55 protein-coding genes, 3 tRNA genes and 2 riboswitches (1 of these 60 running past the window's edge) are annotated in these 57,671 nt (G+C 35.0%); of the genes, 4 read left to right on the forward strand and 54 right to left on the reverse strand.

Annotated features, from left to right (window positions below):
- Nucleotides 1–121 precede the first annotated feature (121 nt).
- A complete protein-coding gene (locus tag C8C76_RS06020) occupies nucleotides 122–643 on the reverse strand; it encodes a peptidylprolyl isomerase (protein WP_089722677.1) in 522 nt (173 codons plus the stop codon).
- A gap of 221 nt (nucleotides 644–864) precedes the next feature.
- Here C8C76_RS06020 and C8C76_RS06025 point away from each other — a divergent pair, with 221 nt between their 5' ends.
- Entirely contained in the window at nucleotides 865–1,839 is a 975-nt protein-coding gene (locus C8C76_RS06025; protein ID WP_089722678.1) for an ABC transporter substrate-binding protein, read from the forward strand.
- Nucleotides 1,840–1,982: 143 nt separating this feature from the next.
- On the opposite strand, the gene ltrA is transcribed toward C8C76_RS06025, so the two are convergent.
- From ltrA to nth, 12 genes are all read right to left on the reverse strand, one after another.
- Entirely contained in the window at nucleotides 1,983–3,431 is a 1,449-nt protein-coding gene (gene ltrA, locus C8C76_RS06030) for a group II intron reverse transcriptase/maturase (RefSeq protein ID WP_108139630.1), read from the reverse strand.
- Between the two features lie 290 nt (nucleotides 3,432–3,721).
- Nucleotides 3,722–3,844, reverse strand: a complete 123-nt coding sequence (locus C8C76_RS15340) for a hypothetical protein (RefSeq protein ID WP_258222431.1) — start codon at nucleotides 3,842–3,844, stop codon at nucleotides 3,722–3,724.
- 285 nt (nucleotides 3,845–4,129) lie between these two features.
- A tRNA-Phe gene (locus C8C76_RS06035) sits at nucleotides 4,130–4,205 on the reverse strand.
- A 21-nt stretch (nucleotides 4,206–4,226) separates the two neighbouring features.
- Nucleotides 4,227–4,303 (reverse strand) — tRNA-Met (locus tag C8C76_RS06040).
- 7 nt (nucleotides 4,304–4,310) lie between these two features.
- Nucleotides 4,311–4,386: transfer RNA gene (locus C8C76_RS06045), tRNA-Lys, on the reverse strand.
- Between the two features lie 171 nt (nucleotides 4,387–4,557).
- Entirely contained in the window at nucleotides 4,558–5,829 is a 1,272-nt protein-coding gene (locus tag C8C76_RS06050) for a LysM peptidoglycan-binding domain-containing protein (RefSeq protein ID WP_108139632.1), read from the reverse strand.
- Between the two features lie 50 nt (nucleotides 5,830–5,879).
- A complete protein-coding gene (gene trmL, locus C8C76_RS06055) occupies nucleotides 5,880–6,371 on the reverse strand; it encodes a tRNA (uridine(34)/cytosine(34)/5-carboxymethylaminomethyluridine(34)-2'-O)-methyltransferase TrmL (protein ID WP_108139758.1) in 492 nt (163 codons plus the stop codon).
- 65 nt (nucleotides 6,372–6,436) lie between these two features.
- Nucleotides 6,437–7,195 (reverse strand): MBL fold metallo-hydrolase, encoded by a 759-nt coding sequence (locus tag C8C76_RS06060; RefSeq protein WP_108139634.1) that lies wholly within the window; start codon nucleotides 7,193–7,195, stop codon nucleotides 6,437–6,439.
- Nucleotides 7,196–7,256: 61 nt separating this feature from the next.
- A complete protein-coding gene (locus tag C8C76_RS06065) occupies nucleotides 7,257–7,802 on the reverse strand; it encodes an ECF transporter S component (protein WP_108139636.1) in 546 nt (181 codons plus the stop codon).
- Nucleotides 7,803–7,880: 78 nt separating this feature from the next.
- Nucleotides 7,881–8,002, reverse strand: a riboswitch (FMN riboswitch).
- Between the two features lie 65 nt (nucleotides 8,003–8,067).
- A complete protein-coding gene (locus C8C76_RS06070; RefSeq protein WP_108139638.1) occupies nucleotides 8,068–10,161 on the reverse strand; it encodes a SpoIID/LytB domain-containing protein in 2,094 nt (697 codons plus the stop codon).
- Between the two features lie 17 nt (nucleotides 10,162–10,178).
- The gene (locus C8C76_RS06075) at nucleotides 10,179–11,489 is read right to left on the reverse strand and encodes a PhoH family protein (protein WP_108139640.1); all 1,311 of its coding nucleotides are present in this window, start codon (nucleotides 11,487–11,489) and stop codon (nucleotides 10,179–10,181) included.
- Nucleotides 11,490–11,539: 50 nt separating this feature from the next.
- Entirely contained in the window at nucleotides 11,540–12,181 is a 642-nt protein-coding gene (gene nth / locus C8C76_RS06080; RefSeq protein ID WP_108139642.1) for an endonuclease III, read from the reverse strand.
- Between the two features lie 173 nt (nucleotides 12,182–12,354).
- Between nth and C8C76_RS06085 the strand changes: the two genes are divergently transcribed.
- Complete coding sequence (locus tag C8C76_RS06085) at nucleotides 12,355–12,954, forward strand: 5' nucleotidase, NT5C type (RefSeq protein WP_108139644.1); 600 nt, start codon at nucleotides 12,355–12,357, stop codon at nucleotides 12,952–12,954.
- Here the strand turns inward: C8C76_RS06085 and C8C76_RS06090 are convergent.
- The 30 genes from C8C76_RS06090 to pta all read right to left on the reverse strand — a co-directional run bounded on the left by C8C76_RS06090 (nucleotide 12,913) and on the right by pta (nucleotide 43,245).
- Complete coding sequence (locus C8C76_RS06090; RefSeq protein WP_108139646.1) at nucleotides 12,913–14,562, reverse strand: nucleoside kinase; 1,650 nt, start codon at nucleotides 14,560–14,562, stop codon at nucleotides 12,913–12,915. The genes C8C76_RS06085 and C8C76_RS06090 overlap by 42 nt on opposite strands.
- On the reverse strand, nucleotides 14,552–15,649 hold the full coding sequence (queG, locus tag C8C76_RS06095; RefSeq protein WP_108139648.1) for a tRNA epoxyqueuosine(34) reductase QueG: 1,098 nt from the start codon (nucleotides 15,647–15,649) through the stop codon (nucleotides 14,552–14,554). Before queG ends, C8C76_RS06090 begins: the two co-directional genes overlap by 11 nt.
- Complete coding sequence (locus C8C76_RS06100; protein WP_108139650.1) at nucleotides 15,636–16,781, reverse strand: MFS transporter; 1,146 nt, start codon at nucleotides 16,779–16,781, stop codon at nucleotides 15,636–15,638. The genes queG and C8C76_RS06100 overlap by 14 nt, the downstream gene beginning before the upstream one ends.
- 5 nt (nucleotides 16,782–16,786) lie before the next feature.
- A complete protein-coding gene (yfmH, locus tag C8C76_RS06105) occupies nucleotides 16,787–18,070 on the reverse strand; it encodes an EF-P 5-aminopentanol modification-associated protein YfmH (protein WP_108139651.1) in 1,284 nt (427 codons plus the stop codon).
- A gap of 5 nt (nucleotides 18,071–18,075) precedes the next feature.
- Complete coding sequence (gene yfmF, locus C8C76_RS06110; protein ID WP_108139653.1) at nucleotides 18,076–19,347, reverse strand: EF-P 5-aminopentanol modification-associated protein YfmF; 1,272 nt, start codon at nucleotides 19,345–19,347, stop codon at nucleotides 18,076–18,078.
- A 6-nt stretch (nucleotides 19,348–19,353) separates the two neighbouring features.
- Complete coding sequence (locus C8C76_RS06115) at nucleotides 19,354–22,197, reverse strand: UPF0182 family membrane protein (protein ID WP_108139655.1); 2,844 nt, start codon at nucleotides 22,195–22,197, stop codon at nucleotides 19,354–19,356.
- A gap of 37 nt (nucleotides 22,198–22,234) precedes the next feature.
- Nucleotides 22,235–23,533, reverse strand: a complete 1,299-nt coding sequence (locus tag C8C76_RS06120) for an amidohydrolase (RefSeq protein ID WP_108139657.1) — start codon at nucleotides 23,531–23,533, stop codon at nucleotides 22,235–22,237.
- Nucleotides 23,534–23,557: 24 nt separating this feature from the next.
- On the reverse strand, nucleotides 23,558–24,079 hold the full coding sequence (locus C8C76_RS06125) for a CDP-alcohol phosphatidyltransferase family protein (protein WP_375135268.1): 522 nt from the start codon (nucleotides 24,077–24,079) through the stop codon (nucleotides 23,558–23,560).
- A gap of 9 nt (nucleotides 24,080–24,088) precedes the next feature.
- Nucleotides 24,089–24,394 carry a hypothetical protein gene (locus tag C8C76_RS06130; protein ID WP_108139660.1) on the reverse strand — a complete coding sequence of 102 codons (306 nt, stop codon included), beginning with the start codon at nucleotides 24,392–24,394 and terminating at the stop codon, nucleotides 24,089–24,091.
- An 83-nt stretch (nucleotides 24,395–24,477) separates the two neighbouring features.
- The gene (locus C8C76_RS06135; protein ID WP_108139662.1) at nucleotides 24,478–24,996 is read right to left on the reverse strand and encodes a ferritin; all 519 of its coding nucleotides are present in this window, start codon (nucleotides 24,994–24,996) and stop codon (nucleotides 24,478–24,480) included.
- Nucleotides 24,997–25,081: 85 nt separating this feature from the next.
- Complete coding sequence (locus C8C76_RS06140) at nucleotides 25,082–26,452, reverse strand: deoxyribodipyrimidine photo-lyase (RefSeq protein ID WP_108139664.1); 1,371 nt, start codon at nucleotides 26,450–26,452, stop codon at nucleotides 25,082–25,084.
- Nucleotides 26,446–27,261 (reverse strand): mechanosensitive ion channel family protein, encoded by an 816-nt coding sequence (locus C8C76_RS06145; RefSeq protein WP_108139666.1) that lies wholly within the window; start codon nucleotides 27,259–27,261, stop codon nucleotides 26,446–26,448. Before C8C76_RS06145 ends, C8C76_RS06140 begins: the two co-directional genes overlap by 7 nt.
- Before the next feature lie 227 nt (nucleotides 27,262–27,488).
- Nucleotides 27,489–27,788: an HU family DNA-binding protein gene (locus tag C8C76_RS06150; RefSeq protein WP_108139668.1), complete on the reverse strand. Its 300-nt coding sequence runs from the start codon at nucleotides 27,786–27,788 to the stop codon at nucleotides 27,489–27,491.
- Between the two features lie 105 nt (nucleotides 27,789–27,893).
- On the reverse strand, nucleotides 27,894–28,925 hold the full coding sequence (locus C8C76_RS06155) for an NAD(P)H-dependent glycerol-3-phosphate dehydrogenase (RefSeq protein ID WP_108139670.1): 1,032 nt from the start codon (nucleotides 28,923–28,925) through the stop codon (nucleotides 27,894–27,896).
- Nucleotides 28,925–29,542: a glycerol-3-phosphate 1-O-acyltransferase PlsY gene (gene plsY, locus C8C76_RS06160; protein WP_108139673.1), complete on the reverse strand. Its 618-nt coding sequence runs from the start codon at nucleotides 29,540–29,542 to the stop codon at nucleotides 28,925–28,927. The genes C8C76_RS06155 and plsY overlap by 1 nt, the downstream gene beginning before the upstream one ends.
- Nucleotides 29,543–29,551: 9 nt before the next feature.
- Entirely contained in the window at nucleotides 29,552–30,868 is a 1,317-nt protein-coding gene (gene der / locus C8C76_RS06165; RefSeq protein ID WP_108139675.1) for a ribosome biogenesis GTPase Der, read from the reverse strand.
- On the reverse strand, nucleotides 30,861–32,162 hold the full coding sequence (locus tag C8C76_RS06170; RefSeq protein ID WP_258222432.1) for a DUF512 domain-containing protein: 1,302 nt from the start codon (nucleotides 32,160–32,162) through the stop codon (nucleotides 30,861–30,863). The genes der and C8C76_RS06170 overlap by 8 nt, the downstream gene beginning before the upstream one ends.
- 111 nt (nucleotides 32,163–32,273) lie before the next feature.
- The gene (locus tag C8C76_RS06175; RefSeq protein WP_108139677.1) at nucleotides 32,274–34,520 is read right to left on the reverse strand and encodes a bifunctional 4-hydroxy-3-methylbut-2-enyl diphosphate reductase/30S ribosomal protein S1; all 2,247 of its coding nucleotides are present in this window, start codon (nucleotides 34,518–34,520) and stop codon (nucleotides 32,274–32,276) included.
- A 147-nt stretch (nucleotides 34,521–34,667) separates the two neighbouring features.
- Nucleotides 34,668–35,261, reverse strand: a complete 594-nt coding sequence (locus C8C76_RS06180; protein WP_108139679.1) for a lysophospholipid acyltransferase family protein — start codon at nucleotides 35,259–35,261, stop codon at nucleotides 34,668–34,670.
- Nucleotides 35,258–35,917 carry a (d)CMP kinase gene (cmk, locus tag C8C76_RS06185; RefSeq protein ID WP_108139681.1) on the reverse strand — a complete coding sequence of 220 codons (660 nt, stop codon included), beginning with the start codon at nucleotides 35,915–35,917 and terminating at the stop codon, nucleotides 35,258–35,260. Before cmk ends, C8C76_RS06180 begins: the two co-directional genes overlap by 4 nt.
- Before the next feature lie 28 nt (nucleotides 35,918–35,945).
- Nucleotides 35,946–36,302 carry a chorismate mutase gene (gene aroH / locus C8C76_RS06190; RefSeq protein ID WP_108139683.1) on the reverse strand — a complete coding sequence of 119 codons (357 nt, stop codon included), beginning with the start codon at nucleotides 36,300–36,302 and terminating at the stop codon, nucleotides 35,946–35,948.
- 19 nt (nucleotides 36,303–36,321) lie between these two features.
- On the reverse strand, nucleotides 36,322–37,035 hold the full coding sequence (gene rnc / locus C8C76_RS06195) for a ribonuclease III (RefSeq protein ID WP_108139762.1): 714 nt from the start codon (nucleotides 37,033–37,035) through the stop codon (nucleotides 36,322–36,324).
- 75 nt (nucleotides 37,036–37,110) lie between these two features.
- Nucleotides 37,111–37,344, reverse strand: a complete 234-nt coding sequence (locus tag C8C76_RS06200) for an acyl carrier protein (protein ID WP_133530785.1) — start codon at nucleotides 37,342–37,344, stop codon at nucleotides 37,111–37,113.
- A 40-nt stretch (nucleotides 37,345–37,384) separates the two neighbouring features.
- Nucleotides 37,385–38,131: a 3-oxoacyl-[acyl-carrier-protein] reductase gene (gene fabG / locus C8C76_RS06205; RefSeq protein WP_108139686.1), complete on the reverse strand. Its 747-nt coding sequence runs from the start codon at nucleotides 38,129–38,131 to the stop codon at nucleotides 37,385–37,387.
- A gap of 43 nt (nucleotides 38,132–38,174) precedes the next feature.
- Complete coding sequence (fabK, locus tag C8C76_RS06210; RefSeq protein WP_108139688.1) at nucleotides 38,175–39,122, reverse strand: enoyl-[acyl-carrier-protein] reductase FabK; 948 nt, start codon at nucleotides 39,120–39,122, stop codon at nucleotides 38,175–38,177.
- Nucleotides 39,123–40,136 carry a phosphate acyltransferase PlsX gene (gene plsX / locus C8C76_RS06215; RefSeq protein WP_108139690.1) on the reverse strand — a complete coding sequence of 338 codons (1,014 nt, stop codon included), beginning with the start codon at nucleotides 40,134–40,136 and terminating at the stop codon, nucleotides 39,123–39,125.
- Nucleotides 40,137–40,284: 148 nt separating this feature from the next.
- Nucleotides 40,285–40,458, reverse strand: a complete 174-nt coding sequence (gene rpmF, locus C8C76_RS06220) for a 50S ribosomal protein L32 (RefSeq protein ID WP_108139692.1) — start codon at nucleotides 40,456–40,458, stop codon at nucleotides 40,285–40,287.
- A gap of 18 nt (nucleotides 40,459–40,476) precedes the next feature.
- A complete protein-coding gene (locus C8C76_RS06225) occupies nucleotides 40,477–40,959 on the reverse strand; it encodes a YceD family protein (protein ID WP_108139693.1) in 483 nt (160 codons plus the stop codon).
- Between the two features lie 71 nt (nucleotides 40,960–41,030).
- Entirely contained in the window at nucleotides 41,031–42,227 is a 1,197-nt protein-coding gene (locus C8C76_RS06230) for an acetate/propionate family kinase (RefSeq protein ID WP_108139695.1), read from the reverse strand.
- Between the two features lie 19 nt (nucleotides 42,228–42,246).
- Nucleotides 42,247–43,245, reverse strand: coding sequence for a phosphate acetyltransferase (gene pta, locus C8C76_RS06235; protein WP_108139697.1), 999 nt, complete (start codon nucleotides 43,243–43,245; stop codon nucleotides 42,247–42,249).
- Nucleotides 43,246–43,432: 187 nt separating this feature from the next.
- On the opposite strand from pta, the gene C8C76_RS06240 reads away from it, so the two are divergent.
- On the forward strand, nucleotides 43,433–44,719 hold the full coding sequence (locus tag C8C76_RS06240; RefSeq protein ID WP_108139699.1) for a nucleotidyltransferase: 1,287 nt from the start codon (nucleotides 43,433–43,435) through the stop codon (nucleotides 44,717–44,719).
- Between the two features lie 8 nt (nucleotides 44,720–44,727).
- On the opposite strand, the gene C8C76_RS06245 is transcribed toward C8C76_RS06240, so the two are convergent.
- Nucleotides 44,728–45,738: a YlbL family protein gene (locus tag C8C76_RS06245; RefSeq protein WP_108139701.1), complete on the reverse strand. Its 1,011-nt coding sequence runs from the start codon at nucleotides 45,736–45,738 to the stop codon at nucleotides 44,728–44,730.
- Nucleotides 45,739–45,979: 241 nt separating this feature from the next.
- A riboswitch (Lysine riboswitch) is annotated at nucleotides 45,980–46,160 on the forward strand.
- A gap of 107 nt (nucleotides 46,161–46,267) precedes the next feature.
- Between C8C76_RS06245 and C8C76_RS06250 the strand changes: the two genes are divergently transcribed.
- On the forward strand, nucleotides 46,268–47,809 hold the full coding sequence (locus C8C76_RS06250) for a Na+/H+ antiporter NhaC family protein (protein ID WP_108139703.1): 1,542 nt from the start codon (nucleotides 46,268–46,270) through the stop codon (nucleotides 47,807–47,809).
- A 79-nt stretch (nucleotides 47,810–47,888) separates the two neighbouring features.
- Here C8C76_RS06250 and C8C76_RS06255 read toward each other — a convergent pair whose 3' ends face one another.
- The 10 genes in view from C8C76_RS06255 to C8C76_RS06300 are tightly spaced (at most 22 nt apart) and all read right to left on the reverse strand, a layout consistent with a single transcriptional unit that may run on beyond the window.
- A complete protein-coding gene (locus C8C76_RS06255; RefSeq protein WP_108139705.1) occupies nucleotides 47,889–49,976 on the reverse strand; it encodes an EAL domain-containing protein in 2,088 nt (695 codons plus the stop codon).
- Nucleotides 49,977–49,992: 16 nt separating this feature from the next.
- The gene (locus C8C76_RS06260; protein ID WP_108139707.1) at nucleotides 49,993–50,763 is read right to left on the reverse strand and encodes a tRNA 2-thiocytidine biosynthesis TtcA family protein; all 771 of its coding nucleotides are present in this window, start codon (nucleotides 50,761–50,763) and stop codon (nucleotides 49,993–49,995) included.
- Nucleotides 50,764–50,765: 2 nt separating this feature from the next.
- A complete protein-coding gene (locus tag C8C76_RS06265) occupies nucleotides 50,766–51,635 on the reverse strand; it encodes a patatin-like phospholipase family protein (protein ID WP_108139709.1) in 870 nt (289 codons plus the stop codon).
- Nucleotides 51,636–51,651: 16 nt separating this feature from the next.
- On the reverse strand, nucleotides 51,652–52,023 hold the full coding sequence (locus tag C8C76_RS06270; protein WP_108139711.1) for a YccF domain-containing protein: 372 nt from the start codon (nucleotides 52,021–52,023) through the stop codon (nucleotides 51,652–51,654).
- Between the two features lie 19 nt (nucleotides 52,024–52,042).
- A complete protein-coding gene (locus tag C8C76_RS06275) occupies nucleotides 52,043–52,981 on the reverse strand; it encodes a 1,4-dihydroxy-2-naphthoate polyprenyltransferase (RefSeq protein ID WP_108139713.1) in 939 nt (312 codons plus the stop codon).
- Nucleotide 52,982: 1 nt separating this feature from the next.
- Complete coding sequence (gene coaD, locus C8C76_RS06280; RefSeq protein ID WP_108139715.1) at nucleotides 52,983–53,480, reverse strand: pantetheine-phosphate adenylyltransferase; 498 nt, start codon at nucleotides 53,478–53,480, stop codon at nucleotides 52,983–52,985.
- A gap of 19 nt (nucleotides 53,481–53,499) precedes the next feature.
- Nucleotides 53,500–54,039, reverse strand: a complete 540-nt coding sequence (gene rsmD / locus C8C76_RS06285) for a 16S rRNA (guanine(966)-N(2))-methyltransferase RsmD (protein WP_108139717.1) — start codon at nucleotides 54,037–54,039, stop codon at nucleotides 53,500–53,502.
- Between the two features lie 22 nt (nucleotides 54,040–54,061).
- Complete coding sequence (gene recG / locus C8C76_RS06290; protein WP_108139719.1) at nucleotides 54,062–56,119, reverse strand: ATP-dependent DNA helicase RecG; 2,058 nt, start codon at nucleotides 56,117–56,119, stop codon at nucleotides 54,062–54,064.
- Nucleotides 56,119–56,991, reverse strand: a complete 873-nt coding sequence (locus tag C8C76_RS06295) for a DegV family protein (RefSeq protein ID WP_108139721.1) — start codon at nucleotides 56,989–56,991, stop codon at nucleotides 56,119–56,121. Before C8C76_RS06295 ends, recG begins: the two co-directional genes overlap by 1 nt.
- Before the next feature lie 11 nt (nucleotides 56,992–57,002).
- On the reverse strand, nucleotides 57,003–57,671 hold the 3' end of the coding sequence (locus C8C76_RS06300; RefSeq protein ID WP_108139723.1) for a DAK2 domain-containing protein. Its footprint extends 1,119 nt past the window's final position; the window shows 669 of its 1,788 coding nt (coding positions 1,120–1,788); its start codon lies off the right edge, out of view; the stop codon is at nucleotides 57,003–57,005.

Raw genomic sequence — 57,671 nt, forward strand, 5'->3', positions numbered from 1 at the left:
CAAATAATTAATTCAACGGAGCCAGGCAGATGCCTTTTTTTATTTAGATATTTTTAGATTTACATTTTTTTCTTCACAACATTAATTATACAACCTATATAATTTTTAATTTTAATACATTTTAAAGCTTTTCTGGAGACTTATATTCTACACCAAAAGTTTCTACCTCGACAGATTTCATTACTTGGTCTTCTTTCGGCATATCTCTAGCGCCTGTTTCTACTTCAGCTATTTGATCAACAGTTTCCATACCTTCAACTACCTCACCAAAAGCTGCATATTGGCCATCTAAGTGAGGAGAATCTTTGTGCATAATAAAGAACTGTGAACCTGCAGAATTAGGGCTCTGACTGCGGGCCATCGAAATAACTCCACGGCTGTGTTTTAAATCATTATCATAACCATTAGCAGAAAATTCACCTTTAATTGAATAACCGGGATTACCCATTCCTGTGCCATCAGGACAGCCACCTTGAATCATAAAACCTTTTATTACTCGATGAAAAATAAGACCATCATAATACCCATCTTCAGCCAGCTGAATAAAATTTTTAACTGTATTTTCAGCTTTTTCTGGGTAGAGTTCTAATTTGATTTGATTCCCACTTTCCATTGTTATTGTTATTTCTGGATTTTTTGACATTTATAACACCTCAATTTAATTTTTAATCTTTCTTTCATTATTATATATAATTTAAGCTGATATTTAAAGCTGATATTTTAAAATCTTATTAATCAACACGACTTATTTTAAAATCTGATCTTCTTAATTTCAAAAAGTTAAAAATTGACAAGCTGAAGCTATTAATTATATAATTGATTTAAATAATTTGATTTTTCAAAAAGAAGGGAGTAGAAAAAAGTATGAAAAATATTTTAAAGAAAAGCTATTTATTAGTTTTAATTGTTCTATTAATATCTTCATTTTCAATGAATTTAGCAGCCCAGGAATATGAGATAGGAATTTCACAGTTTGTTGAGCATCCATCTTTAGATTTGGCCAGAGAGGGTTTTATTGATCAGCTGGCAGAAGAAGGTTTTGTTGATGGTGAAAATATTGAAATAGATTTGCAGAATGCTCAGGCTGATTTTGCCACTGCTCAGACGATTGCCCAAAGATTTAATCAAAATAAGGTTGATTTAGTTTTAGCAATTGCAACACCATCCGCTCAAACAGCAGCAAATGTTTTAAAAAATACGCCGGTATTAATTACAGCTGTTACTGATCCTGTAGAAGCTGGTATTGTTAAAAGCATGGAAAAGCCAGGAGCTAATATTACCGGAACAACAGATATGAATCCGGTGGCAAAACAGTTAGAATTAATAAGAAATTTTTTACCTGAGGTAAAAGATATAGGTATTTTATATAATCCAGGTGAGGTGAATTCAACTGTTCAGGTTAAATTAGCTAAAGAAAAAGCCAAGGAAATGGGAGTTAATCTGGAAGAAGCAACAGTTAGCAACAGCAGTGAAGTTAGTCTGGCAGTTTCTTCATTGGTAGATAATGTAGATGCAATTTATGTGCCAACTGATAATATTATCGTTTCTGCAATGCCAACTGTACTTCAAATAGCACATAATAGAAAGATTCCAGTATTTGCTTCTGAAAATAACTCAGTTGAGCAGGGTGCAGTTGCCACTTTAGGAATTGATTATTATCAGTTAGGCAGACAGACTGGATCTATGGCAGCCAGGATTCTTAATGGTAGTGACCCTGCGAAAATGCCTGTTGAATCTTCGAAAGAATTAAAGCTTTATATTAATCAAAAATCGACTGAAGAAATTGGTTTAGAAATTCCAGCAGAACTATTAGAATCTGCTGATACTATTTTTAAGTAAAGCGAAATTAAAAAAGAGTTCATTATTTAGTTAAAAATTATATATGCAAATAGAGTAGGGCGACCACTTTAATGGTTGCCCCCTCATCAAACCGCACGTGCCTTACTAAGGCATACGGCTTACCAACGTGTTTTGATTTGAATTTATATTTTTGCTAATCTTTGTGTGCATTTTATTTTACGGACTTTTTCAGTGGTATAATAATTCTGACCTTTTTCCCTTGCTCTTTCTACTTTGCGTTTTTGATTTTTCCTGTACTTTTCCTTCATGTATCTGATATAATCATCTATGGTATAACCAAATTGATAATTATAATATAACCAGAAGGCTGGGATTAATCCAACTTTTGCAAAGTATTCATTATTCCATTTGCTAGTCATTTTCCAGCCTTTTTTCTGACTGGGATGGTCATGTATCATTGCTACTCTCAGTCTTCTTCTAATATATCCATCAATTGCTAATAATTTATTGCTAAAAACATTTATATAGCAGTTACTTTTCTGTCCATAACTTTCATTGGCATTGATAGCCTTATATAGATTCAAGTAATAATTTATCTTTCCTCTGATCACTGGATTTACTCTTTCAAGCCATGATTTGATATTTAAAGTTAGATTCTTTCCAGTTTTAGCTTTAATACTTTCTTTAAATTTCTTCCAGGTTGATTCTTGAGGTTTTGCTATGAAATATGGTTTTCCATCTCTTTTTCGATTTCTCCAGTGCTCAAAAGTATATCCTAGAAAATCAAAATCATCATCATTAAAATCAACAACTTTCGTCTTTTCCTTCGATATTTCAAGACCTAATTCTTCGAGTTTTCCTTTAACTATCTGGATGGCCTTTTTAATATCCTCTTCACTTTTTGCAAACACTAGAAAATCATCCGCATATCTAACAAATCTTATTTTATTTTCCTCTAAAACCCAGTCCAGTTCATTTAAATAGGTATTAGCAAGAATTGGCGAAATGACTCCACCCTGCGGAGTGCCGGAACTTACGTCATAATACTTTCCTTCTTCCATGTAACCAGCTTTCAACCATTTCCAAATCATATCCAGCACTGTACCATCTGCTACATATTTATTTAATATTTTCATTAGCTTTTTATGTGGTATGTTATCAAAGAATCCTTTGATATCACAATCATATACATAATTATATCCTGTCTCGATATGCCAGAGGATTATTTGTAGTGCTCTCTGCACACCTCTGCCAGGTCGATAACCACAGGACCATTTATGGAAGACTTCTGCTTCAAATTTAGGCTGGATTACATTTACTACAGCCTGTTGGATTATTCTGTCTTCAATAGTTGGTATTCCAAGTGGTCTTACCTTACCATTTTTCTTCGGTATATACTGTCGTCTTACCGGAGATGGTTTGTACTCTTTCTCTTTTAATTTATCCAGCATCTTCTCTAATTTCTTTTCTGACTGCTTTCCAAATGATTCTAGAGTTTCACCATCAATTCCACCTGCACCTTTATTAGCTTTTACTTTCTGCCAGGCTTCCTTTAACCGCTTTTCGTTCAGTATCTGTCCATAAATACTATGCCACTTTAATTTTCTTTCTTTATTCTTTAACTCTTTCAAATCTTATTCCACTCCCTGTTTTGCACACATCCAGCTCGTTTATACTATATTTAGTATCGTCACTGTTTACATTATGCATTATTTAAGTGTGAATCCACTCAGGTCGCACTCCCTTCCGTTCAGAAAATGTTTAGTCATTTTCTTACTTCCGTACTATGGAGGCGTCTGACTTCTCTATCCGTGTCAACAACTTCGGCTTAACCTTATATGTCTTCACCCATTTCTGGTAGGATAGAGACCTCACGGGGTTGTTGCACTTTCCTTCTAAACATGCCCTGTACCTTCACCTGTTAAACTTTTAATATTCGTCCGGATTCTCTGAATATCAAATACTTATTTCTTAAGTAGATTTCCCATTCTTTTCGGATAGTCATCAATTTAACCTGCCGCTCGTACTTTACGCATTTCTGCATTAGGGCCTGCTCATCCACCTACGGACTTCTCAGCTTGCCGCGTCTCCTTCAGACAGCACTTCACAATGCTGCCCTAGACTAAGTTTCCCGAGCTATACCGGCATCCTCGGGGAAGGACTTCCACCTTCGAGAAAATTATTCTTCCAGACTCTCAATCCGTTTTTACCTTCAAGGTAACGTAATCGCTGTCCTTAACAATTAATTCATTTATGTTACAAAAAGTGCGACTGCCCGTCGCACAAAAAGAAGCCAGGCATAATGCCTGGCTTTAATATTCTAAAAAAATGGTGGTGGAAGACAGAATTGAACTGTCGACACGTGGATTTTCAATCCACTGCTCTACCGACTGAGCTATTCCACCTAATATGTAATTAATTAAAAATGGTTGCGGGGACCGGATTCGAACCGATGACCTCCAGGTTATGAGCCTGACGAGCTACCAGACTGCTCTACCCCGCGCTATGAATGGTGAGCCATGGAGGATTCGAACCTCCGACAACCTGATTAAAAGTCAGGTGCTCTGCCAACTGAGCTAATGGCCCATTTCTCTTGCGACGCTTTTTATAATATCAATAAACCAGGTGGTTGTCAAGAAAAAAGTACAAAAAAGTTTAATATAAAGTAAAATTTAGAAAAAATAAAAGGCAGACAACAAATAGAGCTGCCCACCTTAAAATTTAAATCATCTCAAACTGCAGTGTCACATTATTAAACTAAGGTAAATAATTTTTAGGATTCAGCGGCTTTTCATTTTGTAAAACTCCAAAATGAAGGTGGGGCCCTGTGCTTAAACCTGTATTTCCTGATAAAGCTACCACTTGTCCCTTATTAACCATTGAACCTTTAGCAACACTTACCTTTGAGTTATGTGCATAAAGAGTTTCTATACCCCGACCATGATCAATAATAACTGTATATCCAAATCCGTTCATCCAGCCGCTATGTACAACTTTTCCTCCTGCTGCTGCTTTTACACGAGTACCTGATGGTACAGCAATATCCAAACCATTATGAAATAATCTTGTCTTTTTAATGGGGTGAGTTCTCCAGCCAAAATTGGAAGTTATTCTACCACTAACCGGCCAGATCAGAGAATTTCTGCTTAATGAAAAAGGACCTCTTTCATAATCAGTTATTATCAGCTCATCACCAGCAAATATCCTATCTCCATTTAAATTATTATTCTGACGAATTGTATCTATATCAGTACCATACATTCTGGCAATGGTACTTAAAGCATCTCCTCGCTGTACTTTATGTACTATCTGCTCAGAAGAAGATTCATTTCTTTTAGCTTTTGCCTCACTTTTACTGCTGTCTGATTTTTCAAAATCTACAATTGGAAGCACCAGTTCCTGGCCTTCTTTAATAAAATCTGAATTTAAATTGTTGGCATCCATAATTTCTTCTACCGGTAGATTTCTGCGGGCTGCAATTGTGGAAAGTGTATCGCCCCTGCGGACTGTATAATAAATCTGTGCTCTTTTAGCTTCCGATTTTTCTTCAGTATTCTTAGCTTCAGTCTTTGCTTCGGCAGTTATAATCTTATCTCTTGGAATTTTCAAATCCTGTCCGGGTTTTAATTTAGAAGAACTCATGTTATTAAACTCCATAATTTCTTCTACAGTCACATCTCTTGACCCAGCAATTCCTGACAGAGTATCTCCATTATCCACTACATAAAGCTCATAAGATACTTTCTCAGAAATCATTTTTTTCAATAATTCAAGGGTTCTACCTCCAACAATACCATCAACCTGCAGATTATTACTTTCCTGAAAAGATTCGACCGCTACTTCGGTAGTTCGACCAAAAATGCCATCAGTCGAAACATTATAGCCAAGTGTCTCTAAATATTTCTGGACTTCAATTACATCTCTACCTCGATCATTTAATTTAACCTGAAAAGCGGAGGCAGTGATAGTTATTGACAAAAGAAAAACTAATAAAAATATTAGCGTTGTTAAATAGGTATTTTTTTCCATTTCTCCCCTCCTTTCTTTTTTACTCTACTATACATATTTCTAGATAAAACTCAGATTTCCTTTTTATATTTCCCTTTTTTGTTTAAATTTATAAAATTATTCTGTCTCAGGGCCTCATAGATAATAATGGAAACTGAGTTAGAAAGATTCAGAGATCTTAAATCATCTTTCATAGGAATCCTAATACATCTATCAAGATTATTTTCTAATAATTCTTCCGGTAGACCTGCTGTTTCTTTGCCAAATAGAAAATAATCATCATCCTGATATTCAAATTCAGCATATGATTTTGCTGCTTTAGTGGTTGCATAAAAAAAGCGCCCACCTTTATTTTCTTTAAAAAAATGCTCTAAATTATCATAATAACTGATATCTAATTTATCCCAGTAATCAAGTCCGGCTCTTTTTAGATATTTATCTGATGTTGAAAATCCGAGTGGTCTAACCAGATGCAGCTTAGAATCGGTTACTGCACAGGTGCGGGCAATATTTCCGGTATTTTGAGGAATTTCTGGTTCAACAAGTACAATATTCAAGTTTATCACCTTTGTTATATCTATTTTTCTGAATTGATTTTTACTTATCTTCTACAAAAGTTAAATTTCTATTAAACTTCTATTTTTAGACCATCATAAGCTGGACTTACATACTCAGGCAGATAATCATTTAATTTCTGATGGTCAAGTCTGTGAGAGATATGAGTTAAATAACCGTGTTTTAAATTTAAGCTTTCAATCAGCTCCACTGCCTGGTCAACCGACATGTGAGTTGGGTGTTCTTCAAAACGAAGTGCATCAACTGCTGCATATTCTATACCTTCCAGGAGTTTTAAAGAACTCTCAGAGATTTTACTGCAGTCAGTTAGATAGGCAAAATTATTAATCCGGTAAGCAAGTATCTTGTTGTCCCCATGATAGATTGGTACCGGTTGAACTGTTAAATCTTTAAAATGCATCTCTTCTTCAATCTTCTTTAAAATAACCTGGGGAACTCCTCCACCAGGATTTTCTTCGGAAAATATATAAGGAAAAACTTTTTTTATATGATTTAAAGTTTTATGATCACCATATACAGGCATTTCTTTACCCTGAAACCAGTTTAAAGCCCTGATATCATCAAACCCCATAATATGATCTGCATGAGCATGGGTCATCAAAACTGAATCAACATTTTTTATTTTATTAGCAATTAACTCCAGCCTCATCTCAGGCGGAGTATCAATTAACAAATTATATTCTTCACTTTTTATATGAATCGATGTGCGCATCCTTTTATTCTTTGGATTATTTGACTGACACACCTCACAATCACAGGCAATTACAGGTACCCCGTGGGAGGTTCCAGTTCCTAAAAATGTTATTTGCAAAAAAACAACCCCTCTCATTAAAAATTTTAACTTAAAAGAGGGGCATTTGTCAAACATTTAACTAATTTATTTGCTTTAATAATCCCTTATTTCTCAGGAAATTTGCCAGTTTTTTATAAATTAAAACTGTAATAATCGAGTTAATTACTGCTTTGGTTAAATTAAATGGTAAAATTCCGGGCAACATCATCTGTAGAACCTGTTCTCTGGGAATCCCATAAAAGATTGGATTAAAAATCAAATTGGCTCCTGCCATCACAACTGTCATTGCAATTGAACCAATTGCAAGTCCTTTAATTGCTCCGACTTTGTTATGGTGTTTTTGATAAAAATAACCTGCTGTACCCGCAAAGACACCTGTTGCTAGAAAATGCATAAAAGCCCCGAAAGGACCTCCCAGGCCTGTAAATACTGCCATTAAAATTGATAATATAAAGGTAGCCCCAAGTGCGGCAGCTGGCCCAAACATAAATGAAATGATTAAGATTGGAATATCTCCTGGTTCATAAATTAAAAATGGTAAAAACATCGGAAAACGAATCAGCAGCATTAATACCAGTGAAAAAGCTGATAAAACTGCAATTGTAGTAATTCTTTTTGTATCCATCTTTTCTCTCCTCATTGTTTATTTATTATCTCCAATTAAAACAAAAAATTAGCCCATTTTTACAGGGCTAATCAATTATCAAATCTTCTTTATTCCGGACTGTACCGTCGGTACTGGAATTTCACCAGTTCAGCTGAAGCTCGTGGACTATACCACCGGTTTGGAATTGCTTTTAAGCTCACCAGACCCTGAAGATAATATTTTTTTGTCAGTTTTATTATAAGCAATTTTTTCCCAAAAAGCAAATTTTTGATTAAACAGCTGCTTAATTAATTTTTTCAATTTCTACTCCGGGATAAAAATGCTTAATAATCTCCTGGTAATTCCAGCCTGCAGCTCCCATTCCTGCTGATGCTGACTGGTCAAGACCAAGATTATGACCCCAGCCGGAGCCGTAAACATAAAGTTCTTTTAAATAACCATTCTGATCATAGTGGCTGTCAAAATAAAAGCGGCTGCTTTTTAAACCCCCGAGTACTCTTCTGATCTGAGAGACACTGTAATCTTTACTTTCCTGATCACTGTAAATAGTCAGCGAAGTAATTGTACCACCCTGAGCTCGCTCATTGACCTCAATTTTTCTAATTTTATTTAGCTCACTCCTGTATTCTATAACCTCTGCAGGAACTCTTAACTGCCAGCGATAGTTACTGCTGCCAAAATCTTTAGAATAAGATTCTGGAGAAGATAAAAGCCATTGCTGCAGCTCAACCGGGGCCAGTGGAAAATCATAATCATCATTTTTCATCTGATTTGCCCCCCGCAGATAATGTAAATCGGCAGACCAGATTTGATCACTGCGCTCTGTAAAACCACCACTGTTGCTGCTGAAAACAGCTTCAATAACTCTGCCTTCGTAAACTGCACTTTCTCCCTGAGTTGATAAAACTGCTTCTGTAGTGCGCTCATTTTCACTCATTATCCCATTATAGGCTGCACAGTGAACACTTGAACAGAGATCATAACCATCACTGCTGTGGCGTCCTAAATTGCTGAGCGTATAGCTTCTGGCTGCTACAGCCTGAGCCTTTAAGGCTTCCTCCGGCCAGCTGGCATAAATCTCTGAAGGAACTACAGAAATCAAGTAGGGTGTCAGTTCAATCTGATTAATTAGGGTAAACTCTTCTCCCTCACCTTTGATAATCATATTACCTCTGTACTGTCTGTTGCCGCTCCCCTGCCAGAAATACCCCTGTCCATAATTAATATTATAGACATAAAAGGAATAATTTTGCTGACTGCTGTAAATCTGATATTCAAGATCAGAGCTGCCAAGCCTTACCCTTTCCTCTTCAGTTCGAATAAATATTGATCCAGCTTCTATTTCGAGCAGATAATTTTTACGCGGCTCACCTCGATAGATAATTTTACCATCATAAACTACTGAAAAAGAACCTGAATACTGGAAAAGAAGATGCTCATTATTTTCCTGGAGTCCAATTCTCAGCATCTGATTTTCTTTTTGATTTTTTAGTTCTTTAACTTCACGCCAGGAAGCCTCTAAAGTGAACGGGTTAATTTCTTCTGGTTCTTCTTGATCTTCATCATCAGGTTTTAGCTGTGGATATTTATCCTGATATTGATTAATCTTCTGATAGGCTAAGTCTCTATACCAACCATAAGAAAGGGTCCGCTGCCAGTAATTATAGGCTTCAATTTCTTCACCGGCAAGTTCAAGCATCTCAGCCATATTTTTAAAGAGATATGTCTGACCTCGATTTGCCTCATAAGCTGACTGATAATTATTAAATGCCTGCTTAAAATTATTCTTTTTTCTGTTCAGTTCTGCACTGAGCAGATAAACTTCCGACTGATTAACTTTTAAATTGGTGATTTTCATCAAATATTCTTCTGCTTTATCAAGATTATCTAAATCTAAATTATTCTTAATCAAATAATAATATTTCTGATAAAGCATAGATTCCTGCTCAAGCTGCTCATCAAACTTATTTTCCAAAATATAATTTGAGGCAAGCTGGTTGTTGAGCTCATAAAAATTAACTGCCAGATCCAAATAATCCTGGTTTTGATTACTTAAAATAGTTAACTGCATCCGCGTTTTATTTTCTGCCTGTAGTTTATTCTGATCATTATAGACTACAGCCAGATTACGCCTGCTTTCTAAATTAAACGGAGAAAGTTCAATTATCTCCTGATAATAGTTTTCTGCCGCCGAATAATTCCCCTCATAATAAGCTTCTTTTGCTAACTTAAATAATTCATTGATAGTTCTGTCTCTGCTCTCCTGAGCCATGGTTACAGCTAACTTTTCTTCCTGCTGATAAAAATGGTCAGCAACTGGAATTAAAATCCCCAGTAAAAGAGCAGAGATTATTATTAACCTAAAAACTTTTTTCATTAAATACAACTCCTAGTTTAAAGAAGATCACTTGCAATCTCAGCAAGTTCAGATCTTTCTCCTTCCTTTAACATAATGTGACCGGCAATTTTTTGATCATGAAATTTATGAGCAAGATAATTTAATCCATTTTTATGAAAGTTCAAATATGGATTATCAATCTGATACGGATCACCGGTAAAGATTAATTTAGACCCTTCTCCAGCTCTGGTCACTATTGTTTTAACTTCGTGTAACGATAGATTTTGTGCCTCATCAATTATTATAAACTGATCTGGAACAGATCGTCCTCTAATATAGGTTAAAGGTTCAACCTGAATTAAATCTTTATCAAGCAACTTCTGATAGGCGTAATCTGCATTTTTATTGCGGTGAACAATAAAGTCCAGATTATCAAAAATCGGCTGCATCCAGGGGCCCATTTTCTCTTCAACATCACCCGGTAAAAAGCCCATTTCTTTACCCATTGGCTGGATTGGTCGGCCCACAAGCAGCTTGGAATAAGTCTGCTCATCTACCGCCTTTGCCAGACCTGCTGCTATTGCCAGTAGGGTTTTACCTGTACCGGCTTTTCCTGACATAGTCACCAGTTTAATTTCATCATCCAGCAGCAGTTCAAGAGCAAGCTGCTGCTCCCTATTTCTGGCTCTAATTTTTGCCGGCTGACTCTTATTATAGCGGAGAGTAACCAGATTTTCGCCATCGAACCTGGCCAGAGCGGTATTCTTATTTCGATCATCAGCTGTCAGCTGTACAAATTCATTTGGATAAAGTGAGTCATCGAGCTGATCCAGTTCTGCTGGAGAAATTTTTTCTTCCTTAAAAAATTTATCGATTAGCGAAGAGCTGCAGCTAATTTCCTTAAAGCCTGAATATATTTCTTCTTCCTTCAATCTGCTTGAATTATGCTCTTCTGCCTCCAGACCATAGGCATCACAGATTAAGCGCAGATTAATATCATCAGAGATCATTACTACCTTTTTATCTGAGTTTTCTTTCTGAAGGTGAATTGCAGTTGAGATGATTCGATTATCCATCTTACTGGAGCTCAATCCTTCGGGAAGTTCGAGTCCACCATTGATAACAATTTTAATAGTTCCACCTGAATCCAACTCTACCCCGTCGTGCAGATTACCCTTAGCTCTAATTTCTTCTAAAATTCTTGAACTTTCGCGGGCATTATAACCTAAATCTGAACTTTTTGTCTTCAAATTATCAATTTCTTCTAAAACAGCCAGTGGGATAATAACATCATTATCTTCAAAACTATAGATGGCGCGCGGGTCATTTAACAACACATTGGTGTCCAGAACAAATATTTTTTTCATCAAATCATCTCCTCTTTATTTTTTTAAATCAAAGATGAATCTTTTTTTATTTACTTGCTGTAATAAGTACAGAGATTAGAAGCAAAACAATTTTCACAGTCAGGATTTTGTGCTTTACAGAGCGCCCGACCGTGGTCAATTAACCAGTGATGAAAATCTATCCAGTATTTTTTGGGAATTAAATCTGTTAATTCCTTTTCTGTCTGCGAAACATTCTGACCGCTGCTCAAACCCAGACGTTCTGAAACTCTAAAAACATGAGTATCCACTGGAAATGCTGCTTTAAAAAAGGCATTTGCCAGCACAACATTAGCAGTTTTTCTACCCACCCCACTTAATTTTAAAAGTTCTTTGCGGGTCTCAGGAACTTCTCCTCCAAATTCATCCAGCAGGATCCTGCAGGTTTTTAAAATATATTTTGCTTTATTTCTAAAAAGACCAATACTGTTTATTTTTTCTTCTAATTCCTGCTGGCTGAGCTTCAGCATAGCTTCCGGTGTATTGTATTCCTGAAAAAGATCTTCTGTTACCTTATTTACCTGTATATCTGTCGTCTGAGCAGATAAAATAGTAGCAATTAAAAGTTCAAAAGGGGTACTAAAATTTAAAGCTGTACCTGGTTCAGGATAGTGTTCTGAAAATAAATCTACTAATTTTTCTACTTTTTCTTCTTTGCTAATTTTATCAGTCAATTAATTTCCTCCTAAAATCTTACTCTCTTAATCTTATTTTACTTGATATTAACAGAAAAATAAAGTTATCTTATTAAATATTCCTGATTGTTCCTATTATCTAGACATAAAAGCTAAAAAATGATAGTATAATTAAAAGATAAAATATAATTATTATATGAGGTGTTATAAAAATGAAATATAATTTTGGCATAGATATTGATGGTGTTTTGACAGATGAAGGGCCAGATCACAACAGTATCTGGCAGCAGAAAATGAATGAGTTTTTTGATCGTGAAATAACTCTAAAAGAATATACCTATGACCTGAGAAAAGCTTTTGCACTCAGTGATCAGGAATTGAATGAATTTATTCAGGAAAATATTGAAGAAATCTACAGTAATGTAAAGGCAGTTGACAAAGCAAGAAAAATACTTAAAGAACTTTATGACCAGGGACACCGCTTAATTTTAATTACCGCCAGAAGTGAAGAACATCGTCCAATAACTGAAAACTGGCTGCAGGAAAACAATATACCCTATCATGAACTGCACCATGAAGACCAGAAAGCTCCACTGGCTGCAGAGAAAAATATATCTTTATTTATTGATGATAAAAAAGAAAATGCAGTTGAAATAGCAGCCAGAAATATCCCGGTGATTTTAGTAAGTAAATATCATAATCATGATTTTGAAGGTAATGATCAAATAACAAAGGTTAAGGACTGGGATGAAATCAAGACAAATATAGAGCTATTCTTCTCTAAAAACACTCATTCCAGTAAACTCTCTTAAAATTGAAGTAACAGGAACCTCATTATCAGGTATAGCTTTAAAATTGCTTAAGATTTCGAGCAGCCGCTGTGCCTGATAATAGTTTTTATTTGTTTTATCAATCTGTTTTAATAAAGGCTCGACATAATTTTTGAGGACTGAAAGCTCATAAATCAAAGCTGAATTAAACATTACATCTGCATTTTCCTGGTAGGGGAAAATGTTTTTTTCTTCTCCCTTACGGACACTCTTCCATAAATTCAAGGTCTCAGATGCCGCCAGGTTTCGGTACTGATTATCTCTTACAATTCTTCTGATTAATCTTGTATCAGTTGTTGGAATCCTGTTATGACAGTCAATATTTAACTGGGTGAGAGCACTAATATAAATTTTAAATTTTAAATCCTGTGGGATAACTTCGGTCAATTTATCATTCAAGCCGTGAATTCCTTCAATTAAAATTGGCTGGTCATCTTCCAGTTTTAGATATTTTCCGCTTTTTTCTCGGACACCTTTTTCAAAATTAAATTTTGGAAGTTCAACTTTCTCTCCCTGAATTAACTTTAATAAATGATCATTAAAAAGTTCTAAATTAATGGCATTTAATGACTCAAAATCAGGGTTCCCGTTTTTGTCAACTGGAGTATTTTCGCGATCAACAAAATAGTCATCTACTGAAATCTGAACCGGCCTTAAACCATTAATTTTAAGCTGAGTTGAAAGACGATGAGTAAAAGTAGTTTTACCTGATGAAGTGGGTCCGGCAATTAAAATTATCTTATTTCTGGGCATCCCACTTTTTATTCTATCTGCAATCTCTGCTATTTTTTTCTCATGCAGGGCTTCTGCTATCCTAATCAGCTCATTATATTCTTTGTTTTCAATCAGCTGATTTAATTCTACCACATCATTAACGCCAAGAATTTTGCCCAGACGCTCATATTCTAAAAATATATTAGCCAGTTTAGGCTGCTCAATAAATTTAGGAACTTTTTTGCTGCTGAAAAATTTGGGGAATAATAAGACAAAACCTGGGATTCTCAAGTGGAGATCGAATTCTCCTAAATAAGAAGTAGAAGGAACCATATTATAGTAAAAATAATCATAGTAACCGTCAAGCTCATAAAGAGTATAATAATCCTTGTCCTGTTCTTTAATTAGTTCACTTCTAAAAGAACAGTTTTCATTTTTTATAATCTCCAGAACCTCTTTTTTATTTAACCGGTGTTTTTTTATCTTATAGTCAGCTGCAATGATTTCCTGCATCCTCTTTTTTACTTTATTTAAATCATTTTTGCTTAAACTGCTTTTATTTTCAAGTTCACAGTAGATACCGTTGCTGATTGAAATCTCAATCTTTAAAACAGCTTCCGGAAAAATTTCGTATATTGCTCTGGCGAGGACCAGATAAAGACTTCGCCTGTAGATTCTATTTCCCAGTTCTGAATTTATTTTAACTGTTTTGATTTCTGCATCTTGATCAAGTTCTTCATTTAAATCATAAACTTCATTATCTATAATAACAGCCATTACATCCTTTGGCTCTTTAATTTTACTCTCTTCGATTATTGCTTCGATGCTCTTTTTTTCAATAACTTTTAATTTTTCTCCATCTAAATTAATATTCATTCTCTTCTCCTTTCTGCTCCAATAAACTAAAGATCAGCTTTTGATATTTGCTGTTATTTTCAGCTGCAGCTGTCTTTTTTACAAGCTCTTTTGCCCGCTGATAATTTATTTTAAGCAGTGCCAGCACAGCATAATAACGGATTATAGGCGAATTATCCTGGAGCTTTTTTTGAACTGCCTCAAAATATTTCTCATCTTCTAAATTAGAAACAGCAATAAGTGCATTTCTCAGTAAGATTCTGCTGCCCCTCCACATAATTGCAGTATTTTTAAGTTCAGATGGAGGATTATTTCTTTCAATTTCTAAAAAATAATTTAATTTTTTATCAAAAAAACTCAATTCCGGCTGAGTTATTTGCTCTTTATTAACATTATATGGGCACTTGGTCTGGCAGGCATCACAGCCCCAGATATGGGTGCCGATTTTATTTACTTCACTTTTAGATAAAATTCCTTTTTTTTGAGTTAAATAAGAAATACAGACTTCCCCATCAAGTAAGTACTCATCTTTAAGAGCTCCCCCCTCACAATTTTGAAGGCAGATCTGACACTGGCCGCAGTCAAGCTCAAGCGGCTCATCTTTTTCTATCTCCAGATCTGTAAAAAGTTCACCCAAAAATAAATATGAACCCAGCTCTGGATTAATCAGCATTGAATTTTTACCGATAAAGCCAATTCCTGCTCTTTTTGCCAGCGCTCTTTCTAAAAAAGGGGCTGTATCAACAAATATTTTATAATTAAAATCTCTATTTAATTTCTGCTGCAGTTCTAATGCCAGTTTTTTAAGCTTCTGCTGCAGGTAATCATGATAATCTTCAACAGTCACATAATTGGATAAAAAAGGACTGGCTCCACCATTATTATAACTGATTGCTGTTACAATAATCGAATTTAAATTTTCAAATTGCAGAGCTGGTTTTGTCAGCTGATCAAGATCCCGGTTTGTAAAAGGCTGGGGCCAGTACTCAGTCTCTGCTCTTTTTTCTAAAATCAATCTTTCCTCAGTGAGCTCACTGCCGTCTGTAATACCACAGAGATCAATTTTTAATTCAGCTGCAGTTTTTTTGACTAACTTATTGATCTGCATTTTGTTCTAATTCCCTTTCTTTTTTTAAAAGATATATGCTATAGATAATTCCAGCTGCCGCTGAAATCAAAGACCAGAAAAAATACATACTTTCACCGCCGGCAAGCTGATATATTTTACCGCCAATCAGACTGCCTGATATAGCACTAACTCCCATAAATACTCCGGCATAGATATTCTGTCCGGTAGCTCTAAATTTTTCCCCACTAATCTGGTCCACATAATCTACTCCAACCGCAAAAAAGAGGCCAAAAGTTATGCTGTGCAGAAGCTGAGATAATAAAATTATCGGATTAGATGGAAAAAGTGAGAGCAGCAGCCAGCGTATCATAAACCCGATGCTGATCACTGCAATAATTTTACTGAATTTATTGTTTTTGATTATCCTGTCGGAAAAAAAGAAAGCTAATATCTCACTGGCCGAAGAAATTGTGAGAGCAATACCAACCAGAAACTCCCCACCTCCATGATCAATAATATAGAGCGGAAAATAGCTGTAGTTGGCATTCATCGCAGTCTGAAGAATAAATACAAAAAATAAAAAGTAAAGCAATCTTTTTTTTCTAAATATTTTCTTGAAATCACCAGGGTTTAAGACTTCAATTTCTCTTTTGCTTTTTGGTAAAAATTTAAGCAGAAATATTGATAAAATTAAAACCACTGCATAAACATAAAATAAATTAGCAGATGAGGTGCTTTCCAAAAAATAACCTAAAAAAGAAACTGAAAGCATATAACCTGCTGACCCCCACAGTCTAAACTTACCATAGTGATTAGAATTATCTCCAAGATAATCTAAAAGTAAACTGTCAGATAAGGGGACAATCGGGTTCTGAAATAAAGTGTAAAAAAACATTAAAAGCATTAAAAATTTAAATGATCCTGTCTGAGGGAATAACAGCACTGTAGTCAGGGTACCAAGCAGAGTTATAAATAAAACTTTTTTATTCTCATGAAAGTAGTCGGTTAAAAATCCCCAGAAAGGCATCAATAAAAGAGCAAAAAATCTGGGGATGGCATTAACCAATCCTATTTGGAAAGAATCAAGACCCGCATCCTGGAAGTAGATATTAAAATAGCCAAAGGCGGCCATTGTAATATAAAATATAAAGTTATACAGCTTAAAAGCCAAACAAATCAGTCCTCATTTAAAATAATCGATTCAACCATAAAGTCCTTATTAAATACTTTATCTGAATATGCAAGCAGTTCTTCTAGAGTTATATTTTCAATTATTTCTGCCAGCTCAAAAATATCAATTCCCAGTCGGCGGTAATTAACAAATTCTGCAGCCAGATGGTTAAAGTTATTAAACAACCTGATAAAGCTGCCCTGATATTTTCTTTTTATCCGCTGAAAATTATCCCTAATTTCATCATGGTCAATATCAACTAACTTTTCTTTGATTCTTCTGCGCATCTGATCCGGTTTGTTACTCTCCCCATGCAGATGAACATAGGCATAATCAGGCTTTTTATGATAGGTACAGGAAAAGCTGTTGTCAATAATTCCCTCGTCATATAGCTGGTTATAATTTTTACTGCTGCGGCCAAAAACTATATCTAATAGCAGATTTACAATATATTCCTTTTTGATTATCTGAGCCGGTTCTTCACTTTTCACCGGGTCTTTAAAGGCAATCTGAACCATCGGCCGAGAAATATTCATTTTTTCTTCAACCAGTTTCTTGGCAACTTTTTCTGGTTCCTCCTGAATAATTCTAACTGGATTTTTAAAATGAGGAAAATGCTTTTTGGATTGATTTTCTCTAATCAAATTTATAATCCGTTTTGGATCAAGGTCCCCAATTAAGATTAAATCCATATTTGAAGGCAGATAAAAGTTATAATAACAGATATATAAATCCTCAGGAGTAATCGACATCACACTTTCTTCAGTCCCGGCTATATCGTTTTTGACTGGATGGTTGGAATATAAAGCAGAAAGCAAATTAAAATAGGATCTCCAGTAAGGGTTATCCTGATACATTTTAATTTCCTGAACGATAATCCCCTTCTCTTTTTTTACATTTTCATCACTGAAATATGGTTCCTGAACAAATTCAATTAAGTTAATTAGAGAATCTTCAAAATTACTGCTGCTGGAGAAAAGATAATTTGTGCTGTCAAAATTAGTATAAGCATTTGCAGATGCACCGAGATCAGCAAATTTATCAAAGATGCTCTCTTCTTTATCCTCAAAAAGCTGATGTTCTAGAAAATGGGCAATCCCCAGAGGCATATTTCTTCTGCGGCCATTTTTAACATCAATAAAATCTATATCATTTGAGCCAAAATCCACTGAAAGCATTGCATACTGTTTTACATAATCCTTCTTGGGAAAAATATAAATATTTAAGCCGTTATCCAGTTTTTCTTTAATTAATGTTTCATCCATATTTTTATTGTATATGCTCTCCAAAATAATCAATCCTCACTTTTTAGTAAATATATTGTATCCATCTTTAATTTTTCAGCAACAGCTATTATATCTTCCCTGTTTACTGCTTCAACTCCCTTAATTGTCTGGTTAATTGATTCTTCCTTATTATTGACCAGACTTAAAAGAAAATGAGCAGAAAGAGCTTTATTGCTGTCTAAATCCTGTTTTAAATGGTTGATAATACTTTTTTTAGAACGCATAAATTCTTCTTCACTGAAATCACCTGCTGCTACTGCTGCAATTTCTTTTTTTACAAGTTCAATTACTTTTTCTTTATTTTCAGCGTTAATTCCACTGTTAATCAAAAGTAGACCCTTAGTTGTCTCAATAGAAGAACTAACATAATAAGCCAGACTTCTTTTCTCTCTAATCTCCTGAAACAGTCTGGAGTGAGTTGAGCCTCCAATTAAACTGTTAAATACAAGCAGCGAATAATAATCAGGCATTTTACGGGTAATGCCGGTTCTAAAACCAATCGATAATCTTGCCTGATTTACTCTTAACTCCTGCTCATAAAAATCTATTTTTTTATCACGGTAGACGACTTCAGTCTGCTCATCAAAAATATCGTCTCCCGCCTGCAGCTCAGTATTCTCAAAAAGATCATTGACAAAGCTGCTCTTAAAATTACCTACTAAAAAGAGTGACCTTTTAGCCTGGCTGAGTATTTTCTGGTAATGATCGAAAAGCTCCTGGTTGCTAATTTGATCAAGTACTGAAACTGATCCCATTTTATAGATACCATATTTTTCATTTTTACACATTCGGGAAAGGCAATTTTCGACCGTAAAACTGTATTTATCATTAATTAAGGATAAAATATCCTGTTTTAGAATCTCTTTTTCCTGCTTAAAATATTTTTCATTAAATTTACCTGCTTCAGTTAACGGATTAAAGATTATATCATTTAATAAGTTAAAGGCATCTATAGTTAAATTGCTTTTATGAGTTAAAAACTTTTCGTTGACCATCTCCAGAGAAAATCTTAAAATTTGATTTTCCCCTCTTTTAAGGATGTTAAAACTCATATTTGAGCCATATAAATTTTCTAACTGGGTCTTAATTAGTTGATTGTCCTTATAATTTTTTGATCCCCTTTCCAGTACTGAAGGGATCAGGGCATTCATGGCTGCCTCTTTTTCGTTCTTAAGAGGCAGCATGAAATATACCTGGATCAGGTTTGTTTTGAATTTATCTGTTGCCAGATGGTGTAAATTAAATCTATTCTGATAGCTTTTAAATTCTAAGTCATTCATAAATAATTACTCTCCTGTTCTGGATAATTGGTTTAAAATTTCTCCTAATTCTTCTATTAGTTCTCCGTATTCTGCAAAATTACCATCCTGCAGAGCCTGCTGTGCCTGCTGATATAAATCATTGGCTTCAGTGATTAATTCTGCACTGCTGGTCGGCATTAAGTCAGTTTTATCTGTATCCTGCTGGCTCTGATCAGGCTGTACATCTGAAGCCTCATCTTCGACTCCAGCTGTTTCTTCTACATCTAAACCTGTTTCTTCCTGCAGTTCTTCTACATCTTCTTCCGGTACAGCCAGGCCTTCTCCTTCTTCAAGCATTGCCCTCAGAGCATCTTCTAAGTTTTCGCGCATTATTATCTGGTTTTTATAAGAAACAATTACTCTTCTTAATTCGGGAATACCGCCGCCTTCAGCCTGCAGGAATATTGGCTCTACATATAAGACACTATTATTAACAGGAATCACCAGCAGATTTCCACGAATAACATCTGAACCACGCTGACTCCAGAGGGTTAAGAGCTGTGATATCTCAGATTCCTGATCAATTCTGGATTCAATCTGGTTGGGACCATAAACAAGCTGATCTTTAGGGAATCTGTAGGTGAATAATTCACCGTAATGTTCTCCATCATTTCGCGCTGCCATCCAGGCCACCATATTATCTCTATTTGATGGGGTAAAGGGAGACATTAAAATAAACTCTGCCTTATCTTCACCAGGAAGCTGATTCATTATATAATACGGCTCAACTGGAACTGTTGATCCCTGGTAATTTTCCTGTGGAATCTCCCAGACATCCTCCCTGTTATAATAAACTACCGGGTCTTCCATATGATAGTTTTTATAAATCTGAGTCTGGATCTTAAATAAATCCTGTGGATAACGAAGATGTTCCCTGATAGAATCAGGCATTTCAGCTCCTGGTTTGAATAAATCATCAAAAATCTTCGCATAGGTTTGGGCAATTGGATCTTCTTGATCAACAATATAATAATCTAAAGTACCATTATAGGCATCTACAACTACTTTGATCGAATTGCGGACATAATTTTCTCTGCCATTATAAGGTTGAGAATAAGGATAAAGACCGGTAGTTGTATAGGCATCATAGATCCAGAATAGCCTTCCTTCTGCATTTATTATATAAGGGTCATTATCGTACTGCAAAAATGGTGCTGCTTTCCTAACTCTCTGATGGATATTACGTGTATACATTATCTGACTCTGGTCATTAATATCGTCTGATAATAAAATTTTCATTGTATTAAAGCGCAGAGCAAAAATAGATTTTCTAAGAATATTAGAAATTTCTACACCACCGGTACCTTCATACTCAGTAAAGACATTTTCAGAACCCATGGGATAGTGAAACTCTGTTTCATCTGTATTTACAATTACATAATTATCAGTTTTTTCTCCATAATAAATTGAAGAATTATCCAAATTAATATTTTCGTTATTAACTTTAGGTGGAATATCCTGAATCAAAAATTCAGGCTGTCCATTAGCTCTTACCTGACCGCCCGGACTCATTGTAACTCCAAGACCGTGAGTATACTTTAATGTTTTATTAACCCAGGTTTGAGCCTGTGAGGCAAGTGCATTTTGATCAAGTTCTCTGGCACCCAGCATCACCTGAGTATAATCATCTCCCAGCTGATAGCGGTCAATATCAATATCTTCAAAAGTATAATACTGTCTTAAAGCCTGGAGCTGATTATAAGTATCCTGTAAGGGCCTGTAATCCCAGAGCCTAATATTATCTACTACAGTCTCATACTCCATTAACTCATCATAAGTTAAATCATCATCTGAGAGCACAAAATCATCAGTTTCAACATCATCAAGTCCATAAGCCTTTAAAGTCATCTGAATATTATTTTCTATAAATTCTTCTTCTCTATTAATTTCATTTGGTTCAACACTGTACTGCTGGACAAAGGCGGGATAAACACCTGTAAAAATAATTGAAAGAAGAACCCAGGCTCCAATTCCCCAGACCAGCGGCTTATAATTATTTTTAAATAAACTGTAAAGTACTGCCAGAGCAACAAAGATTACTGTTACAAATAAAACTCTATATCCCAACAAATTAGCATTTACATCAGTGTAGCCGGCACCGAAAACAACTCCGTCTGCAGAAAATAAAATATTGTACATCTGAAGTCTGTAATCCCAGGCTTTAAAAAGCAAAAAGACAAATACCAAAATTGACATGTGTTTTTTTGCTCTACTGCTTAATTTACCTGAAATTTCACTAAAAGAGTGAATACCAGTAAAGATAATATAAATTGCTCCAACTAAAATTAAAGAAATTACTATAACTACCATTCCCATTTCTCGTAAAAAGGAGTAGAAAGGCAGCGAAAAAACATAGAAGGAAATATCATTATTAAATATTGGATCAACAGTGTTAAATTCAGTTTTATTTAAAAACTTTAAGACCATTTTCCAGCTTTCACTAGAAATTGAAGAAAATAAAAAACCAAAAACAATACTGGCTAAAAGATAAATTAAATTCAACCTTTTTTTATTTAACCATTCAAAAATTTGATTTCTTTCTTCGCCAAATAAATTTTCAACTTTTGAATCTGTTTGAACATTAATAAATTTGTTGATCGGTTTTTTGGTAAAATGAAGATTGAGATAAATGACAGCTGCAAAGACCACCCCGATCAGCAGCCTTAAAATGAAATTGGAAAGAAACATAATTGTAAATGTTTTTTCAAAGTTTAATTCCTTAAACCAGAGCCAGTCTGTATAGATATTCGCCCCGGTTGAAATGAAAATAATTAACAAAATAGCAGCGATTGCAAAAATGGAGAGAAAAAATTTAATTGTTTTACTCATAATTTTCTCCTTTCAGATTTTAAGCTAATAATTTTATTTACTTTAATTTATCAGCAATTTTTAATGCTCGTTTTTCTGCTTCATAATAAATTTTTTCCTGATCAAGCGTTTTTAAGATCTTATTTTCCATTAAAACTTTCCCTGCAGCTATAACAGTGTCTACACCTGTACTGTCAGCTGCATAAAATAAATTGGATAGGTTATTGTGGTGGGGATAGAAAAAGGATTTATCTTTGATGTCTATTAACTGTAGATCAGCCTGATAGCCTTCCTCAATCAAACCCACTTCAGTTAGAGCAAGGGCTTCTGCCCCATTTATAGTTAAAAGCTCTAAAATTTCAGCAGCGGCTACTGCTGTTGGATCACTGTACTTAATCTTCTGCAGATAAGAAGCCATCTTTGCTTCTTTGAGCATATCCAGTGAGTTATTGCTGGAAACTCCATCAGTACCCAGGCTGACATTGATTTCATTAGCTAAATATTTTTTAACTGGTGCAATTCCATTTGCCAGTTTGGCATTACTCATAGGATTGTGGGCAATCTGAACCTTTTTATTTCTTAAAATCTCCAGATCTCCCGGCTTCAGATGGACACAGTGTGCAGCCAGAACGTGATTATCAAAAAAATCAAAATCTGCTAAATATTTAATCGGTGAGCTCTGATAATTATCTATAAAATCATCAACTTCCTTTTTACTTTCAGAAAGATGAATATGAATTGGCAGTTTATTTTCCCGGGCCAGCTCTTTTATTTGTTTTAAATAATCTCGCCCACAGGTATAGGGAGCATGTGGAGCCAGCATAGTTGTAATTCTGCCGTCAGCTTTACCATTATAATTAAGGGCAAAATCCAGAGCTTTATCTAAACCTTTCTGACCATCATTGGCTTCGATCAGCCCCTCTGCTAGAACAGCTCTAATTCCGCTTTTTTTAACTATTTCTGCTACTCGATCCATCGCAAAATACATATCAGAAAAGGTTGTAGTTCCGGTTTTTATCATTTCAATTACAGCCAGTGCTGTTCCCCAGTAAATATCTTCAGCATTAATCTCTGCCTCAAAAGGCCAGATTTTATTCTGCAGCCACTTATCCAGCGGCATGTCATCTGCATAACCCCGCATTAAAGTCATAGCAGCATGAGTGTGGGTATTAACATAACCGGGTAATACTATTTTACCGGCAGCATCAATTAAATAATCATATTCTTTAACCTGATCTATTAGAGACATTTTCTCAATTTTTTTGATAATCTGATCTTCAATCAAAATAAATTGATCCTTTTTGGGATCCGAAAAAGGACTATAAATTTCTGCAATATTTTTAATTAAAATTTTCAAATTTTACATCCTCTCCAGCAAAATTTATTTAAATACTTTTTTATAAGCTCTATAAGAATAATCCAGAGCAGAATAAATATTAATTGGGATTACAATATAAAATAAGCTGTTGCCAAAAAAATTAACATCTAATAGTTTTAAAGCAATTGCCAGATACAATAGGGATATAGATAATTTGCCAATAAAGCTGGGGTTAATAAAATTAAGACCATATATATAAGTTATTATTCCAGATAATAAAATAAATAATTCTCGTATTAAAATTATAAATGAGATAAAACGGGGGATAATATTTAAATAAATTAAGACCAGTAAAATACTTATTATTGTTAATTTATCTGCCAGTGGATCAAGTAATTTTCCTATTTTTGATTCCAGATTATATTTTCTGGCAATATAACCATCCAGAAAGTCAGTAAGAGCAGAAAAAGCAAAGAATCCCGCTGCTGCTATAATATTTCCCTGGACAAAATGGTATAAATAAACCGGTATTAAAAAAATTCTAAAAAAAGTTATATAATTGGGGATTGTAAACAAAATTATCACTCCAGGGAATTAATTATTCTCATATTCTTCTTTACCAATAATTTTACCAGCTTCTATTTCCTGATTAATAATATTATATCGTTTATCAAACTCCAGGTGAAGATTAATTTTATTATAACATTTATCACAGACTACTACTTTAGAAATTTCATAGGCAGCATCCCGATTATCTTCATAAACTTTCTGGATATCATAACTTTTTCTAAATAAAAGTTTCATCTGATTCCCACATTTATCATCTTCAACATAAATCTCAATCAAATTGGACTGATTTCCACCAGCAAAAATAGACTTTATTTTATCAAAAATTCCCATCTTCTCTCCTCCTATTAATGAAAATAATCAAAGATAAGTAATTAAAGAGATATACCTAAAAATAGATATATCTCTAATTTTAATTATTCTTCTCCATCAGCTTCAGCAGCAGATTTAGTTCTAGCTCCAAGTTTGTCATCCATCATAAATAATCCCTGGGTTGAATCTCCAACCAGTTTTAATTTATCGACAATTTCGCCCACTGAATCCTCTTCTTCTACCTGCTCATCTACAAACCACTGCAGGAAGGAATGAGTTGCATAATCATTTTCCTCGTCTGCTAGAGCAACTAAATCATTAATCATTGCGGTTACTTTTTCTTCATGAGCAAGTGAATCCTCAAAAACTTCCAGATTAGAATCCCAATCACTTTTTGGTTTATCTATACCCTCAAGAATAACTCTGCCGCCTCTTTCATTAACAAAATCATAAATCTTGCGGGCATGTGCCATTTCTTCTTCAGCCTGCAGGTCCATCCAGCGTGAAAAACCCGCTAAACTTTTATCTTCAAAATAGGCAGCCATAGACTGATATAAATAAGCGGAATAAAGTTCTGCATTAATCTGTTCATTTAAAGCTTTTTCTACATTTTCTTTTAACATAATATTACCTCCAAATTTATAATTTAAAAATCTTCTTCATTATTATTTATTCAACAATAGTTACTAATATCCTGCTTTTTACAGCTTAATTATCTGATTTCAGATTATTAATTTTTTCTAAATATTTATCCATCTTAAATTTTCTTTCCAGTCCCCTGGAATTCATATATCTTACTTTACCAAAAATATCTCTTTCCGTCCAGGCGCGATCATGTTTAGAAAATACCCAGGCTACTCCGGCATAACTGTTTGGATCCCTTCCGTCGAGTGAATATTTATTATTCAGCTTTAAAGCCCCTTGATAGGCCTCTTCTGGATCAGCGGTCCACTCCAGAATTTTTTTGCCCCAGTACATCCGCATATAATTATGCATCTTTCCGGTAATTACCATTTCCTTTTGAGCAGCATTCCAGTATTGATCATGGGTTTCTGCCCTTTCAAGTTCCTGATAATCGTAAATATATTCTCTCTGATCATCCTGATGTTCCATCAGCGACTGATAAGCCCAGTCACTTAAAATATCCTTTAAACCGCCGTCATAGTTTTTATTATAGTAGACAAAGTTAAATGAAAGCTCCCTGCGGACAATTAACTCTTCTAAAAAGGGCTCAGCATCATCTTTAGAATTGATTGCTGCCAGCCCTACCTCCTGAGCTGATATCTGGCCAAAATGCAGATAGGGGCTTAAATCAGATTGATAGTTAAGGTGGGGAATATTTCTTTTTTCCTCATAATCATTTAATTTATGCTGAATAAAATCATCCAGTTTTTTTCTAGCTTCCCGGTAACCACCTTTAAAGTAGTCACTATAAGATTTTTTTTGCTCAAAGTTCATTTTTCCCAAATAACTATCCAGATCAGTAACTAATTCTAACTCATTATTTTTTATTTTTATCTCAGTTTTATTCTGCAGTTTTTCCCGCTGATATTCTACTAAATAATCAGCTCGAATTTTATTAATCTTTTTTCGGATTGTATAGGCTGCATACTCTTCTTTTTCACTCACTTCTGCTACCGGGCAGACTAAATTGCTTTCCACCAGATAAAAAGGTACAGAGATCCTCTCAGCAGCCTTTTCTTTCCACTGACGCAGATGTTTAAGGTAAACTTTTTCGCTGACCACTAAAGATGCATCTTCAACAATTTTTTCTATATCATCAATTTGATGATAATTAAAGAGATAAAAGTTAAGATCTTTATTAGCTAAGTTGGCTTTTATTTCTTTTAAGCCCTCAATCATAAATTTAAAATGTCCAAATTCTGCTTCTGGAAAATCTGAATTTAATAAGAAAAATATTAAAAGAGGCTGATTTAATTGATTTGCTCTTTCAACTGCATACCCCAGGGCCTGGTTATATTCCAGGCGCTGAGATGACTGCATCCAGTAAGCAACAAATTCTTTTTCCTTTAATTCAGCCTCATTAATTTTTTCTATTCTATTTTCTTTAACTAACACAGTTTTGTCCCCTGATCAAAGTGAACATCCAGCTGTGGGTAAGGTATGCCAATTCCAGCTTCATCAAAGGCATCTTTAACATCTTCATGCATGTCAAAATAAACATCCCAGTAATCAGGACCCTTAACCCAGACTTTACAGGCTATATTAACTGAACTGCCTGCATGTTCGGTAACTCGAATTAATGGCTCCGGATCATCCAAAATAAGTTCATGTTTATCAGCAAGCTCTTTTAAAAGAGTAATTGCCTCGTGAAAATCATCATCATATCCTATACCAAAGGTTAAATCAACTCTTCTTTTATCCATTGCTGAATAATTAGTAATACTATCAGTAGCTACATTTCCATTTGGAATAAATATTTTCTTATTGTCAAAAGTTGTCAGGATAGTGTAAAGAATTTGAATTTCCTGCACCTTTCCCTTATATCCAGACACTTCAATAACATCCCCGGCAGAAAAAGGTCTAAATATCAGCAGCATAACCCCACCAGCAAAGTTAGATAGACTTCCCTGTAGAGCAAAGCCAACAGCAAAAGAAGCTGCACCAAGTACTGCTACAAAAGAAGTTACTTCAATCCCAATTGTAGAAGCAATAGAAATAAACAGCAGGATTAATAAAACTGCCCTGGTAATAGACATTAAAAAACTGGTCAATGTTCTATCAAATCTGCCCTGAACATTTTTTTCCAGAACTTTAATAATAAATTTAATTACCCATAAACCAACTAATAAAAATACAATGGCTAATAACAATTTCATTCCGTAATTTGCAACTATCGATTGTAAACCACCTGTAATTTGATCCATATCATTTCCCCCTTCAATCTTGTTATAATAAAATAAAATTTATCTAGCTTACTATATTAATTTCTAGTTAAATACTTACATTCCTGCAAAAGATTAAAATTATTTAGTTATGATATGAAATAAAAAATCCTTATTCATAATTTCTTTGAAATCAGGAATAAGGACTTTTAGGATAGAAAAAAAGAAGAACCGGAAATTTCCGGTCCCTCAATAAGTAATATTATTTCTTAAACATCAACTGTTTCTTTAAAAGACTTACCACTTCTAAATACAGGCACTTTACGTGCTGGAATCTGAATCTCTTCCCCAGTTTGAGGGTTACGTCCTTTTCTGGCACTTCTATCTTTTACTTCAAAAGTACCAAAACCGATTAATTGAACATTATCACGCTTATCTTCTGCTTTCTTAGCTTCAGATTTTAAGTGGTTCATGATAGTATCAATTGTTTCGTTAACAACTTCCCCTGTATCTTTTTTAGTGACACCTGTTTTTTCTGCAACGGCATCAATAAGTTCATTCTTAGTCATGGAAATTCACCCCCTTTTAAAACTAAAACTTTTTGCTGTCATTATTTATTATTCTCGCTATAACAGCGATTTCCTGCTTAATTAAAGAAAAAATTTATAATTTTTCTAGATTTTCCATAAAGAATTATCTACAGCTGATTCCATTTCGGGTTTTTTGCTCCTCAACATCAGCTCTTCAACTGCCTGATAGGGATCTTTGCTTTCAAATAAAACCTGATAAACTTCTTCAGTAATAGGCATTTCTAAATCTATTTCTTCGGAGTTTAACCACCTATAAATTGCTCTGGCAGTTTTAACTCCCTCTACAACCTGGTTAACCTTTTCTTTTGCTTCTAAAAGAGTTTTCCCCTTACCAATTTCAATTCCAAAACGGCGGTTGCGGCTGTGCATACTGGTACAGGTAACTACAAGATCGCCCATACCCGACAGGCCAACCAGCGTTAAGTCACTGGCACCATGATAGTCAACAAAACGGCTCATTTCATTTAAGCCCCTGGTAATTAAAGCAGCACGAGTATTATCACCAAAATCAAGACCGTCACAGATCCCACTGGCCACAGCAATTACATTCTTTAAGGCTCCACCCAGTTCTACCCCTTTAATATCAGGGTTAGTGTAGACCCTAAAATTTTTAGACATAAATAAATCCTGAACTCTTTCAGCTGCATCTTTACTATGGGCTGCCGAAACTATCGCTGTTGGCAGTTTTTCCATAACTTCTTCTGCATGGGTTGGTCCAGAAAGAACAACTACATTCTCAAAACCAGCTTCTTTTATCATTTGCGAGTTAGTTTTAAAAGTTATTTCGTCAATTCCCTTGGCAGTAGAAACCATTATTGTCTCAGAACTGATAAGTTTTTTTAGTTCTGCTAATATACCTGTTAAAGCCTGTGTTGGTACTGAAATCACCACTAGGTCTGTATTTTCCAGGCTTTCTTTTAAATTACTGAAAGCTCTCAATTTACTATTCAGCTTATAGTCAGGAAAATATTTAAAATTTTTCTGTTCCTGATTAATTGAATCAACAACTTTCTGATCTCTGGCGTAAATGCTTACTTCTTCACCATTTTCAGCCAGCAGATTAGCCAGAGCAGTACCCCAGCTGCCGGCACCAATTACTGTAATTTTTGAACTCATTACTCTTTACCACTCTTCCCCAGTTTATCTGGATCCATTCTGTTTTCTTCACCTTTTAAAAGCCGCTTTATGTTTTCACGGTGAGTATACATTACAAAAAGTGATAATAAGGCTGCAAAAAATACATGCTTCCCCTCAAAAGAACTAAAATAAAGTGTCAAAGGGAGTGACATCGAACCAATAATTGACCCCAGAGATACATAGCGGGTTGTAAATACCAGCAGGATCCAAATTACAGCATAAATTAAAAAGGCAAGTGGATATAAGCGCAGAATTACACCAAAGGTTGTAGCAACCCCCTTACCACCGGAAAAGCCAAGAAAAATTGACCAGTCATGACCGGCAATGGCAGCAACAGCAACAAATAAAATGGCTGTTGAAAGGCTGCTTCCGAGAATCATCTGTCCGACCATAACTCCTAAATATCCTTTTAATATATCAAAAACTGCAACTAAAACACCGGCTTTTATGCCCATTACTCTGGCAACATTTGTAGCTCCAATATTTCCACTACCATATTCCCTAACATCTTTTTTCATTACATATTTTGTTAATAAAAAACCGGATGGTATTGACCCGATTAGATAACTTAATAATATCGCAATAAATACCTGCATGATAACCTCCTAGTTTCTCTGTTTTAATTTAAAGTTCATTGGATTTCCCACATAACCAAAGGCTTCTCTGAGTACATTTTCCAAATATCTCTGATAGGCAAAATGCATTAAATTAGGATCATTGACAAAGAAAACAAAAGTTGGAGGTTTTACACCAACCTGACTGCCGTAATAAATTTTCAGCCTTTTTCCTTTTCTACTTGGCGGCTCACGCAGCTGTACAGCTTCGGATATAACCTCATTTAAAATTCCAGTTTTTACCCGCAGATTACTCTGATCAACCACAAATTCAAGCAGAGATAAAAGCTCATCTATTCTCTCACCTGTTAGAGCAGAAATATAGGTGACTGGCACATAATTTAAAAACTTTAACTGATAATAAACTTCGTCAGTATAACGCTCCATAGTTTTAGAATCTTTTTCCATCAGATCCCATTTATTAATTGCAATAACCATTGCCTTACCCTCATCATGAGCATAACCGGCAATTTTCTTATCCTGATCTGTTACACCTTCCTGTGCATCAATCATCATTAAAACTGCATCAGCACGATCAACTGACCTCAGTGCCCTCAGATTACTGTAATATTCTACATCTTCTTTAACCTTTGACTTTCTTCTCAGACCGGCTGTATCAATAAAATTAAATTGAATATCCTTCCATTCAATTAAAGTATCAACTGCATCTCTGGTTGTTCCCGGCATATCACTGACAATTACTCTTTCTTTGCCAATCAAATGGTTAACCAGACTTGACTTACCAACATTAGGTTTACCAATTACTGCAATATTAATTTGATCATTATCACTGTCTTCTACTTCACTTTCCGGCAGCTTAGCAGTTACTTCATCCATCAGCTCACCGGTGTTTTTACCGTGCTCAGCTGAAATCAAAACTGGATCACCAAAACCAAGAGAATAAAATTCCCAACCAATCTCTTCCTGATTAGAAAAATCCTCAACTTTATTTACTACTAAAATGACTTCCTTGTTAGTTCTATATAAAAGCTGAGCAATATCTTCATCAACACCGGTCATCCCTGTTCTGGAATCAACAACAAATAAGATCAGATCTGCTTCTTCCATTGCCAGTTCAGCCTGATACTTAATTTGATTTTTAATTTTATCATTATCATGCATAACTATACCACCGGTATCAATAACATTAAACTTTTTGCCGAGCCACTCTGTTTCTCCATAGATTCTATCCCGAGTAACATTGGGCTCTCCTTCTACTATCGCTCTCCGTCCACCGACTAATCTATTAAAAAGTGTGGACTTGCCAACATTTGGTCTACCTACAATCGCAACTGTAGACTTAGCCATTATTGATCACCTCCATAAATTGATTAATATCACTTACAAACTCTATTCTGTATTCAGATAATTCTTCTAAAAACTCTTCTTTTTTTACATCATCCAGAAATTTCATCTGATCATTTAAAACAACTTCAGGTATAAAAATATTATCATACTTATCTGCCCTTATCTGTTTAATCTTAGCTTTTAAATCCCGTGCTGTTAAAAGACCGGTAACAGTTACTGTTTTACCAAAAAACTCATTTTCAACCACTAAAAAATCAGATTTAAGCTTAGCAGTGCTTTTTAATCGCTCAGACAATTTATTTAAAGCTTTTTTCCCCAGAACAGAAGTTATCACTGCAATCTTTTTTTCTCTCTTAAGGGATTCTGGAAATTTGACTGCCTTTATTTCTTCATTAATTAAAGCTGTTAAGCCGATTCCATTTTCTAACTGTGGAAATTCATTATATTCTTCAACAGCTGGAATTTCAGTATCAGTACTCAAATAGAATTCATCTGCCGCATAAATTAGATTTTCACCAAATTTATTTTTTGCCTGCTGCTGCCAGTAACTGATCTGTTTTAATGAATCCTTCATTTCTTTTTCAGTCATAGTTCGCAGCTCAGCCAGGCCTTCTCGATATTTAGTTAGTCCAACAGGTACTATACCAATCGATAATAACTGCGGATAAAATTCTAAAAGCTCCTTTAAGGTTCTATCCAGCTCTTTTTGATCATTATAACCCGGACAGAGAACTATCTGGGTATGAAACTGAATATTATTCTTTTGAAATAATTTAAGCAGTCTATTAATTTCAGCCGCTTTTGGGTTTTTCATCATTTCAACCCTCAGTTCAGGATTCGTTGTATGAACTGAAATATTCAGTGGACTTAGGTTTTTTTCAATTATTCTTGTTATCTCTTTTTTATCAAGATTTGTCAGAGTTACAAAACTACCCTGTAAAAAAGAAAAACGATAATCATCATCCATCTGATTTAAACTATTCCGCATTTTTTGGGGCTGCTGTTTAACAAAACAAAAAATACAGTTATTTTTACACTGTTTTAAGCCATCAAATACAATTTCTTTAAATTCAATGCCCAGTTCTTCTCCAGGCATCCGCTGAAGCTCAATCTCTTTTCTTAAACCGTCTTCAGTCTCAATTTCCAGTTCAATTACTGGTTCAGAAATCTGATATAAATAATCTATATAATCATTTATTTTTTGACCATTAATGGTGATTATTTTATCATTTGAATTCAAACCTGCTTTAGCAGCGGTAGAATTTTCAATAACCTCTTCTATTTTAACCATCATCCTTCTACCTCCTGTAAGCTTGATAATATCACATTTGTTCTGTTTAGGCAATAATCTGCAGTAAGCATAAAAAAACCCGCCGCCCATAATGGACAGCGGGTGCTTTTTTAATTATTCACCCTGGTCAAAAATATCTCCAACAATTTCTCTAATAGTAGCTCCACCAGATGATGAATTATCATCATTATTACTCTGGGAACTGCTGCTACCACTGCTTCGATTTGAACTTTGAGAACTGCTGCTGGACTTTTCTTTAGGCTCAGGCTTTTCTTCTAATTCTTTTAAGCTTAAACCTACTCTTTCCTGGTCAGCATCAATATTGATAATTTTGGCTTCTCTAACATCACCAACATTAACTACTTCATCAGCAGTTTTAACATGCTTGTGTGATAACTGAGAAATATGAATTAAACCTTCAATACCTTTTTCAACTTCCATAAAGGCACCAAAATCAACCAGTTTAGTAATCTTACCTTCAACAACTTCTCCTTCATAGTGCTTTTCAGCAAATTCTTCCCATGGATCGGGCAGTAACTGCTTTAAGCCAAGAGAAATTCTTTCTTCTTCCTTATTAACTCCAAGTACCTGAACTTCAACTTTTTCGCCTTCAGAAAGAACTTCAGCCGGGCTTTCAATTCTTCCCCAGGACATTTCTGAAATATGAAGTAAACCTTCAATTCCACCCAGGTCAATAAAAGCACCAAAATCAACCAGTTTAGTAACAGTACCTTCTACAGTCTGTCCTTCTTCTAAGCTAGCTAAAGTTTCTTCTTTTTTAGCTGCTCTTTCTTTTTCTAATACCTTTTTAGCAGAAAGAACAACATTATTATTGTCTCTTTCAACTTCAATTACCTTTAAGCGTAATGTTTCTCCAACATAATCGCTTAAGTCATCAACATAGCCAATTGCTACATGAGAAGCAGGGATAAATCCTCTTACTCCAACATCTACAACTAAGCCACCTTTAACTTCTTTTGTAACTTCAGCTTCAATGATTTCATCATTTTCATATGCTTCAACAATTTTTTCCCAGGCTTTTTCATAGTCAGCCTGCTTTTTAGATAAAATCATGTTTCCTTCATCATCTTCTAATGTTAAAATAACTACTTCAATTTCTTCGTCCATGCTTACAATATCATGAGCATCTTCAACAGGACGATGACTTAAATGGCGTAATGGAATAAATCCATCTGTTTTATAATTTACATCAACATAAACACCATTGTCATTAATTTCAACTACAGTACCAGTAACTTTCTGACCTTTTCTTAAATCAGCAATATCATTATCGCTATATTTAAATTCGGCCTCTTCCTGAGTTTCAGCTTCTTCCTCTGCATCTACTTCCGCAGATTCTTCAGCTTCCTCATTGTTATCAGCCTCTTTTTCCTCTGTAGTTTCTTCAGTCTCTTCTGTTGTTTCTTCTACCTCTTCTACCTCTTCTACTGTCTCTTCTACAACCTGCTCTTCTTTTTCCTCTACGTTCTCAGTTGACTCAACATTTACTTCTTTGTTTTCTTCGTTCATTAACTGAATAACCTCCCTTATTAACCAGTCTGGAGTCGATGCTCCAGCTGTAATTCCAACTTTATTTTTTCCAGACAGCCACTCTTTTTTAATTTCAGCGGCTGTTTCTATATGATAAGTAGGGGTGTTTGTGGCTGCACAAATTTCTGCCAGCCTGGTAGTATTAGCACTTTTATGACCCCCTATTACAAACATGATATCTGCATCCTCAGCCAATTTTTTTGCCGAAGATTGACGTACATCTGTAGTATTACAAATAGTGTTAAAAACTTTTAACTCTTTAACTTCTGTGATTACTAAATTAATAATATCCCGAAAAGACTCAGGAGATTTTGTTGTTTGAGCCACAAAACCTACTTTAGCTTTTAGCTCAACAGATTTTAAATCCTCTTTTTCTCTGATTATAATTGCTTTTTTATCACTTGCCCCATAAATGCCCTGAACTTCTGGGTGATCCTGATCACCATAAATAAAGGTTTGATAGCCTTCATCCACCAGCTGTCTGGCATATTTTTGAGCATTTTTAACATAAGGACAGGTAGCATCTATAATCTTAAGATTTTTTTCTCTTGCCTGCTCAATGATTTCTGGTGCTACTCCATGTGAACGGATAATAACTATCCCAGAATCTATCTCGGCAAGTGAAGAGGCCACTTTAACATTTTTTTCTTCCAACTTTTTAACAACCTGTGGATTGTGAATTAGTGGTCCCAGTGTATAAACATTTAAATCATCATTTTCACTGGCAGCTTCCAGAACCATATCTATAGCTCTTTCTACACCAAAACAAAATCCAGCCTCTTCTGCTGTAATAACCTCCAGAACCTTCACCTCCTTCCAGCACAACACCAACAGTTGAACAGTGCACCCTGAAAATAAACAGGGTACCTCTTAAACTTTTTTCTCTATCAATCTCTAAAATCCTTCTTTAAATCCAAAAAAATTTAAAAAAGAAGCAAAAAACTTCTGCATTGACCTTTACTCTTGATAATTTAGCTCTTTTTGAATTCTGGCCTTAATAAATTGAGCGGCCTCTTTTCGCTCTTCTTTACTCAGTCTTTTTTGAGCAAATTGTTCTAAGCCAAAAGGTTTTCCGATATTTACTGTAATTCTACCATCTTTTTTAACATTTTTAATTCCAACTGGTAAAACCGGAGCCCCACTTTTAATAGCCAGCATAACTGAACCGGCTTTAGGGTTCCCAAGTTTTCCTTCAGGACGTCTGGTTCCCTCAGGGAAAAGACCAAGCACCTCTCCATTTTTAATAACAGAGAGCGACTTTTTGACGGCAGTAATGTCATTTGTACTGCGGTCAACCGGAAAAGCATCTGCTAAAAATAAGACAAATCTTAAAATCGGGTTTTTAAACAATTCCTTTTTGGCCATAAACCTCACTGGCCTTGAGAAAATAGCTGCCAGCAGGGGAGGATCATAAGCACTGATATGATTTGACATAATGATTACTCCACCCTGATCTGGTAGATTTTCTCTGCCATTTATCTTAATTCTAAAAAATATTTTAAAGATGGCAAAGAGCAGCAGTCTAATAATCTGATAGATAATTTTTTTCACTGTACTTCACCTTCAATAATTTCTATCATTTTAGCAAGTACCTCGTCAATAGATAAATTGGTTGTGTCCACCAAAACAGCATCTTCTGCTTTTTTTAGTGGTGAATGTTCACGCTCACTATCCATTTTATCTCTGCGAGCAATGCTTTCTTTTATTTTTTCAAAATCTGCATCTTTATTTTTGGACCTGACTTCCTGATATCTTCTTCTGGCTCTTTCCTCTAAAGATGCTGTCAAAAAGAATTTATGGTCTGCTTCAGGTAAAACAACCGTAGTAATATCACGCCCATCCATAACAACCTTGTTGTTCCGGGCAAGCTGCTGCTGTTTTTTTACTAAAACATCCCGCACTCCTTTAACTGCAGCTGTCTGAGAAACATGTTTATTAACCTCTGCTTTTCTAATTTCTTCACTCACATTTTCTCCATCAAGGAAAATTTCGCCTTTTTGATCAAAACTGATATCTATTTTCCTGGCAAGCTCTATCAGCTTCTCCTGCTGATTAAAATCAATATTTTCCCGCAGAGCAGCCAGAGTTACAGCTCTATACATGGCACCAGTATCAAGATGCAGATAATTTAATTTTTGGGCCAGCAGCCTGGCAATTGTACTTTTACCTGCTCCACCTGGACCATCAATTGCTACTACATTTTCCATTTAGATCTCAACACCTTTATAGTTATATTTATTTAACTAAATCAGGCCTCAGTTTTTCAGCTTTTCTTAAATATTGATGTTTTACCTGACTTTTTTCTCTATTCCCATCAACATGCACTAATAATCTTATCATTTTTTGACTACTATTTTCAACCTTCATTTCCTGCATACATAAAATAGGGGTTAAATCATAGCCAATTTCTCTTAATGCTTTACCGGGATAAACCTTTGTTAGATCATCAGTTGTTGTGGTAATGATACTAATTAAATCTTCTTTTTTAAGCTGATTTGCCTGGATCAGATTCTGCATTACTTCTTTAGTTGCAGCCAGAATATCTTCTTCAGTATTTTTTTCAACACTGATCGCTCCTCTTATTGCATACACTGTCTTATCCCCCTGTTAACTAATCAAGTTTATTTAATTTATCTAAAGCAACTTTTGCTGCTTCCTGCTCAGCTTCCTTTTTACTTGACCCCTGCCCGGAGCCAAGATTATCTTCATTTAATTTTACAGCAACTATAAAAGTTTTATTGTGATCAGGACCTTCTTCATCAACCACTTCATATTCCGGTCTGTGATTGCCATTTTCCTGGATCACTTCCTGCAGCATTGTTTTATAATCCTGAATATGATTTCCCTCTGCTACATTTATGATATCAATTTTAAGCAGCTCAAGTATAAAATCTGCTGCTGCTGTAAAACCCTGGTCAAGATATAAAGCACCAAAAATTGCTTCCATAGTATCTGCTAAAATTGAATCTCTTTCTCTACCACCTGTCATTTCTTCTCCTTTACCCAAGAAAAGGAACTGTCCGAGTTCAATTCTTTTGGCAACTTCTGCTAATATTGGGGCACTTACAATAACTGCCCGCATTTTTGCCAGCTCTCCCTCTGGTAAATCAGCAAACTTATTGAATATATAAGTGCTGACCGAAAGGCTTAAAACAGAATCTCCCAAAAACTCTAAACGTTCATTGTCCTTAATATTAAGACGCCTGTTTTCATTGGGGTATGACTTGTGGGTTAAGGCTCTCTGGATTAACAACTTATTATTAAATTCCAGTTTTAGACTCTTTTCAAATTCTTTAATTTTTCTCTGATTAAACAATTTTCCCATTAATATCTCACCATCCATTAAAATAAATAAAAGGGATGAAAACTCCACAGAGGGAGCTTCATCCTTAAATATTGTTTAAAGAATATCTTCTAAATAACTTACAGCATCCTCTACTGTGCGAATGTCTTCTGCATCTTCATCAGGGATTTCTACATCAAATTCTTCTTCAAATGCCATTACTAATTCTACCACATCTAAAGAATCTGCTCCAAGATCTTCTATAAATGAAGAGTCTTCAGTAACTTCATCTCTGTCAACTGCTAATTCTTCTGCTACAATATCAATAACTTTATCTAAGATATTATCCACTCCATTCACCTCCTTCCCAGGGCCTTGAGCTCAAAACAAGTTAAGCGCCCATGCCTCCATCAATTTTAATTACTTCACCATTTATGTAGTTTGCATTATCTGAAGCTAAAAATGATACTAAATCTGCTACTTCTTCTGCTCTGCCAAAACGAGCCAGAGGAACCTGTTCTATGATTCCCTCTTTGATACTGTCACTCAGCTCATCTGTCATTTCTGTATCTATAAAGCCAGGAGCTATTGCATTTGAGCAGACTCCTTTTGTAGCCAGTTCTTTGGCCATTGTTTTAGTAAAGCCAACAATTCCTGCTTTTGCAGCTGAATAATTAGCCTGACCTGCATTACCATTAACTCCTACCACAGAAGATAGATTAATTAACTTAGCATTTTCAGCTTTAAGTAAATATCTTACTGCATTTTTGGTGCAGTTAAATACACCTTTTAAATTAATATCTAAAACCTGATCCCAGTCTTCTTCCTTCATTCTTAAAATAAGCTTATCCTTTGTAATTCCGGCATTGTTAACCAAAACATTAAGGCCGCCCATTTTTTTATAAGCAGTTTTAACTAGGTTCGCTGCCTGATCGAAATCACTCACATCAGCCTGAATCAGATGAGCAGTACCACCAGCCGCTTCAATTTCACTTTTAACATCTTCGGCTCTTTCCTTAGAATGAGCATAATTAATAACAACTTCTGCCCCTAAAGCAGCCATTTTCTTTGCTATTTCAGCTCCTATGCCGCGGGAGCTTCCTGTGATTAATACTTTTTTATCGTTAAGGTTTATCAAATTTGACACCTCTTTTTTCTTATAATAAATTTAAGATATTATATTACTTCAGCAGACTGTGACTATTTTTAATAACAGCTTCTGCTTCTTCAATAATCTCATCTACTATTTCTCTTACACTTTTAATTTCAGAAATCATTCCTGAAATCTGACCGGCCATTACACTACCCTGGTCAACATCACCATCAATAACAGCGTCTCGAAGCTTACCTGATCCCAGTTCTTCTACTTCTTCAGGTTTGGCCCCTTCCTTTTCCAGCCTGTCTATCTCTTTAGTCAGCTTGTTTTTAAGGTTTCGCACCGGATGGCCTGTGCTGCGGCCTGTAACAACTGCATCACGATCTCTGGCTCCTACAATGGCCTTTTTAAAGTCTTCAGAAGCAGTACACTCTTCAGAACAGACAAATCTGGTCCCAATCTGAGCACCCTTTGCTCCCAGAGCAAGCACTGCCGCCAGACCCCGGCCGTCAGCAACTCCACCAGCTGCTATTACCGGTACCTCAACTGCATTAACTACCTGAGGTACTAAAGCCATAGTAGTCAGCTCTCCGATATGACCTCCAGCCTCTGTTCCTTCTACTATAACTGCATCTACCTTTAGCCTTTCCATTCTTCTGGCTAAAGCTACAGAAGGAACTACAGGAATAACTTTAGATCCTACTTCCTGAAATCTTTTTACATGTTTACCAGGATTACCGGCACCTGTAGTAATTACAGGAACTTTTTTCTCTATTGCCAGTTCTATTATATCATCTGCAAAAGGAGAGAGTAACATAATATTTAAACCAAATGGTTTATCTGTCAGTTCTCTTACCTTTTCAATTTCTTTTTCAATAACATCTGCCGGAGCATTACCAGCTCCAATTATACCCAGGCCACCTGCACTGGAAACAGCTGCAGCAAGTTCGCCAGTTGCAACCCAGGCCATACCTCCCTGAATAATTGGCTTCTCAATCTCTAGTAAATCACATAGTTCAGTTTTCAATGCCATTTATTCCAACTCCTCATTCTTTTCTAACTCACTTTTTATCAGTGCTACTATATCTTCTTTAACAGTATTTTTAGCAGTTTTAACAGCATTATAAATAGCAGTCCCATCCGAACTACCGTGACTGATAATAACAATACCATTAACCCCTAATAAAGGAGCTCCTCCATACTGTCTGTAATCAATTTTTTTCAAAACTTTTTTTAAATATGGTTTCAATAACAGCGCAGCCAGTTTTGATCTTAGATTAGTCTGAAAGCTTTCCTTAATTAAATCAAGAAAAAATGAAGCTGCCCCTTCTGTTGTTTTTAAAACTACATTGCCGACAAATCCATCTGTTACAACAACATCAACTTTGTCACTGAAAATATCTCTACCTTCAACATTACCAATAAAATTTTTGATCCGCTGATCATTACTTAAAATTTCATAGCTTTCTTTGCTTAAATTATTTCCCTTGCTCTCCTCTTCCCCAATATTTAAAAGAGCAACTTTAGGATTATCAATCTTCATTAAATTTTCCGCATAAAGCTGGCCCATCAAAGCAAACTGCTGTAGATTTTCGGGGCTGCAGTCAGTGTTGGCTCCATTATCTAAAACCAGAGTACTGCCATTTGCAGCAGGAAACTGAATTGCAATTGGTGGTCTAGAAACACCTTTAATCCGACCTACCCTTAATAATCCAGCTGCCATCACCGAACCTGTATTACCTGGAGAAATAAAAGCATCAACTTTTTGATCCTTCAATAATCCTGCACCTACATTAACTGTTGCATTTTTCTTGCTGCGCAGAGCTTTGATTGGAGATTCTTGCATCGTAATTATTTGATCAGCATTTTCTATTTTAAGCCTTTTCGAATCAAAGTCAGTTTTTGCTAACTCTTCGCTTATAATATCATATTCACCAATCAGGGTCAATTCAATTTCTGCTTCTTCTCTCAATGCTTTTAAAGCTCCTGCAATTAATTCTGCAGCATCCTTTTCTCCACTCATAACATCAACAGCTATTCTATACAATATTGCCGCCTCCCGGGTTCAAAAAAAGAAAATTTATATCTGTATCATTTGGAAAACATTATATCTCAACCGTCGGTCAAATGCAAGTTTATGGCAAGAAAAAAACAGAGAATCTCCTGCAGAGAGATCTCTGTTTTTCTAAAATATTTTAATTTCCGCTCACCTTTTTGCCATCATAATGTCCACATTCAGGGCATACATGATGAGGTAAAATCTTTTCATGGCAGTTTGAACATTCTACTAGACTTGGAGCACTCAGCTTCTTATGAGTACGTCTTTTACGCTTACGAGTTTTAGAAGTTCGTTTCTTTGGTACAGCCATTATATACACCTCCTTTGCTTATTTATCTTCACTTTCATTATAAAAGTCTTTAAGCTTTGCCAGACGTGGATCAACCACTTCTACCTCACAGTCACATTCCTCTTCATTTAAGTTCTGACCACATTCAGGACAGATGCCCTTGCAGTCTTCAGAACAGAGAGGTTTCATGGGTAAGGATAAAATAATGTTATCCACGACTATTTCGTCTAAATATAGTTCTTCCTCATCTTCCATTTCACTTTTTAAAATATCTTCGGAAATATCGAGCTCAACAGGAGAACTATACTTTTGTAAGCAGCGACTGCAGCTTAAAATTAATTCTGCTTGCAATTTACCATTTACTACAAAAGAATCACTGGTATTAAAAATCTCTAAGTCAAGCTTAATTGGTTCTTCAATTTCAATTTCGCGGTTAGCAAATTCTAAATCATGAAATTCAAGCTCCAGTGATACCTGTTTGCTACCTCCAATTTCTTTTAAATCGCTGAGGTTTATATACAATTTATCTGATCACCCCTGTAAATAGCCACGTTTTATTATATAAAAAGCAGCCTAAACTGTCAAGAAGAAATTTACTTATTTACTAATTCCATTGTATCTCTGGCGATAACCAATTCCTCGTTTGTTGGAATAACCATTGCTTTAACTTTAGAATCATCAGTTGAAATAAATACTTCCTTACCACGGCTGTCATTTGCCTCATGGTCTACCTCTACTCCTAAATATTCAAGTCCTTCCAGAACTCCTGCTCTGGTATCTATAGAATTTTCACCGATTCCGGCTGTAAAGACAATAGCATCAACACCGCCCATTGCAGCTGTATAAGCTCCAATATATTTCTTCACTCTGTAATTAAAGAGTTCAATTGCAATTTCTGCCTGATGATTTCCTTCAGCAGCAGCATCTTCTACATCACGAGAATCACTGCTGACACCGGAAACACCTAAAAGACCACTTTCTTTATTCAAGATATCATCCATCTCTGAAGCGGAAATATCTTCCTTATCCATGATAAATGGAATTATAGCCGGATCAATATCTCCACAGCGGGTACCCATTACCAGGCCTTCTAAAGGAGTTAATCCCATACTTGTATCTACAGATTTACCATTTTTAACTGCTGCTACACTGGCACCATTACCTAGATGACAGGTCACAATTTTAAGTTCAGATAAAGGTTGATCCATCATCTGAGCTGCTCGTTTAGCAACAAAGCCGTGAGAAGTTCCGTGAAAACCATATCTTCTTACCCCATATTTCTTATAATATTCATAAGGAAGGGCATAAATAAATGCTTTCTCTGGCATTGACTGGTGGAAAGCTGTATCAAAAACTCCAACCTGAGGTTTGTCAGGCATTAGTTCTTTACAAACTTTAATCCCCATAATATTAGGAGGATTGTGTAAAGGAGCTAAATCAGCAACATCTTCCAGTTTTTTAATTGCCTGATCATCAATTATAGTAGATTCTGCAAATGCTTCCCCACCGTGAACAATTCGGTGTCCAATCGCCTCTACTTCATCCATATCTTCCAGTACACCGTGGTCTTTGGAAAGCAGTGTTTCTATTAATAATTCAATTCCTACCTTATGTGTAGGAATATCTTTTTCAATTACAATTTCTTCACCTGCACCATTTTCATATTCTAAAAATGAGTCATCAATTCCAATTCTTTGAATTAAACCCTTTGCCAGTACACTCTCTGTTTCCATATTGAATAACTGATACTTTAAAGACGAACTACCACTATTAATTACAAGTATTTTCATTTTCTTCCCCCTATAAATTTTATTTATTTTGAGCCTGTACTGCTGTAATTGCTGTTAAATTAACAACATCATCTACTGAACAGCCGCGAGACAGGTCATTGATTGGTGCTGCCAGCCCCTGTAGAATTGGACCAACTGCATCTGCACCTGCAAGTCTCTGTACAAGCTTATAACCAATATTTCCTGACTGTAAATCAGGGAAAACTAAAACATTTGCTCTTCCAGCTATTTCACTGTCTGGAGCTTTTCTTTGACCAACACTTTCTACTAAAGCAGCATCTGCCTGCATTTCACCGTCAATCTTTAAATGAGGTGCATTCTGATGGGCAATCTTTACTGCCTGCTGTACATTATCTACATTTTCATGCCGGGCACTGCCCATTGTGGAGAATGAAAGCATCGCTACTTTTGGATCAAAATCTAATAATCTGTGTGCTGTATCAGCTGTAGTTATCGCTATCTCTGCCAGCTGTTCTGAATTTGGAGCTGGATTTACAGCACAGTCAGAAAAGACCATTACTCCCTCTTCTCCAAATGATTTATCTTTAAGGACCATTATAATTGCACTGGAAACTGTTGAAATCCCTTCTGCAGTTTTTACTATCTGAAAAGCCGGTCTTAAAACATTACCGGTTGCATTAGCTGCTCCGGCAACCATTCCATCTGCTTTATCTGTATAAATCATCATTGTTCCAAAATACAGTGGGTCTTTGATAGCTTTTTCTGCTTCTTCCCGGCTAATCCCTTTATGTTTTCTTAATTCAAAAAATTCATCTCTGAACTCAGTTATGTAATCAGAATTTTCAGGATCAATAATTTCAACCCCGTCTAAATCAACTTCATACTCCTCTGCAGATTTTTGAATAGATTTTAGATTACCTAAAATTACAATTTCGGCAATCCCTTCAGCTTCTATTTCTGCTGCGGCTTTAACTATTCTTTCGTCATCACCTTCAGCAAAAACAATTTTCTTTAAATCAGAAGCTGCTCTCTCCTTGAAATTTTTAAGTACATCCATCTTAAATATCCTCCCCCGTGGTTTTAAAATATGTAATTTGTTCTTTATATATTTATTTGCTATTATATATATAATACTGTGTTAAAGTATCAAATCCTTCTTTATAGAAAGAAGTTCGAAAAGTAAAACTTTTATTATACAGTAGTACTTAATTAATTAAATCAAATTTAAATAATGAGGTGTTTTTATGGCATTAACTGCATTGATTACAGAATATAACCCTTTTCATAATGGTCATCAATATCATCTAAACCAGAGTAAAAAAATAACAAAAAATGATGAGCTGCTTGTAATTATGAGTGGGAATTTTACTCAGCGTGGAGATGCAGCTCTTTTAGATAAATGGGCTCGAACACGGCAGGCCCTAAAATGTGGTGCTGATCTTGTTCTAGAACTCCCTTTAATTTATAATATTCGGAGTGCTGAATATTTTGCTCATTACTCGGTTTTAAGTTTAGAAAAAACTAAGCTGGTAGATTCAATTGTCTTCGGCAGTGAAGCCGGCAATATTGAGATCCTTACTGCTGCTGCAGACGCATTTGCAAATGAAAGCTCTGAATTTAAAGCTGAACTGCAGAGATATTTGAAAACTGGTATTGATTTTCCAACCGCAAGGCGCCAAGCCCTCCTTGCCTGCATTCAGTATTATCCAAAGCTGCAGAAATTTAACAAAAATCATATCGAAAAAGTATTGAAAGCTCCCAATAACATCCTGGGCATAGAATATCTAAAGTCATTAATTAAGTTAGATTCAGATATCAAGCCATATACTATTAAAAGAACCGGTACAGACTACCACAGCCAAAATATAAATAAAAACTATGCCAGCGCTTCCCTGATCAGAAATATTATTAATTCTAAAGCCCGGGCTGAGGCAGTGACTGATGTCAGAAGTTTAATGCCAGCTGAGTCCTGGAAAATTTTAAAAGATGAAATCAAACAGGGACGTTATGTTACAAAGAAGGCTGAAGAAAAGCTTTTCAACAAAGTAGTTGATCAGTTAAGACGCCTTCAGGCTGATGATTTAAGAAAATATAAGGGTATTAAAAACGGACTGGAAAATAGAATAATTGAGAAAGCAGCGGCTGCTTATAATTCTGATTCATTTCTGGAATCTCTGAAATCTAAAAATCTAACAGAAAGCAGGCTTAAAAGAAAACTGCTGCAGCTTTATTTTGAGCTTGAATCTGAAAAAATAAAGCTGGTAGAAAAAAATGCTCCTCACTATCTAAGAGTGCTGGGAATACGAAAAGGTAAAGAATATTTACTTTCTCAGCTCAAAGCAAAATCTGAGCTTGAAATAATAATCAATCCAGCTGCAGAATTGAATTCTGTTGATTTAAAGACCAGTAATCCACTTGCGCTTTCCTTGAGTTATGATCTACTGGCTTCAGACCTTTATTCACTGCTGTATCAGAACCCAGCGCACAGTAAATCTCACAGAGATTTTTACCAGAAATTAATTAAAATCTAAACTATCCCTTATAATTCAAGGTCTTTTTCGAGATATTCAATAATATCAGTAATATTATTAACTTTTAAAAGTTCTAAGTCAGCTGCATATTCAGAGGCTTCTTGATAATTATCTTCTGGTACAATAAATAAATCAACACCGGCCTCTTTAGCTGCCATAATCTTATATTTAACTCCATCTATCCGACCGATTTCGCCGTCAAGACTAATTGTTCCTGTACCAGCTATTCTTCTGCCGCCGGTAATATCATCCGGAATTAATTGATTATAAATTTCCATACTAAAAACACTGCCAGCTGAAGGACCAATAATATTTTCTGTTTCAAAATTGACCTCACCCGGAATCTTATAATCCAGTCCTTTGGAGCTGATTAAAACACCAATTGAAGGATTTCCTTCATTACCCTCAAGTTCAAGGGTCTCTAAATCGAATTTCAGCTCTTCTCCCTCGCGAATAACTGTTATTTCAACTACATCACCTATGTTTCGGTTTTTAATAATATTAACTGCATCAGCTGCCATTTCAACTTTTTTGCCATCAACAGCTGTAATTAAATCACCTTTTTTTAGGTTATTGTAGGCGCTTCCATTTTCCATTACCTCTACAATTTCTGCACCTTCTCCAGAAACTTCAACCTGATAGCCAGCCTGTCTAAAAGCAACAGCCTGAGCCTGAAGTTTACTTTCTTCCATCAGTTCAGCCATTAATTCTATATATTCATTCATCTCCATATTTTCCGGCAGCTGTTCAGAAATAGCTGTTAATTCCTTATCTTCAGGTGCAAAAAGTGAAATATAGAAATAATCCCAGGCCACTGCTCTTCTGCTGCTAACCGCCGTCAGCAAAAACTCTCCCTGGTTTTCATAGCCATCTTTTACCTCAATCATCGGCGAAAGTTCAGCTGCAATTCCAGGCTCCATAACCTGATAGGGCACCGGTATAAAATGACTGATCACAAATAAAATAAATATTATTCCTATTAACCGAGAATAAAACTTTTTTAATCTTTTATTTCTCATAAAGATCTTCCTTTTTGATTAATTTATTAGTATTCAGCAGCAAGAAAAGCTGCTGAAATAGAAATTTTTATAGCTCTCGCAAAAAAAGTCAACATATCTATTATATATTATAAACCCTGTTCAATGCAAAATTTTTTCCAGATTTCTTGACATAAATTACAGGCTGGGTTATAATTTTATATGAAATTGAATATTGAGAATTGATTAGCTTCTGCTAATCATAATAAATACCTCATCTAATTGATGAGGTAGAGGAGCAGAAAAAATTAGTAATTCTAAACTCAAGCTTGAATCCAGTTTATATTTAGAATGAAAGGGTTTTCTGCCGAAGTGGGTTTTTTAGGATTCAAAAATCCCGCTGGGGCTGTACATAAAATGTACAGAACTGTCATAGTATTTTACTATGTTGTGCTATCTCAGAATCATGATGAGGCGATTTTTGCTATTAACCCGGCATATCGCCGGGTATTTTTTATGCCCTAAAACTTTTATTCAATTTTTAGAAAACAAAAACTAGGAGGCTTTATTTATGGAAAGTTATGGTATTATTTCTCTGCTGCCGCCACTACTGGCTATCATTTTGGCCTGGTGGAGCAAACAGGTTGTTTTGTCTTTATTTTTAGGAGTTTTTGCTGGTGCATTGATTACAAATGGATATAATCCAATCTTTGCTTTTATGCATACTCTGGATGATTATATTTTAGCTTCACTTGCTGATTCCTGGAATGCCGGTATTATTTTATTTTTGCTGGCAATGGGAGGCATGATCGGGATAATTAATAAATCAGGCGGGATTATTGCTATCGGTGAATATGTTGCCGAAAAGGCAAATTCTGTACTTAAAACTCAACTTGCAGCCTGGTTTATGGGAGTTCTGATCTTTTTTGATGATTATGCAAATACCTTAATTGTTGGGAACACAATGCGCCCAATAACTGACAAAATGAAAATTTCAAGAGAAAAACTGGCTTTTATAGTTGATTTAACTGCTGCTGCCGTTTCAAGTATTGTGCCAATTTCAACCTGGATTGCTTTTGAAGTTGGAGTAATTAGAGATGGTTTTGATTCTCTCGGCCTGGAAATGAATGCTTATGGAACCTTTGTGCAAACTATACCTTATCGTTTTTACAGTATTTTTGCACTTGGTTTTGCTTTAATAATTATCTTTACTGCCAAAGATTTTGGACCGATGTTAAAGGCAGAAAAAAGAGCCCGCTCAACCGGGGAAACTTTGAGACCGGGATCTACTCCGATGGTTTCTCAGGAAATGGAAGAAATTGAACAGCCAGAAGGAAAAAGTTTTACCTTTAGCAATTCATTTTTACCTATTATTGGAGTTATTCTAATTACTCTAATTGGCCTCTGGTATAATGGTGGAGGTTTGGAAGCTGGAACTTCAGTTAGAGATGCTTTTGGTAATGCTGATGCAAGTATTGTTCTTCTCTGGGCAGCCATTACAGGTAGTTTTATCGCAGGAATTCTTTCTTTTTCTAAAGGGATTCTCAATATCAGTGAAACTGTTGACGGCTGGATTGATGGAGCAAAGTCAATGTTTATTGCCTGTTTAATCCTTGTTTTAGCCTGGTCTATCGGTAGTATTACAGATGACTTAGGAACTGCAAATTACTTAGTAGGTATTTTAGAAGGAAACATTATTCCAGAAATTGTTCCGGTGATGATTTTTGCTTTTTCTGCATTTATTGCCTTTACAATTGGAAGTTCCTGGGGAACTGTAGCTATTGTAATGCCGCTTGCTATTCCTCTTGCAAACTCAATTGGAATACCAATGCTGCCGACAATTGCTGCTGTCTTAACAGCAAGTGTAATGGGAGACCACTGTTCACCAATTTCTGATACAACTATCATGTCTTCTACAGCCTCTGCTGTTGACCATATGGATCATGTCAGCACTCAGATGCCTTATGCTTTAACAGTTGGACTGGTAGCTGCTTTATTCGGCTTTTTACCAGCTGGCTTTGGACTGTCATCTGTTTACCTATTACCTTTAGGACTTATCGTTCTTTACCTGATTGTTAGTTTCTTTGGTAAAAAAGCAGAAGAAGTCATTTAACTTAATTCTCTAAAATCAAATAGATAAAAACTGCAGAAGACCGCTCTTAAAAAAGAGCGGTCTTTAATTATTTAAATATTTATTTATCACTATATATTTTTCCAAGCTCAACTTCCGGCATTGGTGGATTAAAATAATATCCCTGAATAATGTCATTATTGAGCTGATTAAGAGATTTTAATTCAATTTCTTTTTCTACACCTTCAGCTATAGTCTTTAACTTTAAAAGATGAGCAATATTAATTATTGATTCCACAATATTTCTGCCATCATCACTTAAGGTCATGTTCCGGATAAAAGAAATATCGATTTTAAGGTAATCAATCGGAAATTTCTGCAGATAACTAAATGAAGAATATCCCGTCCCAAAATCATCAATGGAAATAGAAAATCCCCTTTCCTTCATTTTGTTCATTACTTTTAAGCTGTGATTAACATCATCCATGGCACTGGATTCTGTAATTTCAAAATTAATTAAGTTGTTATCTATACCAGCAGCTTCAATAATCTGGTAAATACTCTGCAGATGCTCACTATCTTCAAGCTGTCTGGCAGAAAGGTTGATAGAAATTGGAACAACTTGAAAACCGGAATTCAACCAGCTTTTTATACTTTTAACTACCTTAGTAATAACAATTAGACCTACTTTTTTAATCAGCTGAGAATTCTCTAAAACGGGAATAAACTCTGCCGGTGATATCAGACCTTTATCCGGACTCTGCCATCGGATCAAGGCTTCCATTCCATAGAGTTCTTTGCTCTGACCTTTGTAGTAGGGCTGATAATAAATTACAAATTCATCATTTTTTATTGCCTGATCAAGCCTGGCTTCCATTTTAGTAAATTGCTTAATTTCCTGGTTCATTTCCCGGTCAAAAAAAGCATAATCATTTTTCTTAATATTAATTAGAGCAATTTCGGCATTGGAAAGTAAACTCTGGGAATTAATACAGTCATCAGGATAAACTGAAATACCAATTCGAGCATTCAGCATAAATGGTTCATAATTATAGATAATTGCATTTGAGAAAATTTCTAATAAATTTTCAGCTGTTTTGTAGATTTCATTTGCAGAATTGAGATCATCTACTATCATCGCAAAATTATCTCCGCCAAGATAGGAAAGATGATTATCACTGTCTATTTTAACACATTTTGAATTATCGTCTGCCCTGGCATTAATTTCTTCTGCCACCAGATTAATTAAACTGTAATTGCTTTCTGAATCGGTATATATATCATTTAAATACTTGATGCGATTAATATTGACTACTAAAACTGCAATTTTTTTATCAGAATTAATTTCAATTAGATTATCAATTTTACTTCTTACAGATTTTCGGTTTGGTAAGCCTGTTATAAGATCGTAATTAGAAATATATTCAATTTTCCGCCGCAGTTTTTCGTTTTGAGTAATATCTCTGCCGACAGATATATAATTAATAATCTTACTGTTGTGGTCTTTTATCGGGGTTATAGTCTGTTCAGAATAGAAATATTCTCCATTCTTTTTTTGATTAATAATTACATCGTTAAAGACCTCACCGGACTTTATTGTCTGCCAGAGTTTTTTATAATATTTATTATTATGCTTATCTGATTTAAAAAGAGATGGTTTTTTACCAATTACTTCATCCTTGCTGTAACCTGTTATCTCCTCAACAGTAGTATTTGCATATTCAATAACTCCAGATTGATCTGTGATCACAACCCAGTTATCTGTTTCATTTATGGCCTTTACAAGTTTAAGCATTTCCATTTCCTGTTCTAAATCTTTACTTAAATTTTTGGCAATAGAAATAACCTCTTCGACACTTCCATTTTCTTTAATTACAGCGTTATTCCAGCTGCAGTTAATAATGGAGCCATCTTTTTTTATTCCTCGACTCATAAAATCTCTCGGAAGAGCATCCAGTTTATTATTTTTCCACTTCCGCCAGACATCCCTGTCTTCTGCTGCTATAATTGTAGAAATAAAATCTTTGTTCTCTATCTCTATTTTATTCCAACCAAATAGCTCTTCTGCTGCCTGATTTAAATCAATGATATCTCCTTCGCGATTCCAGGAAATAAATGCCAGAGGAGATTTTTGATAGATTAAATTGAGTCTTTGTTGAGTATATTTTAATTTCTGGATTATAAATTCTTCATTTTCTATTTCTGACATACAATTTTCCACCTTTTTAGCGCCAGTATTTTTTCATTTTTGTTCTTAAAAGTTGAAAATCTTCCTTTTCAGGCCACAGTTCTCTATTATCACTATCTCTCATTGCTGAAACTAGATTAGCAAATAACTGCTGATCATTAAAATAATGAGCAAAATCTTCTCTTACCTGAGAACGCGCTGAATGGCCATCATAGGGACAGGCACTCCTTTTTATTTCAATTTTTCTTTTGTTAATTTCTGCAGAAATAATATCCTCTCTCAAATATATTAAAGGCCTAATAATTTTTACTCCACTTTCACTCAAAAATCTCTCAGGCTGCAGAGCTTTCAGCTGACCGGAATAAAAAATACTCATCAAAAATGTCTCCACTGCATCATCCAGATGGTGGCCGAAAGCAAGCTTATTATAATTATTCTGCTGCAGATAATTAATTATAGCCCCTTTACGGAAATGAGCACATTTGGAACAGGGATTTTCGCTTTCTGCTTCGTTTATGTAATTAGCAATTTTAGTTTCTATAATTTTCAAATCAACATTTAATTGTTCACAAAATTCTTCGATTCTAACGGCAGTGGAGTTTTTAAAACCCGGGTCTACATGAACTGCCATCAAACTGAAATTTTTATTAAAATGGTCCGCAAATATTTTTAAAATCATTAATAAAAAAGTGCTGTCCTTACCACCAGAAAGACCAACTGCTATCCGATCTCCATCCTCAATCAAATCAAATTCTGCAACTGCCTTAACAACCTTTGCTGTAATCGAGCTGTCAAAAGATAAATCCATAATTACTCCTTAATCTTTATTAACCAATTTTTTAGTTCTGCAGATCTTTTTTCTGCAAGCCGATAACCAGAATTGTATAAGTCTTCAAGTTCTTCTGGATCACGACTGAAGCGATCAATATCAATTTTTTCGGGTCTGAAAACAAAAAACTGATTAGCTTTTTCTTTTTCTGCTATTAAATCAAGACTCTGATTATAAATTTGGTGTCTTTCTTTTAAATCATCAATTAAATTGGGATATTTTCTTAAAAAAAGTTCCATAATAAATTCTGCTTTAATTGGGCTTTTGCGGTATCCTCTCTCTCTGGTTAAAATTACAAGTAGATTTTGATAACCATCTGCCAGAGCTTTTTTTACCGGTATCGAATCTCTAATTCCCCCATCAAGATAAAAATTATCACCAATTTTTACCGGATTTGAAACAAGGGGTAAACTGCTTGATGCTTTAAAAATCTTATCAATTTTATTGACTTTATCATACTGCTGCGGTTCAAAATATTTAACTTCACCGCTGCTGCATTCTGTAACTGCAACCTTAAGCCTTGTAGTTGATTTTTTAAAACTCTGATAATCAAAAGGTAAGATTTCATGTGGAAGTTGATGAAAAAGAAAATCCATCCCAAAGTAGCTTCCATCTTTAATTAAATTTTTTATTCCCATATATCTCTTATCTTCTACAAGTTCAGTAAATATTTTTTTATTGCGGGTGACCTGTCTGCTGGTATAATTAGCACCATTGTTGGCTCCAGCCGATACTCCAATAGTATAATCAAAATAAATCTCATTTTTTAGTAAATAATCGATAATACCAGCAGTAAAAGCTCCCCTCATTCCTCCACCTTCTAATACAAGTCCACAATTATTAATCTGCAATCTAAATAACACCTCATTATTTTACTTTTCTTATATCTTTTCCAAAAGGCATTAATGATAAATAAGCAAGTTTTAAACTTTGTTTAGCAAACGGAATTCCAATAATCGTAATTCCAAAAATCAGAGCAGAAACTAAATTAATAACAGCAAGTTCCCAGCCGAAAACAATAATCCAGATAATATTTGCAATTAAGCCGATTGAAGAGCTGTCTTTTTCGACTATTTCTTTACCAAATGGTGCAAGCTGCATTTTTGCCATCTTAAAACACTGTTTACCAACTGGTATTCCAATAATTGTAATTGACCAGAGCAGTCCTGCAACCCACCAACCAATAGCCTCAATCAGACCACCAAAAATAAACCAGATAATATTTCCTATTAAAGTCATAAATTTTTACCCCCTTTTTTTAAAAAACAACTGCAATTAATAAAGTTACTGCTGTAGAATAATTTATAATCACAAAATTCTTGACTGATAAAACAAATGTGTCTTTTTTGCTCTGGTATTTTTCAAAAAGATTTATATTTGGCTGTACTATAAAAATAGATAAAAGTGAAAAAAGAGATATTAATGGCAGAATCTTTAACAAAACAGCTGCTAAAATACTCAGATAAGAAAAATAATATAAATACCTGAATAATTTAAGACTTTTACTGCGGGAAAGATAGATCGGCAGAGTGAATCTCTTATTTGCCAGGTCATCTTCAAGATCACAGATATTATTTGCCAGCATAATGTTGGCAATGCCAAAAATAAGCGGCAGTGAAAAGATAAATATTTTAAAAATATCAAGATATTTAAACTCTATAATTAATAAGCCACTATTTATTACCAGATCAATTAAATTTAAATTATGTACATAAACTGCTAAAAAAGTGATAAAAAAACCCATTGTGAAACCAGAAAAAACTTCTCCAAGCGGAGTTCTAGAAATAGGCACCGGTCCTGAAGTATATAAAATACCAATTATAAATGAAATAATACCAATGATTAAAACTATAACATCAGTGTTTAAATAAAGCAGTATTCCACTTACTATTGCCAGTAAAAAAAGAATGAAAATAGTTTTTTTAACATTTTTTTCACTTAAGTTGTAGTTTACTACTGCATTATGTTCTTCATAATTATAGCCTTCTTTTCTTTTAGCCCTGAGAAAATCCTGATAATTATTAACTGCAGTTGTCCCCATATCTACGCAGAGCAGCGAAAAAAAGAAAAGAAAAAAATTAAAAATATTAAAATTAGAATAATGGTAGACAAGATATAAATTACCCAGTAAAAAAGGAGTGAAACTGGCAATCTTAGTTCTAATTTCGACCAGTTTTAAAAAAGCTGCTGCTGACACATTATCCCTCCTGATTTTTTTCTTTAAATTTATTTCTCAACTTTTTATAAACAAAATCAGGGACAAGATCTTTAATATTACCATCAAAATAAGCTGCTTCCTTAATAACGCTTGAACTTAAAAAAGCATATTTGGTATCTGTCATCAAAAATATAGTTTCAATTTCCTGATCAAGATGTTTGTTCATTGAAGCCATCTGAAATTCACCTTCAAAATCAGAAACAGCTCTTAAACCGCGTAAAATTGCCTCACCACCAATAGAATGAACATATTTAGTTGTTAAGCCGGAAAAAGAATCAACTTTTACATTTTTAAACTTTTTGGTAGCTTTTTTTAACATTTCAACCCTTTCATCCATTGTAAATACTGGCTCTTTATTAGGATTGCAGAATACTGAAACTATAACTTCATCAAAAATATTAGCCGCTCTTTCAACAATATCAAGATGGCCATTAGTAACAGGATCAAAACTACCTGGATATACAATTTTTTTACTCATATTAACTACCCCTTATAATTTATTTTAGTTTATAGATTGTTAATAATGAATTTCCATAGTGTTTATTTTTTATAATACTTAAACCCTCAAATTCTTCTGCTTTTTCTGCAGCTGATTTTTCGCTGATAATCAGACCATTTTCTTTTAATAAATTATTTGCTAAAATTAATTTTACTGCTTCTGCTGTCATATCTTTTTCATACGGTGGGTCCATAAAAATTAAATCATATTTTCTACTGCAGCTTTTTAAATACTGATAAACATCCTGATTAAAAAGCTCTGCCTGATCATAAAGTTTGGCTTTTTTTAAATTATCTTCTATAATCTTAAGATGAGATTTTTTTATTTCTACAAAATCTGCCTTCTCTGCTCCTCGACTTAAGGCCTCAATCCCCAGGCTGCCAAACCCGCTAAATAAATCGAGGACTTCCGCTCCCGGTAGGTAAAATGCAATGATATTAAACATTGATTCTTTTACCCGATCCAGGGTCGGCCTAACTTCTCTTCCTTTTAAACTTTTTAATTTTAAGCCACCAGCTCTGCCGGCAATAATTCTCATTAAATAACTCCTCCAGATATAATTAAATCTTTAATTCTATTTTTGAAATAATTTCTGCTAACTTTTGATACTGCTGCTGCCAGTTTTTTATTCCTACAATCTTCTGAGCTTCATCCCTTGCCTCAACCAGAAGCTCCTGATCATCAATTAAACTGGCTACTTTTAAATCATCAATCCCATGCTGTCTGGTTCCAAAAAACTCTCCCGGCCCCCGCATCTTTAAATCTTCTTCGGCAATTAAAAAACCATTATTACTTTTACACATAATTTCCAGGCGGTGAGCAGCTTCTTCTCCCGGAGGATCAGAAATCAAAATACAGTAAGATTGATGGCGGCCTCTGCCAACTCTTCCCCTGAGCTGATGCAGCTGGGCCAGTCCAAATCTTTCTGCATTCTCGATGATCATAATACTGGCATTACTTACATCTACCCCAACTTCAATTACAGTTGTTGCTACCAGTATATCAATCTCACCATCTCGGAAATTTTCCATGATCTCTTTTTTTTCTGCTGCAGGAATTGAGCTGTGGATTAAAGCCAGCTTCTGTTCTTTAAAAAAACCAGTTTTTAAATCATTAAAGAGCTCTTCTGCAGATACAAGTTCCGGCATTTCCTCTGATTCTTCAATCAGGGGACAGACAATATAGGCCTGCCTCCCTGATTCTATTTTTTCTTTTAAAAATGAATAAATCTGTTTTCTTCTATTTTCTCTTCTCCAGAAAGTAGCTATTTCTTTTCTCCCTGGCGGCATCTCATCAATTACTGAAAGATCAAGATCTCCATAAATTAGCATGGCCATTGATCGCGGAATCGGTGTTGCTGTCATAATTAATAAATCAGGACTGTCACCTTTTTCTTTTAAACTATGTCTCTGTTCAACACCAAAGCGGTGCTGTTCATCAATAACTATTAGACCCGGATTATCATAATTTAAACTCTCCTGAAAAAGAGCATGAGTACCAATAATTAAATCAGTTTTTCCAGTTTCTATCTCAGCTTCAATCTCCTGTCTCTCTGCTGTTTTTACACTACCTGTCAGCAGAGAAATATTATAATCAAAGTCAGCTAAAAGTTCTTTAAAATTCAAAAAATGCTGTTCAGCCAGGATTTCTGTTGGCGCCATAAAAATTCCCTGATAGCCATTGGCCATAGTCTGCAGTAGCGCCAGACCGGCAACTACAGTTTTACCTGAGCCTACATCTCCCTGCAGTAGTCTTGACATAGTTTTTTTAGATTCCATATCTTTTCTGATCTCAGAACTCACCCGCTTCTGAGCCGATGTTAGTTCAAAATCAAGAGCTGCAAGAAATTTACTGCTCTCTTCTTCTTTAAATTGATGCTCAATCCCCTGGAGATCGTTATATTTTTTCTTTTCTTCCAGAGCATAAAGCTGCAGATAAAAAAACTCCTCAAAAGCCAGCCGGCGGCGAGAAAATTTTTGATGTTTATCATTTTTAGGAAAGTGCATACCAAGAATAGATGTTTTTAAATCAGGAAAATTATGTTCTTTTAAAATAGTTTCTGGCAATTCGTCTTCAAGTAAAAAAGCATGACTTTTTAAGGCATTAGCAATCACCCGGCGCAGCCTGCGCTGAGTAATACCTTCAGTTAATGAATAAATCGGAACAATTCGTCCTGTATTTAAGACCGAAGCTTCAGAACCCAATTTTTCGTAAACAGGGTTATTGATTTCTTTTCTTTTATATTTGCGCCAGTTTTTTTCACTAATTTTGCCGCTGATTATATATTTGTCCCCTTTTTGAAACTGATCCCGCAGATAGGATTGATTATACCAGATTCCATTTACCACATCACTGCCATCAGAAAAAGTAACCCGCAGTAAATCAAGATTATATCTGATTTTCTGGTAGTCAATTTTTAAAACTTCAACCTTAAAATTAGCCTGCTCTCCTGGAGCAGTATATTTGATCTGGCTAATCTGGCTGCGGTCCTCATATTCTCGGGGAAAATAATAAAAAAGATCCCTGACTGTTTTAATCCCTAATTTGGAAAGGCGTTCGGCCCATTTGGGCCCAACACCTTTAACAAATTGCACTTCATCTGAAAGTTTAAGTTTCATTAGCTCAATAATTCTCCTCTATAAATAACAATCCCATAAACCAGAGGACCTGTATGAGAACTTAAAACAGTTCCAATTTTGTTTTCTAAAAGTTGATATTCAAAATTATCCTGTGCCTTTAAATCTGCTTCAAAAAGTTCTTTTAACTGCTGATAATTATCACTATCTTTACCATAAATATAAGCGAAATTAACTTTTTCACTACCCTCAGCAGCATTTAAAGCTAAATCAATCATTTTCTGATTTGTTTTCTTATAGCCTCTTATTTTTTCCTTGGGAGTGATTTCTCCAGTGGCAGCAGAAAGTTCTAAAATTGGATTAAAATTAAATATACTGCCTAAAAAAGCCTGTGCTTTACCAATTCTTCCGCCTTTTTCCAGATAACTTAGTTCGTTTACAGTAAAATAGATAGTTATTTTTTCTCTCTCTTTTAGAATTTTATCCTTAATTTCTTCAAGATTTTTTCCCTCTTTAATCATTTTTGCAGCCAGCAGTACCATAAAGCCCAGACCTGTACTTGTTGATTTAGAATCTATTATTTCAACATTCAAATCGTCCAGCTGAGCAGCTGCCAGTCTTGCTGACTCACAGGTACCACTTAGAGCAGAGGACAAATGAATCGAAATCACCTGATCATATTCTTCAGCTAATTTTTGATATTTATCCATAAAAAGCCCAACAGATGGCTGTGAAGTTGTTGGTAAATCAGCTGCAGATTCCATCATCTTATAAAATTCCTCACTATCCAGATCAACTTTGTCATAATAGGTATCTTCTTCAAAATGTACAGTTAAAGGCACAATTTCAATCTGATATTTAGCCAGAATCTCTGCCGGTAAATCACAGGTGCTGTCAGTTACTAGAGCTATCATATTAACACATCCTATTCTAATGAAATTATGAAGGGATAAAGTGGCTGTCCTCCTGGATAGACTTCTATTTCATCAAAATCAAAGTTTTCTTCCATAATTGCTTTGATTTCTTCTGCTTCTGTCTCAGTTATGCCTTCACCATAATAAATAGTGACCAGTTCTTCATCTTCAGCCACTTTATTTAATAAATTAATTACAGTTTCTCTTTCTGTATCAGCACTAACTAAGATATCTCCATCTTTAAGTCCGATATAACTATCTTTTTTAATTTCCAGACCATTAACTTTAGAGTCCTTAACAGCCTGTGTTATCTCAAGTGTTTTAACATACTTGATTTCTGCTTCCATACTTTCTTTTAATTCTACAGGAGAAGCCTGGTCATCAAAAATCATTAGAGCTGTCACTGCCTGAGGAATAGAACGAGTTTCAATAATTGCTATCTCTTTTTCACTCAGTTCTGAAACCTGTTTGGCCGCAGAAATAATATTTTTATTATTGGGTAGTATAATTATCTGATCAGTATTCATTCTTTCCACAACTTCGAGAAAATCATTGGTGGAAGGATTCATTGACTGTCCACCTTTAATCACATAATCAACTCCAAGCTCTTTTAAAATATTAACTACACCTTCACCATTAGCCACAGAAATAATACCAATGTTTTTCTCTACTACTATTTC

Origin of the sequence: Halanaerobium saccharolyticum, assembly GCF_003053565.1 — a bacterium.
GTDB lineage: Bacteria > Bacillota > Halanaerobiia > Halanaerobiales > Halanaerobiaceae > Halanaerobium > Halanaerobium saccharolyticum_B.

What these genes read in the sequence shown, in the direction of transcription:
- C8C76_RS06245 (WP_108139701.1), bottom strand. Translation starts at nt 45,738, where the DNA reads ATGAGAAATAAAAGATTAAAAAAGTTTTATTCTCGGTTAATAGGAATA.
- C8C76_RS06145 (WP_108139666.1), bottom strand. Translation starts at nt 27,261, where the DNA reads ATGGATCAAATTACAGGTGGTTTACAATCGATAGTTGCAAATTACGGA.
- coaD (WP_108139715.1), bottom strand. Translation starts at nt 53,480, where the DNA reads ATGAGTAAAAAAATTGTATATCCAGGTAGTTTTGATCCTGTTACTAAT.
- C8C76_RS06115 (WP_108139655.1), bottom strand. Translation starts at nt 22,197, where the DNA reads ATGAGTAAAACAATTAAATTTTTTCTCTCCATTTTTGCAATCGCTGCT.
- C8C76_RS06070 (WP_108139638.1), bottom strand. Translation starts at nt 10,161, where the DNA reads ATGAAAAAAGTTTTTAGGTTAATAATAATCTCTGCTCTTTTACTGGGG.
- C8C76_RS06020 (WP_089722677.1), bottom strand. Translation starts at nt 643, where the DNA reads ATGTCAAAAAATCCAGAAATAACAATAACAATGGAAAGTGGGAATCAA.
- C8C76_RS06065 (WP_108139636.1), bottom strand. Translation starts at nt 7,802, where the DNA reads ATGGATACAAAAAGAATTACTACAATTGCAGTTTTATCAGCTTTTTCA.
- C8C76_RS06255 (WP_108139705.1), bottom strand. Translation starts at nt 49,976, where the DNA reads ATGTCAGAAATAGAAAATGAAGAATTTATAATCCAGAAATTAAAATAT.
- C8C76_RS06260 (WP_108139707.1), bottom strand. Translation starts at nt 50,763, where the DNA reads ATGGATTTATCTTTTGACAGCTCGATTACAGCAAAGGTTGTTAAGGCA.
- C8C76_RS06230 (WP_108139695.1), bottom strand. Translation starts at nt 42,227, where the DNA reads ATGAAAATACTTGTAATTAATAGTGGTAGTTCGTCTTTAAAGTATCAG.
- rpmF (WP_108139692.1), bottom strand. Translation starts at nt 40,458, where the DNA reads ATGGCTGTACCAAAGAAACGAACTTCTAAAACTCGTAAGCGTAAAAGA.
- der (WP_108139675.1), bottom strand. Translation starts at nt 30,868, where the DNA reads ATGGCTAAGTCTACAGTTGCGATTGTAGGTAGACCAAATGTTGGCAAG.
- C8C76_RS06150 (WP_108139668.1), bottom strand. Translation starts at nt 27,788, where the DNA reads ATGACTAAGAATGAACTTATTGATGCCGTTGCAGAAAAAACAGGTGTC.
- C8C76_RS06155 (WP_108139670.1), bottom strand. Translation starts at nt 28,925, where the DNA reads ATGAGTTCAAAAATTACAGTAATTGGTGCCGGCAGCTGGGGTACTGCT.
- C8C76_RS06135 (WP_108139662.1), bottom strand. Translation starts at nt 24,996, where the DNA reads ATGTTAAAAGAAAATGTAGAAAAAGCTTTAAATGAACAGATTAATGCA.
- queG (WP_108139648.1), bottom strand. Translation starts at nt 15,649, where the DNA reads ATGCAGATCAATAAGTTAGTCAAAAAAACTGCAGCTGAATTAAAAATT.
- C8C76_RS06090 (WP_108139646.1), bottom strand. Translation starts at nt 14,562, where the DNA reads ATGAATATTAATTTAGATGGAGAAAAATTAAAAGTTATTGAAAAAAAG.
- pta (WP_108139697.1), bottom strand. Translation starts at nt 43,245, where the DNA reads ATGGATGTACTTAAAAATTTCAAGGAGAGAGCAGCTTCTGATTTAAAG.
- C8C76_RS06170 (WP_258222432.1), bottom strand. Translation starts at nt 32,162, where the DNA reads ATGATGGTTAAAATAGAAGAGGTTATTGAAAATTCTACCGCTGCTAAA.
- C8C76_RS15340 (WP_258222431.1), bottom strand. Translation starts at nt 3,844, where the DNA reads ATGCAGAAATGCGTAAAGTACGAGCGGCAGGTTAAATTGATGACTATC.
- C8C76_RS06085 (WP_108139644.1), top strand. Translation starts at nt 12,355, where the DNA reads ATGAAATATAATTTTGGCATAGATATTGATGGTGTTTTGACAGATGAA.
- yfmF (WP_108139653.1), bottom strand. Translation starts at nt 19,347, where the DNA reads ATGAATGACTTAGAATTTAAAAGCTATCAGAATAGATTTAATTTACAC.
- fabK (WP_108139688.1), bottom strand. Translation starts at nt 39,122, where the DNA reads ATGGCATTGAAAACTGAACTATGTGATTTACTAGAGATTGAGAAGCCA.
- rsmD (WP_108139717.1), bottom strand. Translation starts at nt 54,039, where the DNA reads ATGAGAATTATTGCCGGCAGAGCTGGTGGCTTAAAATTAAAAAGTTTA.
- C8C76_RS06295 (WP_108139721.1), bottom strand. Translation starts at nt 56,991, where the DNA reads ATGATAGCTCTAGTAACTGACAGCACCTGTGATTTACCGGCAGAGATT.
- recG (WP_108139719.1), bottom strand. Translation starts at nt 56,119, where the DNA reads ATGAAACTTAAACTTTCAGATGAAGTGCAATTTGTTAAAGGTGTTGGG.
- C8C76_RS06240 (WP_108139699.1), top strand. Translation starts at nt 43,433, where the DNA reads ATGGCATTAACTGCATTGATTACAGAATATAACCCTTTTCATAATGGT.
- rnc (WP_108139762.1), bottom strand. Translation starts at nt 37,035, where the DNA reads ATGGGAAAATTGTTTAATCAGAGAAAAATTAAAGAATTTGAAAAGAGT.
- plsY (WP_108139673.1), bottom strand. Translation starts at nt 29,542, where the DNA reads ATGCAGGTATTTATTGCGATATTATTAAGTTATCTAATCGGGTCAATA.
- C8C76_RS06050 (WP_108139632.1), bottom strand. Translation starts at nt 5,829, where the DNA reads ATGGAAAAAAATACCTATTTAACAACGCTAATATTTTTATTAGTTTTT.
- C8C76_RS06270 (WP_108139711.1), bottom strand. Translation starts at nt 52,023, where the DNA reads ATGACTTTAATAGGAAATATTATCTGGTTTATTTTTGGTGGTCTGATT.
- cmk (WP_108139681.1), bottom strand. Translation starts at nt 35,917, where the DNA reads ATGGAAAATGTAGTAGCAATTGATGGTCCAGGTGGAGCAGGTAAAAGT.
- C8C76_RS06130 (WP_108139660.1), bottom strand. Translation starts at nt 24,394, where the DNA reads ATGGGAATTTTTGATAAAATAAAGTCTATTTTTGCTGGTGGAAATCAG.
- C8C76_RS06250 (WP_108139703.1), top strand. Translation starts at nt 46,268, where the DNA reads ATGGAAAGTTATGGTATTATTTCTCTGCTGCCGCCACTACTGGCTATC.
- C8C76_RS06025 (WP_089722678.1), top strand. Translation starts at nt 865, where the DNA reads ATGAAAAATATTTTAAAGAAAAGCTATTTATTAGTTTTAATTGTTCTA.
- C8C76_RS06075 (WP_108139640.1), bottom strand. Translation starts at nt 11,489, where the DNA reads ATGAAAAAAATATTTGTTCTGGACACCAATGTGTTGTTAAATGACCCG.